32 protein-coding genes, 1 tRNA gene and 1 pseudogene are annotated in these 43,455 nt (G+C 67.6%); 19 read left to right on the forward strand and 15 right to left on the reverse strand.

Going from position 1 to position 43,455, the window contains the following annotated elements:
* Positions 1-261 precede the first annotated feature (261 nt).
* A tRNA-Pro gene (locus tag HMPREF0058_RS05090) sits at positions 262-335 on the reverse strand.
* A 121-nt stretch (positions 336-456) separates the two neighbouring features.
* On the opposite strand from HMPREF0058_RS05090, the gene HMPREF0058_RS05095 reads away from it, so the two are divergent.
* From HMPREF0058_RS05095 to HMPREF0058_RS05120, 6 genes are all read left to right on the forward strand, one after another.
* On the forward strand, positions 457-747 hold the full coding sequence (locus HMPREF0058_RS05095) for a hypothetical protein (protein ID WP_006548645.1): 291 nt from the start codon (positions 457-459) through the stop codon (positions 745-747).
* Between the two features lie 127 nt (positions 748-874).
* A complete protein-coding gene (gene tig, locus HMPREF0058_RS05100) occupies positions 875-2,239 on the forward strand; it encodes a trigger factor (protein ID WP_006548646.1) in 1,365 nt (454 codons plus the stop codon).
* 208 nt (positions 2,240-2,447) lie between these two features.
* Positions 2,448-3,044 (forward strand): ATP-dependent Clp protease proteolytic subunit, encoded by a 597-nt coding sequence (locus tag HMPREF0058_RS05105; RefSeq protein ID WP_034237261.1) that lies wholly within the window; start codon positions 2,448-2,450, stop codon positions 3,042-3,044.
* Between the two features lies 1 nt (position 3,045).
* On the forward strand, positions 3,046-3,741 hold the full coding sequence (locus HMPREF0058_RS05110; RefSeq protein WP_024036723.1) for an ATP-dependent Clp protease proteolytic subunit: 696 nt from the start codon (positions 3,046-3,048) through the stop codon (positions 3,739-3,741).
* Positions 3,742-3,889: 148 nt separating this feature from the next.
* Entirely contained in the window at positions 3,890-5,182 is a 1,293-nt protein-coding gene (gene clpX, locus HMPREF0058_RS05115) for an ATP-dependent Clp protease ATP-binding subunit ClpX (protein ID WP_006548649.1), read from the forward strand.
* A complete protein-coding gene (locus HMPREF0058_RS05120; protein ID WP_006548650.1) occupies positions 5,179-5,547 on the forward strand; it encodes a chorismate mutase in 369 nt (122 codons plus the stop codon). Before clpX ends, HMPREF0058_RS05120 begins: the two co-directional genes overlap by 4 nt.
* Before the next feature lie 65 nt (positions 5,548-5,612).
* On the opposite strand, the gene HMPREF0058_RS05125 is transcribed toward HMPREF0058_RS05120, so the two are convergent.
* On the reverse strand, positions 5,613-7,541 hold the full coding sequence (locus HMPREF0058_RS05125) for an AMP-dependent synthetase/ligase (RefSeq protein ID WP_034237180.1): 1,929 nt from the start codon (positions 7,539-7,541) through the stop codon (positions 5,613-5,615).
* Positions 7,542-7,709: 168 nt separating this feature from the next.
* Positions 7,710-9,617: an AMP-dependent synthetase/ligase gene (locus HMPREF0058_RS05130; protein WP_006548652.1), complete on the reverse strand. Its 1,908-nt coding sequence runs from the start codon at positions 9,615-9,617 to the stop codon at positions 7,710-7,712.
* 219 nt (positions 9,618-9,836) lie between these two features.
* Here HMPREF0058_RS05130 and HMPREF0058_RS11740 point away from each other — a divergent pair, with 219 nt between their 5' ends.
* Together HMPREF0058_RS11740 and HMPREF0058_RS05140 are read left to right on the forward strand one after the other, a co-directional pair.
* Complete coding sequence (locus HMPREF0058_RS11740) at positions 9,837-10,976, forward strand: hypothetical protein (protein WP_048780359.1); 1,140 nt, start codon at positions 9,837-9,839, stop codon at positions 10,974-10,976.
* Between the two features lie 119 nt (positions 10,977-11,095).
* Positions 11,096-11,401, forward strand: coding sequence for a YhbY family RNA-binding protein (locus HMPREF0058_RS05140; RefSeq protein WP_006548654.1), 306 nt, complete (start codon positions 11,096-11,098; stop codon positions 11,399-11,401).
* A gap of 350 nt (positions 11,402-11,751) precedes the next feature.
* On the opposite strand, the gene HMPREF0058_RS05145 is transcribed toward HMPREF0058_RS05140, so the two are convergent.
* A complete protein-coding gene (locus HMPREF0058_RS05145) occupies positions 11,752-12,447 on the reverse strand; it encodes a DNA alkylation repair protein (protein WP_006548655.1) in 696 nt (231 codons plus the stop codon).
* 193 nt (positions 12,448-12,640) lie between these two features.
* Here HMPREF0058_RS05145 and valS point away from each other — a divergent pair, with 193 nt between their 5' ends.
* A complete protein-coding gene (gene valS / locus HMPREF0058_RS05150) occupies positions 12,641-15,454 on the forward strand; it encodes a valine--tRNA ligase (protein WP_040319535.1) in 2,814 nt (937 codons plus the stop codon).
* 84 nt (positions 15,455-15,538) lie between these two features.
* Here valS and HMPREF0058_RS05155 read toward each other — a convergent pair whose 3' ends face one another.
* The 7 genes from HMPREF0058_RS05155 to proC all read right to left on the reverse strand — a co-directional run bounded on the left by HMPREF0058_RS05155 (position 15,539) and on the right by proC (position 24,156).
* Entirely contained in the window at positions 15,539-16,606 is a 1,068-nt protein-coding gene (locus HMPREF0058_RS05155) for a Gfo/Idh/MocA family protein (protein WP_006548658.1), read from the reverse strand.
* Entirely contained in the window at positions 16,606-17,634 is a 1,029-nt protein-coding gene (locus HMPREF0058_RS05160; protein WP_006548659.1) for a Gfo/Idh/MocA family protein, read from the reverse strand. The genes HMPREF0058_RS05155 and HMPREF0058_RS05160 overlap by 1 nt, the downstream gene beginning before the upstream one ends.
* A 5-nt stretch (positions 17,635-17,639) precedes the next feature.
* Entirely contained in the window at positions 17,640-18,473 is an 834-nt protein-coding gene (locus HMPREF0058_RS05165) for a carbohydrate ABC transporter permease (protein ID WP_006548660.1), read from the reverse strand.
* 22 nt (positions 18,474-18,495) lie between these two features.
* A complete protein-coding gene (locus HMPREF0058_RS05170; protein ID WP_034237265.1) occupies positions 18,496-19,344 on the reverse strand; it encodes a carbohydrate ABC transporter permease in 849 nt (282 codons plus the stop codon).
* Between the two features lie 85 nt (positions 19,345-19,429).
* Positions 19,430-20,704, reverse strand: coding sequence for an ABC transporter substrate-binding protein (locus HMPREF0058_RS05175; RefSeq protein WP_006548662.1), 1,275 nt, complete (start codon positions 20,702-20,704; stop codon positions 19,430-19,432).
* A 42-nt stretch (positions 20,705-20,746) separates the two neighbouring features.
* Positions 20,747-23,080: an ROK family protein gene (locus HMPREF0058_RS13420; RefSeq protein WP_006548663.1), complete on the reverse strand. Its 2,334-nt coding sequence runs from the start codon at positions 23,078-23,080 to the stop codon at positions 20,747-20,749.
* 224 nt (positions 23,081-23,304) lie between these two features.
* Positions 23,305-24,156 carry a pyrroline-5-carboxylate reductase gene (gene proC / locus HMPREF0058_RS05185; protein ID WP_006548664.1) on the reverse strand — a complete coding sequence of 284 codons (852 nt, stop codon included), beginning with the start codon at positions 24,154-24,156 and terminating at the stop codon, positions 23,305-23,307.
* A 138-nt stretch (positions 24,157-24,294) separates the two neighbouring features.
* Between proC and ocd the strand changes: the two genes are divergently transcribed.
* The gene (gene ocd, locus HMPREF0058_RS05190) at positions 24,295-25,311 is read left to right on the forward strand and encodes an ornithine cyclodeaminase (protein ID WP_006548665.1); all 1,017 of its coding nucleotides are present in this window, start codon (positions 24,295-24,297) and stop codon (positions 25,309-25,311) included.
* A 34-nt stretch (positions 25,312-25,345) separates the two neighbouring features.
* On the opposite strand, the gene HMPREF0058_RS05195 is transcribed toward ocd, so the two are convergent.
* Positions 25,346-26,851, reverse strand: coding sequence for an alpha-amylase family protein (locus HMPREF0058_RS05195; protein WP_006548666.1), 1,506 nt, complete (start codon positions 26,849-26,851; stop codon positions 25,346-25,348).
* 47 nt (positions 26,852-26,898) lie between these two features.
* On the opposite strand from HMPREF0058_RS05195, the gene HMPREF0058_RS05200 reads away from it, so the two are divergent.
* The 4 genes and pseudogenes from HMPREF0058_RS05200 to ileS all read left to right on the forward strand — a co-directional run bounded on the left by HMPREF0058_RS05200 (position 26,899) and on the right by ileS (position 33,953).
* Positions 26,899-27,663, forward strand: coding sequence for an SDR family NAD(P)-dependent oxidoreductase (locus HMPREF0058_RS05200; protein WP_006548667.1), 765 nt, complete (start codon positions 26,899-26,901; stop codon positions 27,661-27,663).
* Positions 27,664-27,774: 111 nt separating this feature from the next.
* Positions 27,775-28,440 carry a hypothetical protein gene (locus HMPREF0058_RS11745; protein ID WP_048780487.1) on the forward strand — a complete coding sequence of 222 codons (666 nt, stop codon included), beginning with the start codon at positions 27,775-27,777 and terminating at the stop codon, positions 28,438-28,440.
* A 116-nt stretch (positions 28,441-28,556) separates the two neighbouring features.
* Positions 28,557-30,233 (forward strand): annotated as a pseudogene (locus tag HMPREF0058_RS12045) (PTS sugar transporter subunit IIC).
* A 357-nt stretch (positions 30,234-30,590) separates the two neighbouring features.
* The gene (ileS, locus tag HMPREF0058_RS05215; protein WP_006548672.1) at positions 30,591-33,953 is read left to right on the forward strand and encodes an isoleucine--tRNA ligase; all 3,363 of its coding nucleotides are present in this window, start codon (positions 30,591-30,593) and stop codon (positions 33,951-33,953) included.
* Positions 33,954-34,030: 77 nt separating this feature from the next.
* Here ileS and HMPREF0058_RS05220 read toward each other — a convergent pair whose 3' ends face one another.
* On the reverse strand, positions 34,031-34,843 hold the full coding sequence (locus tag HMPREF0058_RS05220; RefSeq protein WP_006548673.1) for an HAD-IIA family hydrolase: 813 nt from the start codon (positions 34,841-34,843) through the stop codon (positions 34,031-34,033).
* A 258-nt stretch (positions 34,844-35,101) separates the two neighbouring features.
* Between HMPREF0058_RS05220 and HMPREF0058_RS05225 the strand changes: the two genes are divergently transcribed.
* The 3 genes from HMPREF0058_RS05225 to ndk all read left to right on the forward strand — a co-directional run bounded on the left by HMPREF0058_RS05225 (position 35,102) and on the right by ndk (position 38,375).
* Entirely contained in the window at positions 35,102-37,033 is a 1,932-nt protein-coding gene (locus tag HMPREF0058_RS05225) for a bifunctional folylpolyglutamate synthase/dihydrofolate synthase (RefSeq protein WP_006548675.1), read from the forward strand.
* A 112-nt stretch (positions 37,034-37,145) separates the two neighbouring features.
* Complete coding sequence (dhaL, locus tag HMPREF0058_RS05230; RefSeq protein ID WP_006548676.1) at positions 37,146-37,808, forward strand: dihydroxyacetone kinase subunit DhaL; 663 nt, start codon at positions 37,146-37,148, stop codon at positions 37,806-37,808.
* 132 nt (positions 37,809-37,940) lie between these two features.
* Entirely contained in the window at positions 37,941-38,375 is a 435-nt protein-coding gene (gene ndk, locus HMPREF0058_RS05235) for a nucleoside-diphosphate kinase (protein WP_024035071.1), read from the forward strand.
* A gap of 69 nt (positions 38,376-38,444) precedes the next feature.
* Here ndk and HMPREF0058_RS05240 read toward each other — a convergent pair whose 3' ends face one another.
* Together HMPREF0058_RS05240 and HMPREF0058_RS05245 are read right to left on the reverse strand one after the other, a co-directional pair.
* Complete coding sequence (locus HMPREF0058_RS05240) at positions 38,445-39,734, reverse strand: ABC transporter permease (RefSeq protein WP_006548678.1); 1,290 nt, start codon at positions 39,732-39,734, stop codon at positions 38,445-38,447.
* The gene (locus tag HMPREF0058_RS05245; protein ID WP_006548679.1) at positions 39,731-40,648 is read right to left on the reverse strand and encodes an ABC transporter ATP-binding protein; all 918 of its coding nucleotides are present in this window, start codon (positions 40,646-40,648) and stop codon (positions 39,731-39,733) included. Before HMPREF0058_RS05245 ends, HMPREF0058_RS05240 begins: the two co-directional genes overlap by 4 nt.
* Positions 40,649-40,820: 172 nt before the next feature.
* Between HMPREF0058_RS05245 and HMPREF0058_RS05250 the strand changes: the two genes are divergently transcribed.
* Positions 40,821-42,122, forward strand: a complete 1,302-nt coding sequence (locus HMPREF0058_RS05250; RefSeq protein WP_169305814.1) for an alpha/beta hydrolase fold domain-containing protein — start codon at positions 40,821-40,823, stop codon at positions 42,120-42,122.
* Between the two features lie 38 nt (positions 42,123-42,160).
* On the forward strand, positions 42,161-43,455 hold a 1,295-nt coding region (locus tag HMPREF0058_RS05255), incomplete at its 3' end, for a chromosome segregation SMC family protein (protein ID WP_006548681.1).

The raw sequence follows: 43,455 nt of genomic DNA on the forward strand, positions 1-43,455 counted from the left end.
ATAAAGTGATACAACGGGGTTTAAGTGATACAACCCCTGAGGTGAGGTTTCCAAGGTGGGATCACGAGCATGGCCTCCCCATCATTCACTCTCTCCCACGAGCTCATGCACGGGTGCGAGCTTCACGGCGTGCCCGCCGGTCATCTACCCAGGTGCGCTGACATGAGGACGGGCGAGCAGACCGCGAATCACCCTGCCGGGAGTGAGCGGGCGCGAAACCTGCAACCCGGTGCGGGCCAAAACCTGCAACACTCCCAGCGGTCGGGGTAGCGGGATTTGAACCCACGATCTCCTGCTCCCAAAGCAGGCGCGCTACCAAGCTGCGCTATACCCCGTGGCTCAACCGCGGCGAGGCGGACGAGCACCGGCAGTGTACCTGAGGCGGGGCGTGGGCCCAATCCGGCCGGCGAGCGCGGCTGCTTGGGAAGCGGGAGAGGACCGCCGTAGCGTGCTCCTATGCCGTCCTACCGCACCATCCTCACCATCGGCGCCCTCGCTCCTGGCCGTGCCCCGCTCGACGTCGAGCGCGCCGCACGGGACGCCGTCGAGGCCACTACGATCCTGGAGGCCTTCCAGATCGACGTCGTGCGCGGCGAGCCTCGCGTCACCGTTCGCTTCACTGGGGCGGACGACCGCGAGGCTCGCGCCGTCCATGACCGCACCACCGCCGCGGTCCGCCAGGTGGCCAGCACGCCGCGGGCGGTGCTGGCCAAGGTGGTCTCCGGTCGCAGCGTCCCGCTGGCCTAGGCCTGTGCCCAGACTCATTTGGGGCCAGAGGCCATCTGTGCCCTAAGATGACACAGATTGACGCCACCGGCGTCCGCCGGGAGGAACGTCCGCCCTGGCGTACCACTAGCACCTACCCGGAGCACCCGTGAAGAGCACTGTCGAGAACCTTGACCCCGCGCGCATCAAGCTGACCGTGGAGGTCCCCTACGAGGAGCTCAAGCCCAGCCTCGACGCCGCGTACAAGCAGATCGGTTCTCAGATCCAGGTTCCCGGCTTCCGCCGCGGCCACGTCCCCAACCGCGTCATCGACCAGCGTGTGGGCCGTGGCTCGGTCATCCAGGAGGCCGTCAACAACAAGCTGAGCGACTTCTACCGCGAGGCGATGACCGAGGCTGGCCGCGTCCCGATGCTCCAGCCCGAGATCGAGATCACTGAGCTGCCCAACGTCACTGGTGAGCAGGGTGGCCAGCTGGTCTTCACCGCTGAGGTCACCGTTCGCCCCGAGATCGAGATCCCGGAGCTGAGCGAGATCGAGGTCACCGTTGACTCCGTCGCCGTCACCGACGAGGACGTGGACACCGAGCTGGACAACCTGCGCGCCCGTTTCGGCTCGCTGAAGTCCGTCAAGCGCAAGGCCAAGACCGGCGACTTCGTTACCATCGACCTCAAGGCCGTCATCGACGGCGAAGAGGTTGACTCCGCCTCCGGCGTCTCCTACGAGATCGGCAAGGGCAACATGCTCAAGGGTCTGGACACCGCTCTGCGCGGCCTGAAGACCGGCGAGTCCGCGACCTTCACCACCCAGCTGGCCGGCGGCCCGCACGAGGGCGAGGAGGCTGAGGTCACCGTGACCGCCGAGGCCGTCAAGCAGCGCGAGCTGCCCGAGGCTGACGACGACTTCGCCCAGATGGCCTCCGAGTTCGACACCATCGAGGAGCTGCGTGAGGACCTGCGCAAGCAGGCCGGCGAGCGCAAGGCCGGGGACCAGGCGGTCGCCGCCCGCGACGCCCTGCTGGAGCAGCTGCGCGAGAAGATCGAGTTTGAGCTGCCCGATGGCCTGGTCGACAACGAGATCGCCCAGCACCTGCAGGCTGAGGGCAAGGCCGCTGACGACCCGCACGCGGACGAGATCCGTGAGGACATCACCACCGGCGTGCGCGACCAGATCATCCTGGACGTCCTGGCTGAGAAGCTCCAGGTGGGTGTCACCCAGGACGAGCTCATCGAGTTCCTCATCCAGACCGCCCAGCAGTACGGCATGGAGCCCGGCCAGTTCATGCAGGGCGCTCAGCAGGCTGGCCAGATCCCGGCCTTCGTCTCCGAGATCGCCCGCAACAAGTCCCTCGCCATGGGCCTGCGCCAGGTCAGCGTCAAGGACTCGGACGGCAAGGACGTGGACCTGACCGAGTTCATCGGCTCCGACGAGCTCGACGCCCAGAACCTGGTCAGCCAGGTCGCCGAGGCTGCCGCTGAGGACGAGGACAAGGCTGAGGAGAACGAGGAGGCCTGAGCCTCACTCCGTCTCTGACACTGACGACGGCGGTGCGTCACCCACGTGGGGAACGCACCGCCGTCGTCGTGATCAGCCTGCTCGGTTCCCGCGATTGGTGGGCCGTGAGCGAAAAGAGCGGTGGGCCGGGCATGGAGGGCCGCCGCCCCGCGTTAGCGTTGGCATCAACGACCACGAGAGGACTGACGTGAGCGAGCACATCGCGCCCATGGCTGCCGACTCCCACGGCGGCGGACTCGGCCTGACCGACTCCATCTACAACCGGCTCCTCAAGGAGCGCATCATCTGGCTCGGTTCTGAGGTGCGCGACGACAACGCCAACGCCATCTGCGCCCAGATGCTGCTGCTGGCTGCCGAGGACCCGGAGCGGGACATCTACCTGTACATCAACAGCCCCGGTGGCTCCGTGACGGCAGGCATGGCCATCTACGACACGATGCAGCTCATCCAGCCTGACGTCGTGACCGTGGCTACCGGCATGGCTGCCTCGATGGGGCAGCACCTGCTGTCTGCCGGCGCCAAGGGCAAGCGCTACATCACCCCCCACGCCCGCGTGCTCATGCACCAGCCCTCCGGCGGTGCGGGCGGCTCGGCCACGGATATCCGCATCAACGCTGACCTCATCATCAAGATGAAGCACGAGCTGGCCGAGATCACGGCGGACAACACCGGTCACACGGTGGAGGAGATCATTGCCGACTCCGACCGTGACCACTGGTTCTCCGCCCAGGAGGCCCTGGAGTACGGCTTCGTCGACCACATCATCTCCTCCTCGCGCGAGATCCAGCAGAACGGAGAGAACTGACATGACAAGCTCTCGCCCCTACTTTGACGCCATGGCGCGCCAGATGCAGGTCGGCGGCGTCAACCCGGCCGCCCTGCCCGCAGCCCGTTACGTCATGCCTCAGTTCGAGGAGCGCACGGCCTACGGCTTCAAGCGTCAGGACGCCTACTCCAAGCTGTTCGAGGACCGCATCGTCTTCCTCGGTGTACAGGTGGATGACGCCTCCGCTGACGACGTCATGGCCCAGCTCCTTGTCCTGGAGTCCCAGGACCCCGACGGCCTGATCACCATGTACATCAACAGCCCCGGTGGTTCCTTCACCGCCCTGACGGCGATCTACGACACGATGCAGTACATCAAGCCGCAGATCCAGACCGTGTGCCTGGGCCAGGCCGCCTCGGCGGCAGCGGTGCTGCTGGCAGCCGGAAGCGAGGGCAAGCGCCTGGCGCTGCCCAACGCCCGCATCCTTATCCACCAGCCGGCGATGGAGGGCATGCAGGGACAGGCCTCAGACATCGAGATCGTGGCCAACGAGCTGGACCGCATGCGCACCTGGCTGGAGGAGACCCTGGCCGCGCACACCGGCCAGAGCGTGGACAAGGTCCACGCGGACCTGGAGCGGGACAAGATCCTGACCGCTCAGGCTGCCCTGGAGTACGGCCTGGTGGACCAGGTCCTCTCCTCGCGCAAGACTCCGCGCTCGCCCCACTCGGCCTGAACGCAGTCAACCGTGGCCGCCGGGGCCCGACGACGCATCTGCCTTGCGCCGTCGGGCCCCGGCGCGTCCTGGTGAAAGGCCAGGCCGGGCACCGTAGGCTGAGGAAGAGCCCGCCGCTGGCGGGTTTGAGGAACCGGGAGGAAACCAGGTGGCACGAAGCGCTGAGAGCGTCGACCTTCTCAAGTGCTCCTTCTGTGGCAAGAGCCAGAAGCAGGTCAAGAAGCTCATCGCGGGCCCTGGGGTCTATATCTGCGACGAGTGCATTGAGCTGTGCAACGAGATCGTCGACGAGGAGCTGGCCGAGTCCGGAGCGGGAGTCCCGCTCGAGCTGCCCAAGCCCCAGGAGATCTTCGACTTCCTCAACGAGTACGTCATCGGCCAGGAAGCCGCCAAGCGCGCCATGAGTGTGGCCGTGTACAACCACTACAAGCGCGTCCAGGTGCGTGAACGCGCCGTGGCTGAGGGCGACGGCCTGGAGCTGGGCAAGTCCAACATCCTGCTGCTCGGGCCCACCGGAACCGGCAAGACCCACCTGGCTCGCACCCTGGCGCGGCTGCTTGATGTCCCCTTCGCCATCGTGGACGCCACGGCCCTGACGGAGGCCGGCTACGTGGGCGAGGACGTGGAGAACATCCTCCTCAAGCTCATCCAGGCCGCTGACGGCGACGTCAAGCGCGCGGAGAAGGGCATCATCTACATCGACGAGATCGACAAGATCGGCCGCAAGGCCGAGAACCCCTCGATCACCCGTGACGTCTCCGGCGAGGGCGTGCAGCAGGCCCTGCTCAAGATCATTGAGGGAACCACCGCCTCGGTCCCCCCGGGTGGCGGGCGCAAGCACCCCCACCAGGAGTTCCTGGAGATCGACACCACCAATATCCTCTTCATCGCGGCGGGCGCTTTCGCGGGCATCGAGGACATCGTGCGTCAGCGCCAGCGCAAGGAGTCCGGGGCGACGACGCTCGGCTTCGGAGGCACGCTGAGCGAGGAGACCCAGGACGTCTTCACCACCAAGGTGCGCCCGGAGGACCTGCACAAGTTCGGCCTCATCCCCGAGTTCATCGGGCGCTTGCCGGTGATCGCCACGGTCCAGGACCTGGGGGTCAAGGAGCTCGTGCGCGTGATGACCGAGCCCAAGAACGCCCTGGTCTCCCAGTACGAGTACCTCTTCAGCCTCGACGGCGTCGAGCTGGTGATGACTGACGAGGCTATCGAGGCAGTGGCTGAGATGGCGCTGGCGCGCAAGACCGGTGCCCGTGGGTTGACCTCGATCGTCGAGGAGGTCCTGGGAGACGCGATGTTCGAGGTGCCCTCGATGCCGGAGGTGGGGCGAGTCGTCGTCGACGCCGATGCTGTGCGCGGCACCGCCAAGCCACGCTACGAGGCGGGATCGGGCACGCTGAGCGCGACCAGCCGCAGTGGGCGGAGCCGGACAGCATGAGCGGGGCGCCAGGACCTCGCACCGAGGCCGTCGAGGCTGCTCAGCCAGGCGTCCCCGCAGAGCTGGCAGGCTACCGGGCCACGATTGACAACCTGGACGCGGCGCTGGTCCACCTGCTGGCGGAGCGCTTTCGCTGCACCCAGCAGGTCGGGATGCTCAAGGCCCGGCTGAACCTGCCGCCCTCGGACCCCGGCCGTGAGGAGCGCCAGGTGACTCGGCTGCGTGCCCTGGCCGAGGACTCAGGACTGGACCCCGTCTTCGCGGAGAAGTTCTTCGCCTTCATCGTCGAGGAAGTCATCCGCCACCACGAGGCAATTCGTACCGAGCAGGCCGGCGAGCACACGGCTGGGCGGGCGGGCGCCTGAGCCCAGCCGGCGCCCTGAGACGTCTGCCGGCCGTCTGCCGGCGCCGCCTCAGGGCTGGCATCGCCTCAGGACTGCGGACGCGCCGGAACCTTGGAGTACAGCGCGTCGATCTCCTCGGCGTAGCGCGCGATCGTCTCGGCGCGCCGGACCTTGAGGGACGGGGTCAACAGCCCGTTGGCGATCGTGAAGTCAGTGGGCAGCACGGTGAAGGTGCGGATCGACTCCGCCCGCGAGACGGCCTCGTTGGCGCGGGTGACCGCGCGCTCCAGCGCGGCGCGCACACGCGGGTCCTGGGAGGCCGCCACCGGGTCCATGTCCTCCATGCCGTGGCTGGAGAGCCACAGGGGCAGCATCTCGGCGTCCAGGGTCACCAGCGCACCGATGCACGGGCGGTTGTCACCCACCACGAGGACTTGGCTGACCAGCGGGTGACCGCGCAGACGGTCCTCCAGAACCGCGGGGGCCACGTTCTTGCCTCCGGCGGTGACGATGAGCTCCTTCTTGCGGCCCGTGATGCGCAGGAACCCGCCCTCGTCAAAGGACCCGATGTCCCCGGTGCGCAGCCACTGGTGCTCGTGGGAGCCAGCCTGCCCAGCCTCCTCCTCGTGGGCGCCGTCGGCAATGAAGCACTCCTGGGTGGCGTCGGGGTTGTTGTGGTAGCCACGGAAGACCCCGATGCCGCGCACCAGGATCTCGCCGTCGTCAGCCAGCCGGATCGAGGTCCCGGGAAGCGGCAGGCCGACGCTGCCGATCCGGGTCGCGCTGGGCAGGTTGACCGAGCAGGGGGCTGCGGTCTCGGTCAGGCCGTAGCCCTCCAGAACGGTCACGCCGGCGCCACGGTAGAAGTGGCCGAGCCGCTCGCCCAGCGGCCCGCCGCCGGAGATGACGTGGGTGACCCGGCCGCCCAGGAGCGAGCGCAGCGTGGAGAAGACCAGCTTGTCAAAGGTCGCGCGCTGAGCCCGCAGTGTCCGGGAGGGCCCGGCTGGCGTGTCCAGGGCACGGGAGTAGGCGATGGCGGTCTTGGCCGCCAGACGGAAGACCTTCTGCTTGGCCCCTGTGGCCCGGGCGTCCGCGGCGTTGTAGATCTTCTCGAAGACGCGGGGCACTGCCAGCACAAAGGTGGGCCGGAACAGCCCCAGGTCGGTGACGAGGTTCTTCACGTCAGGGGAGTGCCCCACCACGCCGTGCTCCGAGCACACGATCGCGATCTCGACGAAGCGCGCGAGCACGTGGGCCAGGGGCAGGAAGAGCAGCGTGCGTACCTCAGTGCCGCCCAGGACCTCGGGCACGTAGTGGCAGGTGTTCAGTGCGAGGTAGACCAGGTTGCCGTGGGTGAGCTCAGCGCCCTTGGGCCGTCCGGTGGTGCCCGAGGTGTAGACGATGGTGGCCAGGCTCTGGCTGGTCAGCACGGCGGTGCGATCGTCCAGGACCGACTTGTCAGTGTCCTTGCCGGCGCCAATGAGCTCGGTGACGGCCTCCTTGGCCAGGCAGAAGACCTTGAGGTCGGCCAGCGCAGGGTCCTGCGCCTGGAGGGAGGTGACTACGGCCTCCATAGCCTCGTCCTCGACGACGATGAGACGCACTGAAGCGTCGGTGAGGATCCAGGAGGTCTGCTCGGCCGAGGAGGTCTCGTAGACCGGCACCGCGACGCAGCCCGCCTCCCAGATGGCGAAGTCCAGCAGCGTCCACTCATAGGAGGTGTGGGCCATGATGGCCACGGCGTCCCCGGCCTGGAGCCCCTGAGCGACCAGGCCTGCCGCCACCTCGCGCACATGGGCCCGGAAGGACCTGGCCGGCATGTCCCGCCAGCGCCCGCCGACGGAGGACTTGCGGGCGATGAGGGCACCCTCGGGATTACGGCGCACCCGCTCGGCCAGCGCCCAGGGAGTGGTCATTCCGGCGTGGACAGGAGCGGCCAGGGCGGTGGAGTACTCGCGGGCGGTGGTGGTCTGGGCGGGGCCGTGGGAAGCGGGGGAGGAGGCGTCATGGCTCATAGAGCCAGTGTGACGCACGTGGGGGCCTGACGCTCCTCGTGGCAGCGTCAGTGTCCGGGCCGCGTGCTTGTGGAAACCACAGGACGACAGCCGGGCTCACCACGGTGGCAAGCCCCGCCGTCGTCCTGGCATCAGGGCGTGGCCAGGCACCCGGCCGCGGCGGCCAGCTCAGTCCTGCGGGCCCTTCTTGGTCGTGGAGTAGATGTCCGCCACGACGTCGGCGTAGACCTTCATCACCGCCGCGCGCTTGACCTTGAGCGAAGGCGTGAGCAGCCCGTTGGCCTCGGTGAAGTCCGTGGTCAGCACCCGGTAGGTGCGGATGGACTCCGCACGCGAGACCGCCCGGTTGGTCCGGGCGACGGCGCGGTCCAGCGCCGCCAGGATCTCCGGGTTGGTCGAGGCCTCAACCACGTCCATCTCCGGCAGGCCGTGGTTCCTCAGCCACTGCGGCAGCATCTCGGCGTCCAGGGTGATGAGGGCGGAGATGAAGGGCTCGCCGTCACCCACCACGAGGACCTGGCTGACCAAGGGGTGGCCGCGCAGACGGTCCTCCAGGATCGAGGGCGCCACGTTCTTGCCCCCGGCGGTGACGATGAGCTCCTTGCGCCGGCCCGTGATCCGCACCCAGCCGTCGGCGTCGATCGAGCCGATGTCCCCGGTGCGGAACCAGCCGTCGGAGGTGAAGACCTCGGCGTCGGCGGGGTTGTTGTGGTAGCGCGGGAAGACGGACAGGCCTCGCACCTGCAGCTCGCCGTCGTCGGCCACACGGATGTGCATGCCCGGCACAGGCGGCCCGACGGTGCCGATCTTGTTACGGATGTCAAGGTTGACGGTGGCCGGGCCGATGGTCTCGGTCAGGCCGTAGCCCTCGAGGACGACCAGGCCGATGCCGCGGTAGAAGTGGCCCAGGCGCTCACCCAGCGGGCCTCCGCCCGAGATCGCGTAGCGGGCATTGGGCCCCAGCAGCGCCCGCAGCTGGCGGTAGACCAGGCGATCGGCCAGTGTGTGGGCGGCCTTGAGAGCCGGCGAGGGACCTGCCTCGGTGTCCAGGGCCCGGGAGTAGGAGACTGCGACCTTCGCCGCCCAGCGGAAGGTCTTGAGCTTGGCGCCCGAGCCGGCCTTGGCGTCAGCGGCGTTGTAGATCTTCTCCAGCACGCGCGGGACCGCGAGCACGTAGGTGGGGGCGAAGGCCTGGAGGTCAGGCAGCAAGGTCTTGGCGTCTGGGGTGTGGCCGAGCACGCCCTGGCCACCGATGGCCAGCAGCTGGAGGAAACGCGCGTAGGCGTGGGCCAGGGGGAGGAAGAGCAGGAGCCGGCTGTCCGGGCTGAACAGCAGGTCCGGGATCCACCGCACACCGTTCCATGCCAGGCCGGCGCAGTTGGTGTGGGTCAGCTCCACCCCCTTGGGACGGCCGGTGGTGCCAGAGGTGTAGATGATGGAGTACAGGTCGTCTCCGCGCAGAGCGGCGGTGCGGGCCTCCACCTCCTCGCGCGGTACGCTGGCCCCGGCGACGGTGAGCTCGGTCAAGGCATCGTGGTCCAGGGATAGGATCTCGGCTACTGGCGCCTGCGGGTCGGCTGCGCGGCGGGCCGCGACGGCCTGACGCACGATCTCGGCCAGGGCGACGGACTCGGTGATGACTAGACGCAGGCCCGCGTCAGCCAGGATCCACTCGATCTGCTCGGCAGAGTCGGTCTCGTAGATCGGCACGGAGACGAGGCCGGCACGAGCGATCGCCATGTCCAGCAGCGTCCACTCATACGAGGTGTGCGCCATGAGCCCCACCGTCTGGCCCGGCTCCAGGCCCCGAGCCACCAGACCCGCGGCCACGCGCGCCACCTCCTCACCGAAGCTGCGGGCGCTGACCGCAACCCAGGTGTTGCCCAGGGGCGACTTGCGTTCGATCAGGGTGGCCTCGGGCAGGCGCTCGATGCGGTCAGCCAGGAGCCAGGGAACGGTCCAGGTTGGCTCAGGAGTCTTGACGAGCGGAGAGATCGCGACGCCGTCGACCACCGATGGAGAACCGGCGATGGAAGGAGTGGCTTGTGACTCAGTCTGCTGGGTACGTGAACTCACCGCGGCATTATCTCAGGCTGGCCCGCACGGCGCCGCCGTGACGAGCCACAGATCGACCACGCTCGGCCCTGAGGATTTCCTCAAAAGCCTTGGGGTATCTGGTCTGACGGGACGTAGGTCGGGGAAACGGCCTGTGATAGCGTCAGCGAGTCGGTGCTGGTGGCTGCGCTCTGCCGGTGGCCGACCTTCCCCATCCTGACATCCCCCGAAGGACCGCGCATGCGTACACGTCCTGTGATCGCCGTCGTCGCTATGGCTGCTCTGGCAGTGGCTGGAGCACTGAGCGCCTGCTCCTCCAAGGAGCCAGTGGCGGTCACTGCGCTCACGCCGTCAGCCTCCGCCAGCGCCGAGCCGAGCGTCAACCCGGTCTTTGTCAAGGCTGCCAAGGTCTATCGGCAGGTCCTGGCTGATCCGGCTCCATACCTTGGGCTCGATGCGGGCGTGAGCGCGCAGGAGGTCACCTACACCCTCGACCCGCTCGGGGACGCCTCCACGCCTCGCCTGGTCCTGCAGGCGATGAACCTGGGGCAGGGCCAGGAGACGATCGGCGTCCTGCGTTTCATCAGCGTCCAGCCAGAGGGAGACGACGTCACGGTCCTGGACGCCGACTACTCCGTCGGCGTGGCCAGTGCCGGGGGCTTTCGGGGGCAGGTGGCTCGTTCCTCCCAGGGCAAGGGTTTGATCTACACCTGGTGGCTCTCGGGCACCGGTGAGGGATCGGTGACCCGGATCACGGCGGGCGCGACCGGGTTCACGCAGGAGCAGCTGTGTGAGGGACAAGTTGTGCAGGTCTCTTGCCTGCCCGACGGCGAGCAGGGCGAGGAGATCTCCTGGACCGACGCCTCGGACACGAGTCTGCTTGACGCTCTGGAGTCCGGGACGTGGGACCCGACAGCCTCCGCCTCGCCGGCTAGTGACCAGGGATCGGTCGGTCAGGGCACGCCACTCGGGCAGGGAGGAAAGCTGACCAAGGACCGGCCTGCTGCCACCAGCCCCAACGGGGACCCGGTCTACACCGGCACTGTGCACATGACTGACTACGACGGAGTGCTCGCCCTGCAGGGGCAGCAGGATCCGAATCCCGGGTCAGGCCAGTACACCCCTGGACCCTATGCGCTGCTGGTCCTGGACCAGCCGCAGGAGGTCACAGCGACCAACGGCGACGGGCAGGGAACGTCCTCGCGCACCGCCTCCATGGTGCTGCTGGGCTACGCGGAGCAGGCCTCGGCGTGGAGCCAGTACGACGGCCAGCGAATCTCGGTGTCTCACCCCGCCGCTCAGACCTTCTGGCCCTCGGACACCTCCCTGCCTCTGGGAGAGCCGCGTCTGAACGGCGCCGCGACGCTCCTGTCACGCTAAGGACCACGGCTGCGACGACGTCGGCCTGGGGACACCTGGGTAGGCTGAGCCGCAGTCCGGGGCTGAGCGTGATGCCAGCCCGCCTCGCGCCAGTGGGCGCCAAGCCAAGGAGAGCAGATATGGCCCTGACCAAGAAGCAGGTCAAGCAGCTGCGGTCGCTGGGACACCACCTCGATCCGCAGGTCATGATCGGCAAGAACGGGCTGACTCCAGGACTGGTGGCCCAGGCCGAGGCCACGATTGACCAGCGTGAGCTCATCAAGTGCTCGGTCCTGGAGTCCAGTCCCGTGGAGGCCAAGGAGGCGGCTGGTGCGCTGGCCGGAGAGCTGGAGGCGGAGGTCGTCCAGGTCATCGGCGGCCGTTTCATCCTCTACCGGCGCACGCGCCGTGACGACGTCAAGCCCCTGGAGCTTGTGCGGGACTGAGCGCTGAGGGCGCGGGGCGTCCAGGGCTGTCGCTTCAGTGACCGGGGCCGCTGCATCGTGGTCTGAAAGGTGCCTTGTCGCCGTCGTCGGGGTGGCTGGGGCGTGCTTTGCTGACTGGACCGGCGTTCTGCTGATTGGTGCGTACTTGCCAGGCTCTGGCAGGCACGCACCAATCAACAGGGCACGTAGCAATCGACAACCGTGCGTCTCAAAGCAGGATCCGCTGCCTGCACGGGCCGCCGGCAGACACGCCACAGTCACCGATGCACGCAGCAATCGGGAACCTGCGTCTGACTGGCGGTTCGCCGTGTGCTCCTACACGTGCAGTGTCGATGCCGCGGACGGGTCTCCTACCGGGGGAGCGTGGCGCGTACCTGCCGCAGGAGGTCCTTGGTCTCGGGCGGAATCCGCGTCGCGTCCAGGCACTTGGCGATCGCCTTGCGGCGTACCGAGACTGAGAGTCGGCCAGCCAGCTCCTCCTGGGTCAGCCACGGCAGTGCGGTGCCCGGCTGCTTGGTCACGGCAGTGGCCAGGTACCAGGCGACCATCATCTCCAGGTAGTACTCCTGCGACGTCACTGATGCCACCAGCTCCACGAGCTCGGGGCGAAAGGCCTCACCCAGGAAGAACTCCATGAGGACACCGATACCGAAGCGACGGGTGTACAGGTGCTCGGCCGCGATCCACCGCCGGGCGGCGGCCTCCAGCGTCGGCAGGTCACGGCGCAGGGGCTTGGCGCTCATCGAATCGCACACGGCCCAGTTGTCGATGTAAGGCAGGAAGGCCTCGGCGCCGTCGAGAAACTGCTGGGGGTCCTTGGACTGGCTAAGCAGCAGGCCGTGGAGCATGTTCTCGTCAAAGAGCCGGTGAGGCAGGGTCTGGAGGAACTCGGCGACCTCCCCGGGACGCTCCCGCCAGGACTCCTTGGCGTAGGCGCGCAGCGCGGGCACGCGCGCCCCCATGATCGTGTCGGGGTCGATATGCGGCACCAGACGGGCGACGAAGTCGGCGTTGCCGGGGTCCGCGAGGTGGGCCACGCTCAGCATGGCTCTATTGTGCCTGGTCCATGGCGCGAGCACGCCGTTGGTCGGGGAGGAGGGCACGTCGACAGATGACGTCGGTGCGCCATGCCAGGTCGCCTGGATGCTCGTGGCGCGGGGCGACGTCGTAGCCCACCTCACAGGGCGGGAGCGCCGCCCGCTTGGGGCTCTCCCTGGTGACCATGACAGAATCAGGGCCATGTCTGGAACTGAGCCCTCTCCGCGGATCCTCCCCTCCGAGCTCCACAGCCCCCGAGTCCCCAGCAAGGTCAGCGCCGACGGTCTGGAGGCCGCCTGGGGCAAGCGCTGGGAGGAGGACGGCACCTACGCCTTCGACCGCTCCGCCGAGCGTCATGAGGTCTACTCCATCGACACCCCGCCGCCCACGGTCTCCGGCTCCCTGCACGTGGGCCACGTCTTCTCCTACACCCACACTGACACCGTCGCTCGTTACCAGCGCATGCGCGGCATGTCCGTCTTCTACCCCATGGGCTGGGATGACAACGGCTTGCCCACCGAGCGCCGCGTGCAGAACTACTTCGGCGTGCGCTGCGACCCGTCCCTGCCCTACGACCCCGACTTCGTCCCCCCGCACGCCGGTGGCGAGGGCAAGTCCATCAAGGCTGCCGACCAGGTGCCGATCTCGCGACGTAACTTCGTCGAGCTGTGCGAGCGCCTGACTGTTGAGGACGAGGCTCAGTTCGAGGCACTGTGGCGTCACCTTGGCCTGTCGGTTGACTGGAAGCAGAACTACCAGACCATCGGCGTGCGGGCCCGCAAGGTGGCTCAGGCCGCCTTCCTGCGCAACCTCGCTCGTGGCGAGGCCTACCAGGCCGCGGCCCCTGGCCTGTGGGACGTGACCTTCCAGACCGCCGTCGCCCAGGCTGAGCTCGAGTCGCGCGAGTACCCGGGTTTCTACCACCGCCTGGCCTTCCACGTCGTCGACCCTGCCGCGGCCCAGGCCGCCAAGGACGCCGGCGCCCCCATCGAGGAGGGCCCGGCCGGTACCGCGGACATCTGCATCGAGACCACGAGACCCGAGCTCCTGCCGGCCTGCGTGGCCCTCATCGCCCACCCTGACGACGAGCGCTTCAAGCCTCTGTTCGGTACCACCGTCGCCTCCCCGGTCTTCGGCGTCGAGGTCCCCGTCCTGCCCCACCCTGAGGCGGAGATGGACAAGGGCGCCGGCATCGCCATGTGCTGTACCTTCGGTGACACCACGGACATCGACTGGTGGCGTGACCTCGACCTGCCCCTGCGCGCGATCCTGCGTAAGGACGGTCGCCTGGAGACCGAGACCCCCGAGTGGATCACCGACGCCCACGGCCGCGAGGTCTATGAGGCGATGGCTGGCAAGACCACCTTCTCCGCTCGCAAGGTCCTGGTTGATGAGCTGACGGCGACCGGCGAGATGCGCGGCGAGCCCACCAAGACGGTGCGTCAGACCAACTTCTTCGAGAAGGGCGACAAGCCCCTGGAGATCGTCACCTCTCGCCAGTGGTACATCCGCAACGGTGGCAAGGCCTGGACCAACCCGGCCACCGGTAAGGACCTGAACGCTGAGCTGCTGGAGCGCGGCGCGGAGCTCGACTTCCACCCCGACTTCATGCGGGTGCGTTACGAGAACTGGGTCAAGGGGCTGAACAACGACTGGCTGATCTCCCGCCAGCGCTTCTTCGGCGTCCCCTTCCCGCTGTGGTACAAGGTCGGCGCCGACGGCGAGGTCGACTACGACGCGATCATCACCCCTGAGGAGTCCGCCCTGCCAGTGGACCCGTCCTCTGACCCGGCTCCCGGCTACACCGAGGACCAGCGTGGGGTGCCCGGCGGCTTCGTCGGTGAGCTCGACATCATGGACACCTGGGCCACCTCCTCCCTGTCCCCGCAGCTGGTCTCGGGCTGGCTGGAGGACGAGGACCTCTTCGCTCGTGTCTACCCCATGGACCTGCGCCCGCAGGGCCAGGACATCATCCGTACCTGGCTGTTCTCCTCCGTGGTGCGTGCTGACCTGGAGTTCGGCGCTCTGCCCTGGAAGCACGCTGGCATCTCCGGGTGGATCCTGGACTCTGACCACAAGAAGATGTCCAAGTCCAAGGGCAATGTGGTCACGCCCATGGGTCTGCTGGACAAGTACGGTTCGGACGCCGTGCGCTACTGGGCTGCTTCGGCCCGCCTGGGACTGGACCCGGCCTTCGAGGAGGCCCAGATCAAGGTTGGCCGCCGCCTGGCAATCAAGGTCCTCAACGCCTCCAAGTTCGCTCTGTCGATGGGCGTGCCGTGGGACGCTGACGAGGCGACGCTGGCTGCCGTGCCAGCCCCGAGCCTGGACGTGACCAAGGTGACCGAGCCGATTGACCGGGCGGTGCTGGCCGCGCTGGCTGGCGTCGTCGACACCGCGACGGCTGCCTTCGACCGCTACGAGCACGCTCGCGCGCTGGAGGCGACGGAGTCCTTCTTCTGGACCTTCTGCGACGACTACATCGAGCTGGTCAAGGACCGCGCCAACGACTTCGAGGGCACGCACGATGCCGCTGCGGTGGCCTCGGCCCGCACCACCCTCGCTATTGCGGTGGACACCTTTGTGCGCCTGTTCGCTCCCTTCCTGCCCTTCGTCACCGAGGAGGTGTGGTCCTGGTACCGCACCGGTTCGGTGCACCGCGCTGCCTGGCCCACCGCCGAGGGGCTGCGGGCGGGCGCCGGCGAGGCGGACGCCGAGCTCGTGGTGCATGCTGGTGTAGCGCTTGCGGCGCTGCGCAAGGTGAAGTCGGAGGCCAAGGTCAGTCAGAAGACGCCGATCCTCTCGGCGAGCCTGACCGTGGCTCCGGAGCTGGTCGCGGCGGTGGAGGCCGTGCGCGCTGACCTGCTGGAGGCCGCCAAGGTCACCGGTACCTTCGAGGTCGCGGCTGGCGCGCCGTCGGCCGCCGGGACGACGGCGGAGGGGGACGAGGCCGTCCAGGCGGCTCCCGTAACGGTCACTGCCGTCGAGCTGGGGGAGCCTCCGGCCAAGCGCTGAGCTCCACGTTCTGCGTGACATGACGCCACGGGACGGTCCACCGGGAGAGAATCCGGCGAACCGCCCCGTGGCTTCTGCCTGTGACTAGGAGGCTGAGGACACGACCTGCATGGTCGCGCAGTCGACCACACCTCCTTGGTATGCAGCCGAGATCAGGGCGGCCTCGACGATCGTCGCGGTGCGGGTCCCTGCAGCACCGTCAGGCACGGGGGCGTGCCCGTCGCGGATCCCGCGCTTGAACGCGTCGATCATCTTGGCGTCGAGGTTCTCACCGAATCCGAGGAAGAGCGCGCGCCTGCCCTCATCGGTCATGCCAGACAGCCCGTGGCCGAACGGCGCGATGTGCGCGAGCGTCGTGGTTGTCAGCACGTCAAGCGTGAGGCCGCCCCACACAGGTGCCTGGGAGGGCTGGCTCCACGAGCAGTCGATGCTCAGGCTCAGTCCGTTGGCGTACTCGACCTGAACCAGGCCCGCCGTCTCGGCATCGACGCCGGGGACGGCGCGGTGGAGAATCTGGTTGGAGACCGCGCGGACCCGGACAGGCTCGGACTCAAACAGCGCGTCGGCCAAGTCGGCGACGTGGACGGTGTGGTCCACGAGTGCTCCACCGCCTGCGAGCCTGGGATCAGTGAACCAACGACGGTCACCAACTGGGATCTTGCCGTTATTGGTCCCGCTCAGGGCGACGACGCTGCCAAGCTCGTTGCGCCTGATGGCGGTGGCCAGGTCCTGGAACTCGGCCGCGAAGCGTACCGGGTAGGCAACCATGAGGAAGACCCCGGCGTCGGCAGCCAGGGCGGTGTAACGCTGAGCCTCGGCGCGGGTTACCGCGAGCGGTTTCTCGCACAGCATGGGGACACCGGCCGCTGCGGCCATCTCGATGAGCTCACCGTGGCGGGTGTTCTCGGAGCAGATGATGACTCCGTCGGGTTTCCAGGCGAAGAGCTCCTCATAGGTGTCGACGTAGCTGACTCCCAGGTGATCGGCTAGTGCCCGGCCGCGCAGCTGCCCGGGTTCAGTGGCAGAGGTCTGTGCACCATCCGGGTCGGCACACAGTAGCGTGACGTCTGGCATGGAGGCCAGCAGCGTGGCATATCCAGCAGCATGGACATGAGCGAAGGAAGCGACAGCAATCTTGAGTTGACGCGGCATCATGCCACCTCCAGGTTGTGGCAGGTCACGGGGCTGTTGGTCTGGATAGAACGTGCCACCGCCTGGGCAAGGCGGATCGCCGCGATTCCATCGATGGCGCTCACGACTGGTTCATGGTCGTGGTGCGCACGGGTGGCCAGGAAGTCCTCGATCTCGGCGGTGTACGGAGAAGGGCTTGAGGACGAGGGGATCGTGGTAGCCCCGTCGCTGCCGCCGTTGGTGGAGATGGGCAGGTCGTGGGCGGAGGCGTAGCTGAGCTTGCCGGTGGTGCCTGCCAGGGAGAACTCCGTGGTGAACCGCATTCCCGGCGGTCCCCAGATCGCTTGAACCTGACTGACTGCGCCGGAAGAGTGTGTCAGGGTGCAGTCAAGCATCTCGATGGGCAGATCGCCCTCGCCCTGAGCGTGGGCCAGGGTGGCGTAGACCGTGTCGACCGGTCCGGCAATCCACAGGGCTTGATCCAGGTCATGGATGGCGAGGTCCATGACAAGGCCACCTGAACGTTCCTCATCAGCAAACCACGAGGACCAGCTCGGGTAAGAACCAGCCCGACGGAACCTGCAGACGGCCAGCTGCCCGATCTCACCACGCTCGACCGCCTTCTTGGCCTGCACGTAGGCCGGGAAGAATCGCACCACGTGTGCGGGATAGAGCGTGCGGTGACATGAATGAGCGAGGGACGCGATCTCTTCAGCCTGGTCTAGCGTGCGCGCCAACGGCTTCTCGCACAGGACATCGAGTCCTGCCTCCAACGCCTGTCGAGCGAGCTCTGCGTGGGTGTCCGTGGGTGTACAGATATCAACGGCCTCCACACTCTCAAGCATCTCAGGCAGTTGCGAGCAGACCTGGATCGGTACGTGCCGTCCTCCGGTCAGACCAGGATTGCGCTCCTGCATCTGCTCCAGCTCACGGGCGAACTCCTCGGCACCCTGAAGCGAGTACAGGTAGATCGCTTGGGCGTGGGCGAGCCAGCCCGGCGCATGGGCACGGGCGATACCGCCTGTGCCAATGATTCCAAGAGAGATCACGAGAATTAACCTTTCATTCCAGAGAAGGCGAGTCCCTCGACGACGCGCTTTTGCAGCAGGAGGAACAGAATGAGAACGGGTGCCATGGCCATTACCGAGGCCGCCATCATGACCGAGTAGTCGACCTCGGTCCGGCCGGCCAGCGTGGCAATTCCAGCGCTCAGTGGCATCGAGGTCTCACGAGTAGTGACAACTAAAGGCCACAGCAGGTCATTCCAGGACCAGAGGACGGTGGTAATGGCAACTGCGGACAGGCCGGGGCGGGCCAGAGGCAGCATGACCTTCCAGAAGGTCTGGAAGGGGGAAGCCCCGTCCAGACGTGCTGACTCTTCCAGCTCACGCGGCAGTGACATGAAGGACTGACGCATCAGGAAGGTACCGAAGGCAGAGAAGATACCCGGCAGTGCTACGCCCCAGGGGGTCTCCAGCAGATGGAGGTCCTGGATGATCTGGTACTGCGGGATCAGGTAGACCTGGCCTGGCACCATGAGGATGGCCAAGATGAGGGCAAGGATGGCTCCCTTAAAGGGAAACCGCAGACGGGCGAAGGCATAACCGGCCAACGAGCACAGGATAAGTTGGCCGAGGGTACGGATCACTGTGATCAGGACGGACACTCCGAGCTGGTTGAGGAAAGGTAGCTTGGTAAAGACGTCCACGTAGTTGTGCCACTGCGGCGTCTCCGGGAAGAACCGGACCGGAACCGCTTGGATCTCAAAGTTGGTGGAGATCGACATGATCAATTGCCAAATAAAGGGAAAGACCATGACGATCGAGGCCAGACACAGTGCGATATGAGCCCAGGTGTCATTGCGCTTGACCCTGCGGGTGGGAGTCAATGCGCCCTTCTTGAGTGGCAGATTAGGCAAGATACTGCACCCACTTCTTCTGTAGCTTGAACTGGAGCGCGGTCAGGATTCCAACGACGAGCAGGATGGCCATCGCGATCGCCGCGGCATACCCCTTGTGGTTGACCATGAAGGCCTCGTTGTAGAAGAGGTAGACAAAGGTGCGGGTATGGGGCATAGCGGGATTGTTTGAGCCCATCATGGCGAAGAGAAGGTCGAAGACCTGGAACCCGTTGATTGCCTGAATAACCGTGAGGAAGAAGATAGATGGAGTGAGGAGTGGGACGGTAATGGAACGGAACTGGCGCCAGTGGGAGGCGCCATCGATCGAGGCTGCCTCGTAGAGCTCGGAGGGAATTGCCTGCAGACCAGCTGACAGGATGATCATGTTGAATCCAATGGAAGACCACATCCCTACGATTGACACTGCCACGATGGCAAAACCGGGTGTGGAGGTCCAGTAGGGCGGATCAGAGATACCAATGCTCCGTAGGGCCTGATTGATAATTCCGAAGTCCCCATTAAACATCAGACGCCATACCAGTGCGATTGCTGTAGGCATTGCGATGTAAGGCATGAAGAAAGCAATCCGATAGAGCTTGGCGAAGCGCAGCCCTGGCCTGGAGATCAGCGACGCAAATATCACTGCGATCGGGATCCCCAGCATGAGGACCACGGTGTAGGTCAGGGTGTTGACAGTGGCGTTGCCAAAGGCGGAGTCGGTCGCCAGCTTCTCGTAGTTAGCCAGTCCGACGAATTTGGAAGAGGTGCCAAAGACATTGGGCTGGGTGAAAGAGGAATAGAAGTTCTTCAGGATCGGGTAGAGGTAGAACACCGCCACGCCGGCGAGGACCGGAAGCACGAATAGCGCTCCGGTCCTCGCCTCAGCGAGGTGGATCCGACCGCGCGGCCTGGTCCTGGTCCGCTCGGGAGATCGCTGCATGGGGTTACTCCGACTGCAGCGCTTCGTTCATCTTGGCGGCGAGCTCCTTACAGACCTCAGACACGTCCCGCTTGCCAGAGAAGGCCTCAGGCAGGAGCTGCTCCTCGAAGTCGTTCCACACCTGGGTGTTCCTGGATACCGGGTAGGGCACGGCATAGTCAGTGGCCGCTTCAGCAAATGCCTTCATGTTCCACTGAGGCTGGGAGTCTTGGAAGGTCTCCTGTGTGCCGTTGAAGGCGGGGTTGGCGATGCCTAGTTCAGCTTCCCTCAGATGCTGCTCCTTCTGTGCCAGGAAGGAGACGAAAGCCTTGGCGGCCGCCTTGTTCTCTGAGCCAGCTGCCACGACCGTGGTCAGACCGTGGATGACCGAGGCGCGCTGCTCGCCCTTGGGCAGGGGCGCGATGTCCACGTGGTCCTTGTTCGGCAGTTTCTCGGCGAACTCGGAGACGATCCAGGTTCCGGACCAGGTCATGGCTGCCTTCTCGGACTCGAACATGACGTTGGGCTTGGTATCCGCCATCGCTTCCAGGGACGGGCTGGCGCCTGAGGCGATGAGCTCTTTCCAGAACTCGATCCCCTTGATCGACGCATCGTGGTCGTAGCCGGACTTGCCATCCTCAATGATGAAGCCGCCTGCTTGATGGACGGTGTTGTACCAGCCCTCCTGTCCTCCAGCCAGGCCGGTGGCAACGCCGTAGACACCGTCGTCCTTCAGAGCAGTCGAGATGGTGTTCGCCGTCGTTGTGAAGTCCTCCCAGGTCCAGTCCTCCTGGGGGTAGGCCACCCCAGCGGCATCGAAGAGCTTCTTGTTATAGAACACAGCGACGGTGTCGTAGTCCTTGGGGACGCCGTAGTGCTTGTCCTCTACCGTGTAGAGGTCCACCAACGCCTGCGGGTAGTTGTCCCATGAGACATCAGCCAGGTCGTCCAGGGGTTCCAGCATTCCGTTGGATGCGTAAAGCTCGATATGCGGACCATTCATCCAGAACAGATCTGGGAGATTGTCCCCCTCGGCCTGGGTCTGCAGCTTGGTCCAGTACTGTGCATAGGGCGTGATCGAGGTTGTAATGCTGACCTCGGGGTGGAGTTTGACGAACTCTGCGATGTGCTGGTCGATGGCCACCTTCTGGTTCTGGTCCCAAAAGGAGAAGGTTAGGTTGCCCGTGATCTTGCCGTCAGAGCCGCCCGAGTCCTCGCCTCCTCCACAGGCAGCCAGGGTGAGGGCGACTCCGGTTGCCAGGCCGCTGGCCAGTGCGGTGCGACGGGAGATGGTGCGCATGGTGAACTCCTTTGTTCTGTGATGAGGTCGTGGGCAGGAGGCTCACGACTGCTTGCGCTGGTTGTTGTTGAAGTAGTTGATGAGGTCGTCAGGGAGGGGTGGAATCTGCTCGGGGCGCGACCCGTGGCGTAGGGAATCGGTGGCCTGAATGCCTGCAGCGACGGCGTACCAGGCGCCTAACGGTGAGGTATCCGTCGGCGCTCCATCGCGCACGAATCGGATGAATTCGGTGACCGTGAGGACATCAGCATCGCTATGGCCGCCGGCATCTCCCAGGATGGGGAAGGAAGTGTCCCCGTCAGGGGAGTAGTCCGAGCGCGAAGCCCATAGCCGGATGAGCCCGCCCTCGCCGTCGCCGAAGTTCTCGATCCGGCCCTCGGTGCCGATCACGGTGTAGTTGCGCCAGTAGTCGGGTGTGTAGTGGCACTGCTGGTAGGAGGCGTAGACGCCGGACTCCATACGCATCAGCATCATCGACAGGTCTTCGACGTCGATGGTCGGGTTGAGCCGCTCCTGGGCGAGAGGAGGCCAGTGGCTGGTGGCGAACCAGTCGCTCATCAGCTCATCAGAGTTGTCCGCCCTGCTGGCGACCTGGTCGTAGAGGGTCAGGCCTCCCATAGCCACTACCTCGTTTGTGTGAGAGTCGGCGAGCCAGTGCATGACATCGATATCGTGGGCGGCCTTCTGCAGCAGCAGACCACCGACGTGACTTCGTTCGGCGTGCCAGTCCTTGAAGTAGTAGTCCCCGCCGTGGCCGACGAAGTGGCGGCACCATATGGCCTTGACCTCGCCGATACGGCCGGAGCGGATGATGTCACGCATGGACCGCACGACGTTCATGTGCCGCATGTTGTGTCCGACGTACAGACCTGTGCCTGTGCGATAGGCGGTCTGGAGGATCCGGGTGGCTCCCTCGAGATCGATGGCTAGTGGCTTTTCCAGGTAGACCGGGATACCTGCTTCGAGCAGGTCGCAGGTGACCGAGGCGTGGGTGTCGTCAGGGGAGGTGACAAAGGCAATGTCGATGCCGGTCTTGACGAGTTCTTCGACGCTGCTGGTGACCGATAGCGAGTCCGGATCGCGTCGAAGGCGCTCACGCACGCGCTCACGCACGAGTGGGTGGGGATCACACACTGCGGTGATGTGCGCGTTGTTCTCTGGGCGTTCGCATGCTAGGGCAAAACGTGAGCGCGCGCCGACGCCAACGATGCCTGCGCGTAAGGTCTCTGGCTTGCTGGACGATTGGAACAGGTTCATGACACTGTGAGATCCCTTCATAGAGGCTGCCGTGATGCTGGCGGTACCGGTGAGATGTACAGGGGTCGGAGAAAGGACTCCGGTCAGGACAGTGCCTGCTGCTGCCAGCGCCGTGTGGATAGCGCCGATGACAGAACCGGCTCCCTCCAGCTCCGCTAGCTCTAGGCGGATTCGTGAGCCGTTCTTGTCCTGGAGATCGTCTAGGCGCTGGATGACTTGGAGGATGGCGTCTCGCATATGGGCGTTGGAGGCGGAGAGCACGACGATGTCTGGATCGAGGACTGCCGAGACCGTGGCGATGGCCAAGGCCGTACGCGACATCCACTCCTCATCTGGCTCGTCGCCGGTGCGTAGATCGATGAGCTCGGAGATCTCTCCAGCTTTCCAACGACGTCCGCGGTGGACCTGGCCGTCGAGGATGAGCCCCGTGCGGGGCCCCCGGGTGAACTGGACCAGAAACAGGCACGAGTCTGCTTCAACCCGGTGTTCTTGGTATCGCAACGTGTACTCGCCGAAGGCGGCCATATTGATGTCGTTCTCGACTATGACCTGTACGCCCAGAGCCTGGGCCAGGCGTTCGGCAAGAGGAAAACCGGACCACACCGGGACAAAGTCAGAAGCGACGATGGAGCCGTCTGGGTCGACGACGCCGGTTGCTGAGACGCCTACCGCTAGTAGTCGCCCTGAGTCCTGCTGGGCCTGGGCAGCCTCGTGGATGAACGAGCTCAGCTGAGACAGGCGGCGGTCGGCATTGTCGGTGTCCAGGGTGTACTGGTGGGCGAGGAGAACCTCTCCTCGCAGGTTGACCACAACCAGGAGCATTGAGGTGGCTAGTAGGTCGACGCCGATGATGATTCCTGCATCTGGGCGGATGCGCCAAGAGGTTGCGGGCCGTCCTACCCCCTGGTCGCTGAGTGAGGCTTCTTCAGCAAGGCTGTTAGCGCACAGCTCGTCAAGGGTGGCGGTGACAGTCGGGCGGGAGTATCCGGTCTCCTGAGCGAGGAGCGAGACTGTCGTTGTCTGGTGGCGCCGTAGTGCTGCCAGGACGGCGTCGACCCTGGTGCAGTGTCCGTCCGTACGCGGACGAATTCGCTGATCTGAGGAGGTGCGAGTGCTCATCTTTGAGCCCTTTCTTGTGGCGTGACGTCAGTGGTCCGCACCACATCTTTAATGAAAGGGAGTTTAGCAAGCTGTCTGCATAATGCAAGTGGGAACGACGATAGAGAAACGGGCTGGGTGGGCCACTGCGATGTGGCGTTCTGAACCGGGGGCTAGACAGTGCGTAGCCCCCGGTTGCACACAGGAAACCCCGGTCTTGATGCGGTCTTGATGCGGGTGGAGGGCTAGGCCCCGAGCTCCCGGTCCCGGGCCACGGTGGCACGGAAGGCCTCAATGACTGCGCAGGAGAAGCCTGCCTGCTCCATCGCGACCACCCCGGCCACAGTGGTCCCGCCTGGCGAGCACACGGCGTCAACGAGGTCGGCGGGCGTCCGCCCTGCCTCGCCGCGCTCGCGCCGCTCCGCCTCCGCCTGGACCGTGCGGGCTGAGCCCGCCACCGCTTGCGCGACGATCTCGACAGCCTGGGCCTTGGGGATCCCACCCAGCACGCCGGCACGTGCCAGGGCGTCAATAAAGGTGAAGACGAAGGCGGGGGAGGAGCCAGCCAGCCCGATAAAGGCGGAGAAGTCCTTCTCCGCAAGCACCACTGTGCGTCCGACGGCCGCCATGAGCTCCTCGACGATGTCCAGATCCTCCTGGCCGGCTGCGCTCCCGGCCGCCAGCGCCGTCATGGACTCGCCCACCGCTGCCGCCATATTCGGCATCGCTCGCACCACGCGGGTGCCCGCGGGCAGCATCGCCTCCAGCTTCTCCAGGCTCAGTCCCGCCGCGATGGAGACCACGAGGGGCTTGCTCGCTGCGAGCTCCTGACTGAGCTCTTCCAGGACTCCGGGGATCACATGCGGCTTGACGGCCAGGACGACGACGTCCGACTCCTGGACCAGCGCGCTGGCCTGCGCCACGAGCTCAGCGCCGGTCTGCTGCGCCAACCGGGCCGCCGAGCCGTGGGCAGAGGTCACCAGGACTCGGTGGCCCGCCCCGCCCTTGTCAGCGCGGCGGGTCAGGCCTGCTGCCACCGCCCCACGCACGATCGCGCCCGCCATGTTGCCCGCACCGATGAAGCCAAAAGTCGTCATGCGGCCAGGCTAGTAGATCAGCTCCGTCAAAGACGTTGCCTGCTTGGTCACCGGCCCGTACAGTCGAGATGACGGTCAGCTCGTCGGTGCCAACGAGGGCGAGGGCGACAGCGGTGACCGTGGCTCCAAGGAGTAACGATGCGATTCGTCGACGTTCCCCACATGGTTCGTTGGATGAGGCAGACCGGGCCGCAGACCTTGCTGGCCGGCATGATCGAAGCGATGGAGAAGGACTTCAGGCGGTGGGACAGCTTTGAGCTTCGTCCGCGTGTGGCCTCGCACTCCGAGATCGGCGTCATCGAGCTCATGCCCACCAGCGACGGGCAGACCTACGCCTTCAAGTTCGTCAACGGCCACCCTTCCAACCCCGCTCGGGGATATCAGACGGTCACCGCCTTCGGCGTCCTGGCTGACGTCCACAATGGCTACCCGCGGCTGCTGGCGGAGATGACTCTGCTCACCGCCCTGCGTACCGCAGCAACCTCTGGGATGGTCACCCGCCTGCTGGCCCGGCAGGACTCGCGCCACCTGGCCCTCATCGGTGCCGGCTCGCAGTCGGAGTTCCAGGTGCTGGCCAACCGGGCCGTGCGGCCGATCGAGCGGGTGAGCGTCTACGACGTCGACCCGGCGGCCAGCCAGAAGCTGCGCCGCAACCTCGCCGCCTACGACATCGAGGTCGAGATCGCCGACTCGGCTTCCCAGGCCGTGGCCGGGGCGGACATCATCACCACCTGTACCGCGGACAAGCGCAACGCTCAGGTCCTGTCCCGCCACGACATCCGCCCCGGCGTCCACCTCAACGCCATCGGGGGCGACTGCCCGGGCAAGACCGAGCTCGACCCCGGCATCTTGGACATGGGCCCGGTCTTCACCGAGTACACCCCGCAGACCCGGATCGAGGGGGAGATCCAGGCCAAGCCGGCGCACTACCCGGTCACCGAGCTGTGGGAGGTGCTGGCAGGCGCTCAGCCAGGGCGCACGAGCGCCGAGCAGGTCACGGTCTACGACGGCGTCGGCTTCGCGGTCGAGGACTTCACGGGCCTGGTCTTCCTGGAGGACTGCCTCAAGCAGCAGGGAGGAGAGCGCTTCTACGAGGAGATCGACCTCGTCGCCGCGCCCAGCGACCCCAAGGACCTGTTCGGGATGCTGAACTGAGATACCAGGGACGACGGCGGGGCATGCTGCCCGGTCAGCCCAGCACCGCCCATCCGCACGGCGGCAGGACGACGCCGTCGCGCTCGGCGCGCGGGGCGGGTGCCTGACGGTCCGTGGCCAGGACCGTGTGCGCGCCGCGGGTGGGCAGCCAGGCCTCGTGCTCCTCCAGGGACAAGGCCAGGACCACCGAGGTCGGTGAGGTGCCGGCATCCTGACCTCCCGGCTCCTTGGCTCTGGGGGCCAGCCTGAGGCTGAGGAGCCGGTTGTCCAGGTGCACGGTGGTGACCTCGGCGTCATGGAGCCAGGACAGGCGACGGCGCAGCGCGATGAGCTGGCGGTAGAGGTCCTCAACCTCAGCCCCTGGGCGCTGGCCGGTGGGCAGGGCTGGCTGACGTGACCAGGGCTCGGCCGGCAGCGCAGGGCGCACCGCGTCGTCGCCTCCCAGCCTCTCCTCCTTGACCCCCTCGAGCCCTTCCTCGTCCCCGTAGTAGATAACGGGCGTGCCAGGCAGCGTCATGAGCAGGGCGACGGCGTGGGCGAGCCGGCGCGCCCCACCGGGACGGCAGCCCAGTGCGCTGGCGATGCGCGTGGTGTCGTGGTTGCCGAGGAAGGTGACCGGCACGAAGACGGGCAGGAGGTGGGCGTGGCGGCCCAGGCACCAGTCGAGCTCGTAGAAGTTCTCCTCAGCCAGGCCGTGCCAGACCGCTTGCCACAGCTCGTACTGGGTAACCGAGTCCATGCCGGAGTCCGTGACCACCTGGGCGTAGTCGCCGTGGATCACCTCGCCGAAGACATACACCTCAGGAAAGCGCGAGCGCAGTCGGGGCAGGACCTGGGTCCAGAAGGCTGGCGGGACGGCGTAGGCAGCGTCCAGCCGCCACCCGTCCACCCCAAGAGCGCACCAGTGCTCCATCACCTCGCTGACCATCTCCACCACGTCAGGGCTGGTGTGGTCCAGCTCGGGCAGCCATTCCTGCCCCTCGAAGCGAGCGTAGTCACTGGGGGCGGCGCCCGGCGCCCAGCTCCCCTCAGGCCAGGAAAGCCGGTACATCCCTGCCTCGGGCGAGCGTGGGCCGCTCTGAGCCAGACCGGCGAAGGAAGGGTGCTCGATCCCGGTGTGGTTGAAGACGCCGTCGAGGACCACCCTGATGCCGCGCGCATGGGCCTGGTCGATGAGGACTTTCAGGTCCTCGTTGGTGCCCAGCCTGGGGTCGACGTGGTAGTAGTCAACCGTGTCGTAGCCGTGGGACATGGAGTGGAAGACCGGCCCGAGCAGCAGGACATTGGCGCCCAGGGTGATGAGGTGGTCCAGCCAGGGCACGAGCCGCGCCAGGCGGTGCTCATCGGCCACCAACCCGGCCGGCGAGTCAGGGTCCTGCGGGTCTCCAGGCGGACACAGCGGCTCGGCGCCGACGGCGCCCAGCGGGTAGACGTGCCAGGCGATGGCGTGCCGGACCCAGCCGGGTTCCTGCCTGGAGTGGCCCGGAGCCGCAGTGGCGGTACCCGGCAGTGCAGATGGCGCGGCGTCGTCGACGTGCATGGCCTCACGCTATCGCGCAGGGGCGGCGCGGTGGGGAGAATGCTCCTATGACTACCACCTCCACCGCCCCCGTCCGCCGCGCCGTCGTCACCGGAGCCTCCACCGGGATCGGAGCAGCCACCGTCCGTCTCCTGCGCCGTCACGGTTGGGAGGTGGTCGCCACCGCTCGGCGGGCTGAGCGCCTCCAGGCACTGGCTGACGAGACCGGCTGCGGCTGGGTGGCAGCGGACCTGCAGGAGCCCGACGACGTCGCTCGCCTGGCACGCGAGGTGCTGGCGGGCGGCCCGGTTGACGCCGTCGTCAACAACGCCGGTGGCGCCCTGGGGACGGACTCGGTGGCTGACGGGAAGGCAGGGGAGTGGGCCGCGATGTACGAGCGCAACGTGCTCGGCGCGCTCGCGGTGACTCAGGCCTTCCTGCCCGGTCTGCGTGAGCGTGGAGGGGATGTGCTGTTCCTGACCTCGACCGCTGCCCATGACACCTACCCGGGAGGCGCCGGCTACGTCGCGGCCAAGCACGCCGAGCGCATCATCGCCAACACCCTGCGTCTGGAGCTGGTGGGGGAGCCGGTGCGCGTCATCGAGGTTGCTCCGGGCATGGTGGCGACCGAGGAGTTCTCCCTTAACCGCTTCCATGGTGACCGGGCCAGGGCGGAGGCGGTCTATGCCGGTGTCCAGGCGCCGCTGAGTGCCGAGGACGTGGCTGAGTGCGTGGTGTGGACCCTGGAGCGACCGGCCCACGTCAACATTGACTCCCTCATCGTCCGGCCGCGAGCGCAGGCTTCCAACACCGTCGTCGCGCGGACACTGTGAGCCCATCAGGGTCACAGAAAGGTCATAAGAACTAGTCAGAAGGCAATGAGGGGACGCTCGTAGTCTCGGGGGTAACTCCACAGGAGTGGAGGGGATCCCGAGAGGAGACTCATGAGCGGCCACGACGAGCCCACCGGCAGCCTTCCGGCGCACGATGACGCATCCCCGCAAGGCAGTGCTGTCCAGCATCAGCAGGTGACGGCCATGCTGCCCACGGCTGGGGAACCGAAGCAGCCCGAGGGTGGCGAGCAGGCGCCGACGCTGCAGCGCGATGGCGCGTCCTCCCACCTCACCCCTGCTCAGCCTGTGGCTGGCGCCGATGGCCTGCTCGGTCTGGTGGCCGCTGAGGCGGCGGCTGCTCGGAAACCGTGGTACCGCCGTCTGTCGGTGCGCGTGGCCGCCAGCGTCGCGGTGGTTGCAGCCTCCTTCGGACTGGGCTGGGGTACCCATGCCCTGGTGGGCTCTGACGGGGCGCCGGAGCAGGGCTCGTTTGCCGGACCGGGTGGCCAGGGCGGACCTGGTGGCGGCGGCCAGGGTGGCCCTGGTGGCATGGGCGGCCAGGGGCCCGGAGCCTCGGGGCAGCAGGGGCAGGACGGATCTGGACAGGCAGGGCGGACCACGCCTGACTCGGGCTCGCAGGGCTCTGACTCGCAGGACTCGGGCGATGAGGGTGGATCATCAGGTGGCAGCGGAGTCCTTCAGGATGAGGGCTTTGGCTCCACCTCCGACTCTGCGGCCGGGACCGGGATCGTGGGGACCGGCCAGGACGTTGTCTGAGTCAGCCTGATCCTGCCTACGCCTACCTGAGCCGAGCTGGCGGGGCTTGCGCAACCGTCGTCAACGGTGCGTACTCAATCACACGCTGAGTCCAGATTGCGTAAGTGAGGAGTGGCATGAGAGCCCAGCACGGCTTCCACGACGCCGTCGTCTACCAGGTCTACCCCAAGTCCTACCGGGACACCGACGGCGACGGCGTCGGGGACCTGCGAGGGGTGATCGAGAAGGTCCCCTATATCGCCTCCCTCGGGGTGGACTACGTCTGGCTCAACTCCTTCTACCCCTCACCGGGGCGGGACAACGGCTATGACATCGCCGACTACCGGGCCATCGACCCGGCCATGGGTGCGATGGAGGACTTTGACGCTCTGACCCAGGCGCTGGCGGCGCACGGCATCAGCCCTATGCTCGACATGGTCCTCAACCACGTCTCCACCCAGCACGCCTGGTTCCAGGCCGCGCTTGCAGGCCACCAGCGCTACCGCGACTACTTCTACATCCGTCCCGCCAAGGCTGACGGCTCGCTGCCCACTAACTGGGTGAGCAAGTTCGGTGGACCGGCACGGGCTCCCTTCGGGCCGGTGGATCAGGACGGGCGTCCGATGTCCGGGGAGTACGGTTTCTCCAGCCTCATCGGTGTCATCACCGGCTCCATGATCCCGGTCATCGGCGTCTTGGCGGCCTCCGGCATCCTCAAGGGCATCCTGGCCCTGCTCACCCAGCTCGACGTGGTGGACTCCGGGACCCCGACCTACACCTTCATCGACGCCATGAGCTCGTCGATGTTCTACTTCCTGCCCATCATCATCGGCTTCACCGCGGCCCGCCGCCTGGGGGCGGACCCCATCATCGTGGCGATCATCGGTGGGGTGCTGACCTATCCCAGCGTCGTGGCCATGTCCAACCCGGCCACCGAGGGCCACACCGTCACCGCTCAGATCGGACGTACCGTCTTCAACTCTGACTTCTTCGGCCTGCCCGTGGCGCTGCCGGAGGGCAACGCCTACGCCTACTCCATCTTCCCGATCATCGTGGCAGCCTGGCTGGCCTCGCGCATCGAGCCCTGGCTGAAGAAGGTCATCCCCGCCGTCGTGCGATCGATCTTTGCCCCGCTGCTGGAGATCTTCATCGTCTCCGCCCTCGTGCTCGTGGTCTTCGGCCCGATCGTCATGACGATCTCGGGAGCCATCGCCTCTGGCATGACCTGGGTGCTCTCCCTGTCCTAGCCAGTGGCGGGCTTCGTCATCGGTGGCCTGTACCAGTGCCTGGTCATCTTCGGCCTGCACTGGGCCGTCATCCCTATCATCTCCCAGCAGATCGCAGACCCGGGATACTCGCCGCTCAACGCCATCGTCTCGGTGTCCATGATCGCCCAGGGCGGTGGGGCGCTGGCGATCTGGATCAATGCCAAGAACGTACGGGTCAAGCGCCTGGCAGGACCTGCCACGATCTCGGCGATGTGCGGGGTGACCGAGCCGGCCATGTACGGCCTCAACCTCAAGTACGGCCGGGTCTTCATCACCGCCTCGATCGGTGAAGCCGTGGGCGGCCTGCTCACTGGGCTCTTCGACGTCAACATGTGGGGCTTCATCGGCGCCTTCGTCGGCTTCCCCTCCTTCGTCAACCCCGAGGGGCTTAACTCCTCCTTCACCGGCTTCTGGATCGCCTCGGTGGTCACTCTGGTCGTGTCCTTCGTGTGCACGTACTTCTTCGGTTTCAAGGAATCGGACTTCGAGACGGAGAAGAAGGTGGAGAAGGTACGCCTGGGTAACCGCGAGCCCGTGGCGCGCTAGGGCAGTGTGGCGAGGTTGACGCTCCTGGTGTGCCGCCCAGGCTGGTGCCTGCCAGGCCCGCCCGGATACACTCGGCGCCAATCAGGCACTGACCCGGCCGCAGCCTCACGGCCTGCGGGTATCACCGGCGAGCCTCCCGGAAGAACGGGCCGACGACGTCGCGCACGCGCCGCCGTCAGCCTCACTAGACCCGGGCGGGTGAGGCCCGTACAGCCTCCCAAGGAGCGGTCGCGCCTCGTGCGCGGCAAGCGAGGTGGTACCGCGGTACCGCCCGCCCTCGGCCTGCCAGGGCACGAGGGAGGTGCGGCGTCGTCCTCGTGAGACACGGTTGTTCACGAGCACGACGCGAGGCACCCCATGGCTGACGCCCAGGCCACCACCCACACCGGCCAGTCCTTCCACCCGGCCGCCTACCCCCTGCACCGCGACGGGGCCGGCGTGTCCCCCTCGCCCTCCTTCCCGCAGATGGAGGAGGAGGTCCTGGCCTACTGGAAGCAGGACGGCACCTTCAAGGAGTCGGTTGACTTCCGTCCCGCCTACGACGACAACGGCCACTCCAACGAGTTTGTCTTCTACGACGGCCCGCCCTTCGCCAACGGCCTGCCCCACTACGGTCACCTGCTGACCGGCTACGTCAAGGACGCCGTCGGCCGTTTCCAGACCCAGATGGGCAAGCGCGTGGAGCGCCGCTTCGGCTGGGACACCCACGGCCTGCCCGCCGAGCTGGAGGCCCAGCGCGAGCTCGGCATCGACGACGTCTCCGAGATCACCCGCCCCGGCGGCATCGGCATCAAGGCCTTCAACGAGGCCTGCCGCTCCTCGGTGCTGCGCTACACCCATGAGTGGGAGGGCTACGTCACCCGCCAGGCGCGCTGGGTCGACTTCGACAACGACTACAAGACGCTCAACCCCGACTACATGGAGTCGGTCATCTGGGCCTTCAAGACCCTGTATGACAAGGGCCTGGCCTACCAGGGCTACCGCGTCCTGCCCTACTGCTGGCACGACCGCACGCCGCTGAGCAACCACGAGCTCAAGATGGATGACGACGTCTACCAGGACCGTCAGGACAACACGGTCACGGTGGGCCTGCGCCTGGAGGAGCCGCTGCGTGAGGGCGCCACCACCCCCGAGCTGGCCCTGATCTGGACGACGACGCCGTGGACCCTGCCCTCCAACGAGGCCGTGGCCGCTGGCCCCGACATCGACTACGTCATCGTCCACGTTCCCGAGGACCTCGACTCCCCGGTTGCCGGAGCGGACGTGGTCCTCGGCGAGGCTCGCCTGGGCGCCTACGCCAAGGAGCTGGGCGAGGAGCCCGAGATCCTCGCACGCCTGAAGGGCAGGGAGCTGGTGGGGCGGCGCTACCACCCGATCTTCGACTACTACGACGACGCCGGGCACCGTGCCGAGGGCGCGGCCCCCGGCCCCAAGGGCTGGACCATCATCTCCGGCGACTACGTCACCACCGAGGACGGTACCGGCCTGGTCCACATCGCTCCGGCTTTCGGTGAGGATGACATGTTCGTGTGCCAGGAGGCCGGGATCGCTCCCGTCCTGCCGGTGGACGACGGCGGCTGCTTCACCTCCGAGGTCCATGACTACCAGGGCCTGCAGGTCTTCGAGGCCAACAAGCCGATCACGGTGGACCTGCGTGACGCCTCGGGCCCCATGGCCCGGCGTGAGGAGGCCAAGCGTGCCGTCCTGGTCCAGCAGAAGAGCTACGTCCACAGCTACCCGCACTGCTGGCGCTGCCGTAAGCCGCTGATCTATAAGGCCGTGTCCTCCTGGTTCGTGGCCGTGACCAAGTTCCGTGACCGTATGATCGAGCTCAACCAGCAGATCACCTGGACCCCGTCCCACATCAAGGACGGTATCTTCGGCAACTGGCTGGCGGGTGCGCGCGACTGGTCGATCTCGCGCAACCGGTTCTGGGGCGCCCCGATCCCCGTGTGGGAGTCCGACGACCCGGCCTACCCGCGGCGCGACGTCTACGGCTCCTTCGCTGAGCTCGAGCGCGACTTCGGCGTCAAGGTCACCGACCTGCACCGCCCCGCCATCGACGAGCTGGTGCGTCCCAACCCGGACGACCCGACCGGCAAGTCGATGATGCGCCGTATCCCCGACGTCATGGACTGCTGGTTCGAGTCCGGCTCGATGCCCTACGCCCAGGTGCATTACCCCTTCGAGAACGTCGAGTGGTTCGAGTCCCACAACCCCGGGGACTTCATCGTGGAGTACATCGGCCAGACCCGCGGCTGGTTCTACCTCCTCCACGTGCTGGCTACCGCCTTGTTCGACCGTCCTGCCTTCACCTCCGTGGTCTCCCACGGCATCCTGCTGGGTGAGGACGGGCAGAAGATGAGCAAGTCCCTGCGCAACTACCCGGACGTCAACATGGTCTTCGACCGCGACGGTGCCGACGCGATGCGCTGGTTCCTGCTGTCCAGTCCGGTGGTGCGCGGAGGCAACCTCTCCGTGACGGACCAGGCCATCCGTGACACCGTGCGTCAGGTTCTCCTGCCGCTGTGGAACACCTGGTACTTCTTCACCCTCTACGCCGGCAAGGTCAATGGCGGCCAGGGGTACGTCAGTGACGGCCTGGACCTGACGGACCCCTCCCTGTTTGGCCCGCGCGGAAGCCTGGCGGTCATGGACCGCTACGTCCTGGCCCGCGTCAAGGACCTGGCGGACACGGTGCGCACCCAGATGAGCGCCTACGACGTCACCGGTGCCACCGCCAGCGTGCGTGAGTTCATCGACGTGCTGACCAACTGGTACCTGCGCACCTCCCGCTCGCGCTTCTCCGACGCCGAGGAGCAGGTGTGGCGCCCGGCCTTCGACACTCTGGCCACCGTGCTGCGGGTGCTCACCGAGGTCATGGCGCCGCTGGCTCCGCTGGTGAGCGAGGAGATCTGGCGTGGACTGACCGGCGGGCGCTCGGTGCACCTGACCGACTGGCCCGTCCTGCCCGCCCACGTGGCCGACCAGGCGCTGGTCACTGCCATGGACGAGGCCCGTGACGCGGTCTCGGCGGCGCTGAGCCTGCGCAAGGCGGAGAAGCTGCGCGTGCGTCAGCCGCTGCGCACGCTGACCATCGCCACCTCGGACCCGGCGGGTCTGGCTCCCTTCCGCTCGCTGATCGCCGAGGAGGTCAACGTCAAGGAGGTGCGCATCCTGGACGCGGCCGACGCCGGCTACCACGTGGAGCAGGTGCTCACCCTCAACCCGCGTGCCTTCGCCCCTGAGGTCCGCAAGCTCACCTCTAAGCTCTTCGCCGCCGTCAAGGCAGGGGAGTGGACGCTGACCGAGGACGGGGACGTGCGTTTTGACGCCGTCGTCCTGGACAGCGCCGCGGTGGTGCTGGAGGCCGAGGACTCAGCCTTCACCCTGACCAACCGGATCGACGTCGAGGACGAGTCCCTGTCTGCCACGATGCTGGCCTCGGGCGCCTTCATCGTGCTCGACACCGCCCTGGACGAGCAGCTGGAGGCCGAGGGCTGGGCGCGTGACCTCATCCGCCTGGTCCAGGACGAGCGCAAGGCCGCCGACCTGGAGATCGGCGCTCCGGCCCGCCTGACCCTCACGGTCCCGGCGGACAAGGACGCCTGGACAGGAGCCCACCTCGACCTCATCAAGGCTGAGACCAGCTGCGTGGCGATCGACCTCGTCACCGGCCCGGAGGGCAGCCAGCCCAGCGCCGAGGTCGCCACGGCCTGAGACCTGCTGAGCGCGACGGCGCCGCCACCCCCTGTGTGAAGGTGGCGGCGCCGTCTCGTGGGGGGGGGGAGACCCCGTCAGTCCCCGGCCTCGATGTGGGCGATGAGGTCGCCGATACCGTCGTGGATGGCGAAGGGACGGAAGGGGAAGAGCGAGACCTGTTCACGCGAGGTCGAGCCGGACAGGACCAGGTAGGTGCGCAGACCCGCCTCGACGCCGGCGCGCACGTCGGTGTCCATCCGGTCACCGACCATCGCGGCCGTGGTGGAGTGGGCGCCGATGGCGTTCAGACCCGCGCGGATCATGACGGGGTTCGGCTTGCCCACGAAGTAGGGCGAGCGGCCGGTGGCGGCCTTGATCATCGCTGCCACGCTCCCGGTGGCCGGCAGCGTGCCCTCGTCAGAGGGGCCGGTGACATCAGGGTTGGTGGCGATGAACTTGGCGCCCTTCTCGATGAGCCGGATCGCGTGGGTGAGCGCGTTGAAGGAGTAGTTGCGGGTCTCGCCCAGCACCACGTACTCCGGGTCCTGGTCCGTCATGATGTAGCCCGCGTTGTGCAGGGCGGTGGTCAGGCCGGCCTCACCGATGACGAAGGCGGACGAACGGGGCGACTGCTGGGACAGGAAGGCCGCCGTGGCGTTGGCCGAGGTCCAGATCCGGTCCTCGGGGATCTCCAGGCCCGAGCGCTCCAGGCGCGCGGACAAGTCACGGTTGGTGAAGATCGAGTTGTTGGTCAGCACCAGGAAGGGCAGATCCCTCTCCTTCAGCGCGTCGAGGAACTCCTGGGCCCCGGGAAGGGCGCGGTGCTCGCGCACGAGCACGCCGTCCATGTCGCTCAGCCACGCGCCGACGGGAGGAAGCTCGGTGAGGGGAGCGGTGCTGGTGTCCATGGGTGACTCCTTTGCCTGTGACGGCCCGCAGGGGCGGTACCTGTTGCCTGCGCCTCGCCACGGCGACGCGGCGCACTGTCTATATATATCGGATCATACGGACTGCCCCGCCCGGCCGCCCATGCTGGGCAGGGGCGTCAGGCCTCCAGCGTGACCCCTCTCGCATCGGTCTCACCGTGAGCGGACGGCTGCGTGAGCACCGCGCGGTCAGCGGTGGCTAGGCTGGCCCAGGTCCGCACACGAGCAGGGGAGCGCAGCATGTCCACCACGCACGACGACGTCACCGGCCAGCACCCGGGAGCCGCCTTCGGTATCCCTGAGGGCGCCGAGGGCGAGGAGGTCGTCGACGCCGTCTTCGGCGATGCCCGGCCCAGTGAGGGCCTGGAGGCCCTGCGCGCGGAGCTCGCCGCCCAGGCCGAGGGGTGCATCGCCGGCATCGAGGGCATTGATCCCGCGCTGATGCCCTACCTGGAGGCCGCGCAGGAGGAGGACTCGCTGGTAGGCCCGGACGGGTCCCTGACCCTGGCGCAGGTGCGTGAGGCCGGTATCTCGCAGGCCGAGCGTGAGGCGGCACAGGAGGAAGAGGACCTGCAGGCCCTGCGTGAGCTGGTGGCTCACAACATGCTGGGTTCGACGGGCTCCGGCGACCTGGACCAGCTCGACGCCCTGCTCGCTGAGGTCGACGAGGACGACAGCGACGACTGGGACCAGTGGGAGCCGGTCCTGCCGCAGGCGGATGATCCCACCGACCTGGGTGAGGAGCTGGCCAGCGAGATCGAGCAGCACCAGGCCGATCTGCGCGCAGCCGCCCACGGCGTCGAGGTCTCGGCGCGTATGCGCCAGGTTGAGGCCGAGATCCTCTCTCGCGCCCCTGAGCACAAGGTCCAGCCCTCCCTGGAGCGTGTCGAGGCGGTCCTCGACATCATCGGCCACCCCGAACGCACCTACACGGTCGTCCACATCACCGGCACCAACGGCAAGACCTCGACGGCGCGGATGACCGAGCGGCTGCTGGCGGCCACGGGGATGCGCACCGGCCGGTTCACCAGCCCGCACCTGGCCACCATCCGCGAGCGCATCAGCCTGGACGGTGAGCCCATCAGCGAGGAGGGCTTCATCGCCGCCTGGGAGGACGTGGCCCCCTACGTCGCCATGGTGGATGAGCGCTCGCAGGCGAGCGGCGGCCCGAGGATGTCCTTCTTCGAGGTCCTGACCGTCATGGCCTTCGCGGCCTTCGCCGACTACCCGGTGGACGTCGCGGTGATCGAGGTCGGCATGGGCGGTACCTGGGACTCGACCAACGTCGTCGACTCCGCCGTCGAGGTCATCACGCCCATCGGCCGTGACCACCAGGCCTGGCTGGGGGACACGATCGAGCAGATCGCCTCCAACAAGGCCGGCATCATCAAGGATGGCGCCACCCTCATCACCTCCACCCAGCCTCGCCAGGCCCAGGAGGTCATCGCTGAGGCCGCTGCGGCCCACGCCGTGGTGTGGCGCCGCGAGCTGGGGACGCAGGAAGACCCGGACGCCACGGACGCCGGAGTGCTGCAGGTGGTGGACCGCACGCTGGCTGTGGGGGGACAGATGGTCACTCTCAAGACGGCGGCAGCTACCTACGAGGACGTCTTCATCCCCCTGCACGGGCAGTACCAGGCTCATAACGCCCTGCTCGCCCTGGCCGCGGCGGAGGCGGTCTTCGCCGGGCGGGCTCTGCCGGCCCGGGTGGTCCAGGACGGGTTCGCTGCGGCGACCTCGCCCGGGCGCCTGGAGGTGCTGCGCTCCTCGCCGACCGTGATCGTGGACGCCGGGCACAACCCGCACGGCGTGTCCGCCTTGGTCCCGGCCGTGCAGGAGGCCTTCGGCTTCCAGCACCTGGTGGCCGTGGTCGGGGCGATGGCGGACAAGGACGTCGAGGGGATCCTCTCCGTCCTGGAGCCGGCTACGGACGCCGTGGTCGTTGTCCCCATGGACTCTCCGCGGGCCATGGAGGTCGAGGACCTGGCCGCCGTGGCGCGGGAGGTCTACGGCGAGGACCGTGTCATCGTGGCCGAGGACCTGGGTTCCGGCGTCGAGCAGGCCGTGGCGCTGTCCGAGGGCTTTGACGCTCCGATGACGGCCTCAGGCGTGCTCATCGTCGGGTCCGTCGTCCTGGCGGCTGAGGCCAGGGCGCTGTTCCACCGCGCCTGAGACGGGTGTGGGCTCCCAGACCTCGCCACAGGTGGAATGGCGTGGGAGACTTAAACAAGCATACGGGTGGTGCGCGTGAGTGCGCATGAGACGAACTGAAGAAGGAGATGGCATGAGCCTCGACGCCGAGTGGGCGATCCAGTGGGTACGACGCAGCGCCGTCGTGGTGCAGGAGCACCGCGACGCCCTGACCGCCCTGGACACAGCGATCGGCGACGGCGACCACGGCGCGAACCTGGAGCGTGGGTACAACGCTGCCGTGGCGCGACTGGACGAGGTCGCGGCTGCGGGGCAGGCTCCCACGACGGCTGGGGAGGTGCTCCAGCTGGTGGCGACCTCGCTCATCACCACGGTGGGCGGTGCCGCCGGGCCGCTGCTGGGCACGGCCATGCTGCGGGCCTCCCACACGGTCGACGGCGCGCAGGTCGATGGTGCGCAGGTGGCGCAGATGCTCCAGGAGGCAGCTGACGCCGTGAGGCTGCGGGGACGGGCCGAGGCCGGGGACAAGACGATGCTGGACGTCTGGCAGCCCGCTGCGGCTGCGGCGCGTCAGGCCGCCGATCGCGGCGAGGGCCCGGTCGAGGTCCTCCAGGCTGCGGCCACGGCGGCGCACGAGGGCGCGCAGGAGACCTTGCCCCTCAAGGCGCGCAAGGGACGTGCCTCCTTCCTGGGGGAGCGCTCGCGTGGGCACCTGGACCCCGGAGCCTGCTCGACGGCGCTGCTCATCCAGGCTGCCGCGGACACCGCGCTGGCCGCCGTGGACCAGGAGAGCTGACCCTCGCTGAGGGACGCGAGGGTGCTACCGGGAGCTGGCTGCCTCGTGTAGCGTGCAGCACGACCTCGCCCCTCCTGGCCTGTCCGGGCCATGGTGGAGCGGGAGATACGTACCGTCTACCGAAGGAGTGCCATGGCTGAGGCCCCGGGCCGCATCCTCATCCTTATCAAGCCTGACGCCGTCCAGCGTCACCTCACCGGGGAGATCCTGCGCCGTATCGACGCCAAGGGGTATGACCTCATCGCGCTGCGCCGTGAGATCGCCACGCCTGAGATCCTCCAGCGCCACTACGCCGAGCACGTGGACAAGCCCTTCTACCCCTCGATCGTGGAGTACATGACCTCCGGTCCGCTCGTGGCGGTGGTAGCTCGCGGGCACCGTGTGGTGGAGGGGCTGCGTTCCTTGATCGGCCCGACCGACCCGACGACGGCGCCTCCTGGCACGATCCGCGGGGACCTGGGGCGTGACTGGGGCACGGACGCCATCGAGAACCTCATCCACGGCTCGGACTCGGATGAGTCAGCCGAGCGCGAGATCGCGATCTGGTTCCCCGAGCTGGCTGAGTGAGGCATCCCGGCGGTACTGGGACGGCCCACATGCGCTGACCAGCACCGCCGGCTGCGCGATGACGCAGGATCAGGCGGCCCGGCGTCCCAGCACCTCCTTGAGCGGGACCCTGGCGCCCATGCGGGTCACAGCCCGGGTGTAGACGCGAGCGGCCAGGCGCACCAGCAGGGGCAGGACTGCCAGCGCGATCGCCAGCGCGATCGCCTGCTCACCCCAGTCGGAGTACCCGAAGGTCAGGCGTGCCGGCATGAGGAAGGCGGAGAAGGGCGGGATGTAGGCCAGAACCCGCCACACCACCGACTGGGGACTGCCCATGGCCATGACGAAGGAGAGCATGTAGGGCACCATCGCCAGCATCATGATCGGCATGGTCACGTTGCCCATGTCCTCCTGACGGCTGACCAGGGCGCCTGCGGCCCCGAAGAGGATCGCGAAGGTCGCGAAACCGACGACCATCCACACCAGCATGACCGCCACCACCGAGTCCAGACGCAGGTCCGTGTTCGGCAGGACGTCCATGACGGCAGCGGTCGCGGCGGCCACGACGGCGATAAGCGCGTAGGAGGAGATGACGGCCAGACCCGTCCCGATCACCTTGCCGGCCAGCAGGGAGGTCGGGCGCACGCAGGCCAGGAGGATCTCCACGATCCGGCTTGACTTCTCCTCCACCACGCCCATGGCGATGACCTGGCCTCCACCCATGATGACGATGAAGAGCAGGATGTTGACGATCATGAGGGTCGTGTAGCGCACCCCGGCGTCCGCTCGGTCGCTCGACGGCGGGTCCAGGACCGTCACGCTCGGAGCTGCCTCAGCCACCGCCTGGCTCACCGCCGCGGGGTCCCCACCCAGGGCAGCGACCTGGTCGGCCAGCGCGCGCTGCTGGATGAGGGCGCTCAGCGCTGCCACCACACCCTGGTCCGCCTTCTCCTGGACCATCAGCTCGGGCTGGTCGGCAGCGAGGTCCAGGACCATGTCGACGTGCCCGGCCTGGTCCGCACTGTCCTCGCCCAGCGTGGTGGCCGGGTCCTGGCCCGTCAGGTCCACGATCTCGACGGGCCGGCCAGAGGAGGTCGTGAGCTCAGAGCCGGCGGCGTCAGTGAGGGCCTGGACCGCAGTGGCGCTGCTCCCGGTCACACCCAGCCGGTAGGGCTCGTCCTGTCCGCCGGAGAAGTAGCCGTAGGCGACGATGCCGGCCACGACCAGCACCATCATGATGATCTGGGAGATGACGGCTGACTTCTTCAGTAATTGGGTGTGCAGCTCGCGCCCGGCCACGAGCCGGATCTCGGCCCAGGCGGACATGGAGGCGTCGGGTGTGGCGCCGGAGGGACGGGTAGTCGTGCTCGTGGTCGTCATCGTGTGGTCTCCTCGGTGCGGGGCGGGTTCTCGCCGTCGACAGCCGGTGCGGTGAGTGCCTCGCGGAAGATCTCGGTCAACGGCTTGCGCACCGGTCCCAGCTCGCGCACGGTGCCGAGGGGCCTGGCAGCCGTCAGCAGCTCCTGCTCGTCCTGGCCGGACGCTGTGACGATGAGGCGGCCATGGGAGTCCCGGCTGACCTCGACCTGCGGCAGACCGGCCAGAGCGGGGGAGAGGGGGCTCGGTGCCGTCTGGCTGGTGGCAGCCAGCTCCTCGATCGTGCCGGCGGCAACCAGCTGGCCGGAGCGGATGATGACGATCCGGTCGCACAGGCGCTCAACGACGTCGAGCTGGTGAGAGGAGAAGAGCGTGGGGATACCGGCCTCAGCCCGCTCACGCAGGACCTGGCTCATGACGTCCACGGCCACCGGGTCCAGGCCGGAGAAGGGCTCGTCCAGGATGAGCAGGGCCGGGTCAGCCACGAGGGCCGCGGCCAGCTGGACACGCTGCTGGTTACCGAGTGAGAGCTTCTGGACCTCGTCGCCGCGGCGGGCCTGGATGCCCAGGCGCTCGGTCCACTCCAGCGCGGCCTCCTGCGCACGGGCCTTGCTCACGCCGTGGAGCCGGGCCAGGTAGGTCAGCTGGGCCTCGACCTTCATCTTGGGATACAGGCCGCGTTCCTCCGGCATGTAACCGATACGGCGGCGCAGGCCGGCGTCCACCGGCTGCCCGTCCCAGGTCACGGTTCCTGAGTCGGCCTCCAGCACCCCCATCGCGATGCGCATCGTGGTCGACTTGCCGGCGCCGTTGGCCCCGACGAAGCCGACCAGCTCGTCGTCGCCAACATGGAAGGACAGCTCGTTCAGCGCCTGCAGGGAGCCGAAGCGTTTGGACAGGCGAGAAATCTGGAGCACAGGGCCTCCTGGTGTCGGTCGTGAGACCGAGACTAACGACCGATCTGCGCACCGGCCTCCTCCTCGGGGGGGGGAGTGGTGACACAGTCCTCCTCGAGAAGGAGGAGAGGGACCGGTGAGCACCTCCCGGGAGGGAACCGAGGCGCTCATGCCTCTGGGTAGGGTGTCGTGCGTGTCCCACGCCTCTGACCACCGGCCACCTGGCAGGCCTGCGGCCACCTGCCTGCTGCTCGCGGTGGCCGGCTTCGCCGCCCTGGCGTCCCTGGCCGAGCTCATCGAGGTCCCGGGCCTGTCCTACAGCCTCATGCTGGGCCCCTGGGGAGTCGACTGGCTCGCCCTGCTGGCCGTCCTCGTCCTCGTGGCCCTCGCCGCCCGGCGCCGGCGCCCGGGACGAGCCCGCAGCCTCGCCGTCCTCCTACTCACCCTCGCCCTGGTGATCACGGCAGGTGTGGGCTGGCGGCAGGTGGACTTCGCCCGGTCCCAGGGCGTGAGGCTGGACCTGTGGGCACTGACCGGGATCGGGCAGAGCGGCTCACAGCCTGACGTTCAGCCGGTGGTCCTCGACGACACCGACACCGGACAGCTCCTCCAGGCCGGGGTGTGGCTGCCACGTGACGGCCGTGGCGGGGTCCTGGGCGCCGGCAGCACCGGCGCGCCGGCGAGCTCAGGCAGGTCGGCGCGCTCAGACAGTCCGGTCGGCGTCGTCGTCCTTCTCCACGGTGGCGGGTGGTCCAACGGCAACCGCCTCAACCCCATGACCCGTGGCCAGGCCGCCTGGTTCGCCTCTCAGGGCTACCTGGCCATTGCCCTGGACTATCCCTTGTCCACCCCTGACCTTGCCACCTGGCAGCTGGCCGAGTCCCGAGTGGCGTGCGGCCTGGCCTGGGTGGCGAGCCACGCCGAGGGCTACGGTGGCGACGCGCGGCACCTGGCGCTCGTAGGAGACTCAGCCGGAGGCAACCTGGCTCTGGAGATCACCTACCGTCAGGCCCTGGGGCAGCTGGATCCGGTGGATGAGGAGTGCGGCAGCGAGGTCCCCCAGATCGACGCGGTCTCGACCACCTATCCGATCGCGGACCCGGTTGGCTTCCACGACAACCCCGACCTGGTCATGGCCCCCTTTGTCTCCGAGCGCGCTCGCCGCTACACCAGTGGTACACCGGGCCAGGTGCCCGAGCGCTACGAGGCGATCGACCCGCGCCGCAAGCTGGCTCTCCTGGCGCAGCGAGGGATGGGGCCGAGCCTGCCACCGACGCTCATCGTCCACGGGGCGCGTGACCACGTGGTCCCCGTGGACGGGACGCGCAGCCTCGACGCCGCCCTGGAAGAGGCCGGTGCGCCCCACACCACGCTGATCGCGCCCCTGACCGACCACGTCTTCGACCTCAATCCCGGTTCGGCCCTCTCCCAGACCTGGCGCCACCTCACCCTCGATCTGCTCACGCAGGCTGCGGTGCTCCCCGCCGAGAGGTAGCCGCCCCGAGGCGCCCTCCCGCCCGGTATCGTGGGGGCGTGCACCTCAAGACGTTGACGATCAAGGGATTCAAGTCCTTCGCCTCGTCAACCACGCTGCGTCTGGAGCCGGGGATCACCGCGGTGGTCGGGCCCAACGGCTCAGGCAAGTCCAACGTCGTAGACGCGCTGACCTGGGTGATGGGGGAACAGGGAGTCAAGAACCTGCGTGGCGGCTCCATGGCGGACGTCATCTTTGCCGGCGCCGGATCGCGCCCGGCGCTGGGACGCGCCGAGGTGAGCCTGACCATCGACAACTCTGACGGCGTGCTTCCTATCGACTACACCGAGGTCACCGTCACCCGCACGCTCTTTCGCGGTGGCGGCTCGGAGTACCAGATCAACGGCACGCCGTGCCGCCTGCTCGACGTCCAGGAGCTGCTCTCGGACACGGGCCTGGGCCGCCAGATGCACGTCATCGTCGGGCAGGGACGGCTTGACGCCGTCCTACAGGCCACCCCGGAGGAGCGCCGTGGCTTCATCGAGGAGGCCGCTGGCGTCCTCAAGCACCGGCGCCGCAAGGAGCGCGCCCTGCGCAAGCTCGACTCGATGGCCGCCGACCTGGCCCGCCTGACTGACCTGACCGCTGAGTTGCGCCGTCAGCTCGGCCCGCTGGCCCGCCAGGCGGCCGTGGCCCGTCGGGCTCGCACCATCCAGGTTGAGGTCCGCGACGCCACGGCCCGCCTGCTCGCCGATGAAGTGGTCCAGGCCCAGGCGCTGCTGGAGGCAGGCGATGAGGACCAGGCGGCGTTGGCGCGTCGGCGCAGCGAGGCTGAGGAAGCCGAGCGCGTGGCCCGGGCCCGCCTGGCTGAGCTCGCGGGAGCCGAGGCCACCTCGGGCCAGCGGCTGAGCCGTGCCACGGCCACCTGGGAGGAGCTGACGGCGGCGGCCCAGTCCTTCTCCGCCCTGGCCGACGTCGCCGCCGAGCGCGTGCGTGGCCTGGCCTCCGCCCCACCGGCCTCCTTCGGCACCGATCCGGAGGAGCTTGAACGCCGTGCGCGGGCGGCTGCCGAGGCGGAGACCGAGCTCGCTGACGCCGTCGAGGCCGCTCGCACGGCACTGTCACGGGCCACGGAGCAGCGAGGAGATGCTGAGCGCGAGGAGGCGGCGAGCGCGCAGGCGGTTGAGGCACTGGCACGCCGCCAGGCTGACCGACGCGAGAAGCTGGCCCGTGCCGGAGGAGCGGTTGCCTCGGCGCGCTCGCGGCACGAGGCTGCGCTCACAGCGCGTGAGCAGGCCCGCACCGCCCTGGCCCAGGCCGTGGACCGTGAGCAGGCCGCACAGGCTGCCCTGGA

The organism is Actinomyces urogenitalis DSM 15434, from assembly GCF_000159035.1.
GTDB lineage: Bacteria > Actinomycetota > Actinomycetes > Actinomycetales > Actinomycetaceae > Actinomyces > Actinomyces urogenitalis.

Excerpts from the sequence above, each read along its gene's own strand:
- HMPREF0058_RS05140 (WP_006548654.1), top strand. The coding sequence starts at position 11,096 with ATGGCCCTGACCAAGAAGCAGGTCAAGCAGCTGCGGTCGCTGGGACAC.
- HMPREF0058_RS11740 (WP_048780359.1), top strand. The coding sequence starts at position 9,837 with ATGCGTACACGTCCTGTGATCGCCGTCGTCGCTATGGCTGCTCTGGCA.
- HMPREF0058_RS05175 (WP_006548662.1), bottom strand. The coding sequence starts at position 20,704 with ATGCGCACCATCTCCCGTCGCACCGCACTGGCCAGCGGCCTGGCAACC.
- HMPREF0058_RS05145 (WP_006548655.1), bottom strand. The coding sequence starts at position 12,447 with ATGCTGAGCGTGGCCCACCTCGCGGACCCCGGCAACGCCGACTTCGTC.
- HMPREF0058_RS05105 (WP_034237261.1), top strand. The coding sequence starts at position 2,448 with ATGGCTGCCGACTCCCACGGCGGCGGACTCGGCCTGACCGACTCCATC.
- HMPREF0058_RS11745 (WP_048780487.1), top strand. The coding sequence starts at position 27,775 with ATGAGCGGCCACGACGAGCCCACCGGCAGCCTTCCGGCGCACGATGAC.
- ndk (WP_024035071.1), top strand. The coding sequence starts at position 37,941 with ATGGCTGAGGCCCCGGGCCGCATCCTCATCCTTATCAAGCCTGACGCC.
- HMPREF0058_RS05110 (WP_024036723.1), top strand. The coding sequence starts at position 3,046 with ATGACAAGCTCTCGCCCCTACTTTGACGCCATGGCGCGCCAGATGCAG.
- HMPREF0058_RS05225 (WP_006548675.1), top strand. The coding sequence starts at position 35,102 with ATGTCCACCACGCACGACGACGTCACCGGCCAGCACCCGGGAGCCGCC.
- ileS (WP_006548672.1), top strand. The coding sequence starts at position 30,591 with ATGGCTGACGCCCAGGCCACCACCCACACCGGCCAGTCCTTCCACCCG.
- HMPREF0058_RS05155 (WP_006548658.1), bottom strand. The coding sequence starts at position 16,606 with ATGCCGCGTCAACTCAAGATTGCTGTCGCTTCCTTCGCTCATGTCCAT.
- HMPREF0058_RS05200 (WP_006548667.1), top strand. The coding sequence starts at position 26,899 with ATGACTACCACCTCCACCGCCCCCGTCCGCCGCGCCGTCGTCACCGGA.
- valS (WP_040319535.1), top strand. The coding sequence starts at position 12,641 with ATGTCTGGAACTGAGCCCTCTCCGCGGATCCTCCCCTCCGAGCTCCAC.
- HMPREF0058_RS05120 (WP_006548650.1), top strand. The coding sequence starts at position 5,179 with ATGAGCGGGGCGCCAGGACCTCGCACCGAGGCCGTCGAGGCTGCTCAG.
- proC (WP_006548664.1), bottom strand. The coding sequence starts at position 24,156 with ATGACGACTTTTGGCTTCATCGGTGCGGGCAACATGGCGGGCGCGATC.
- dhaL (WP_006548676.1), top strand. The coding sequence starts at position 37,146 with ATGAGCCTCGACGCCGAGTGGGCGATCCAGTGGGTACGACGCAGCGCC.
- HMPREF0058_RS05125 (WP_034237180.1), bottom strand. The coding sequence starts at position 7,541 with ATGAGCCATGACGCCTCCTCCCCCGCTTCCCACGGCCCCGCCCAGACC.
- HMPREF0058_RS05240 (WP_006548678.1), bottom strand. The coding sequence starts at position 39,734 with ATGACGACCACGAGCACGACTACCCGTCCCTCCGGCGCCACACCCGAC.
- HMPREF0058_RS05220 (WP_006548673.1), bottom strand. The coding sequence starts at position 34,843 with ATGGACACCAGCACCGCTCCCCTCACCGAGCTTCCTCCCGTCGGCGCG.
- ocd (WP_006548665.1), top strand. The coding sequence starts at position 24,295 with ATGCGATTCGTCGACGTTCCCCACATGGTTCGTTGGATGAGGCAGACC.
- HMPREF0058_RS05195 (WP_006548666.1), bottom strand. The coding sequence starts at position 26,851 with ATGCACGTCGACGACGCCGCGCCATCTGCACTGCCGGGTACCGCCACT.
- HMPREF0058_RS13420 (WP_006548663.1), bottom strand. The coding sequence starts at position 23,080 with ATGAGCACTCGCACCTCCTCAGATCAGCGAATTCGTCCGCGTACGGAC.
- HMPREF0058_RS05095 (WP_006548645.1), top strand. The coding sequence starts at position 457 with ATGCCGTCCTACCGCACCATCCTCACCATCGGCGCCCTCGCTCCTGGC.